The organism is Streptomyces sp. x-80, assembly GCF_046549095.1.
In the GTDB taxonomy this organism is placed as follows: Bacteria; Actinomycetota; Actinomycetes; order Streptomycetales; family Streptomycetaceae; genus Streptomyces; species Streptomyces celluloflavus.
Map to the genome: position 1 here is coordinate 57672 of NZ_JAJPWM010000002.1, position 57671 is coordinate 115342.

Here is a 57671-nt window from a genome sequence, read left to right on the forward strand (position 1 = left end):
TCTACATGATCCAGACCATGGGCGAGTTGTGCCTCTCCCCCGTCGGCCTCTCGGTGACCACCAAGCTGGCCCCGCAGAAGTACGCCAGCCAGATGCTGGGTGTCTGGTTCCTCGCCGTCACCGCCGGTGACTGCGTCGTCAGCATGCTCTCCATCGCCGGTGCCGATCTCAGCGGGGTGGGAGTCCTGGCGGCGGAGGCCGGCCTGGCCGTACTCGCCGGCCTGGCGATCTGGCTGAACCGCCGGAAGATCGTGGGGCTGATGGGCGACGTGCGCTGACGCCACCCGCGAGCACCGACAGGGCCCGGCACGCTGCTGCGTGCCGGGCCCTGTGCTGTGCTGTGCGGTGCGGTGCCGTGCGGTGCCGTGCGGTGCCGTGCGGTGCCGTGCGGTGCCGTGCGGTGCCGTTTCGGGGTCAGCGCCGCAGCCGCCGCCACGGGGTGAAGGTGAAGACCGCGCCGCCGAGCAGGATGACGGTGCCGGCGACGAGGCCGAGGGCGGTCAGGCCGCCGTGGTCGCTCGCGCCGGTCGCGGCGAGGCTGCCGCCGGTGCCGCCCGTGGCGCCGGACGAGCCCGCCGTGCCGCCGCCGGAGACCGTGGCGCCGCCGGACGTACCGCCCGACGTACCGCCCTGCTGGGCCGTGGTGTCGAGGGTGAGGGAGACGCCCGGGTCCTTCTCCGGGGTGCAGGTCGTGGTCGTACCGAGGGCGTTGACGGTGAGCACGCCGGGGGTCAGCGTGGCCTTGCCGCCGGCGCCCGGCTTATAGGTGCCCTGGAGGTCGGGGATGGTGATCGGCTGGCCGGCCTTGATGGGCTGGGCGTTCGTCGGGCCCGCCACCTTGACCGCCCCCTTGTCGGCGCCGCCCACCGTGACATCCATCGACGGCTTGACCGAGTCCTTGGGGATGTCCGCCGGGCTGTTCATGACGGACTTGCCGAACTTCACGGTCAGGCCGTAACTGCCGCCCTTCTTCACGGCGTTGATCCGCACCGGCGAGGTCGCCTTCTTGTCGCCGATGGGGGTCTTGCAGGCGTACGGGACCGCCACGTCCTTGCCCTGGTAGGCGGTGCCGTCGGGGTCACCGCCGGAGGACCCCCCGGCGGAGCCGGCGCTCGCCCCGCCGTCGGTGGACCCCCCGCTGGTACCGGCCGTCGTACCGCCCGTCGTACCGGCCGTCGTGCCGCCGTCGGTGGACCCGCCGCTGGTACCGGCCGTCGTGCCGCCCGTCGTCCCGGCCGTGGTGCCCGTCGTCGTACCGCCGGTCGTGCCGCCCGTCGTCCCGCCGCCGTCCGTCACCTTGACGGTGACCGCGGGCGGCACCTCCTCCTTGGGCGTGCACTTGGTGTCCGTGGAGATCGGTTTGCTGACGTTGATGTTGTAGAAACCGGGCGCCAGGGTGACCTCACCCGCCTTCGTCAGCTTCAGCTTGCCCTTCATGTCCGACAGCTTCATCGGGCTGTTCTTGGGGATCGGCGGGTTCTGCCGCGGCCCCTGCATCGCCAGTTCGCCGGTCTGCGCCCCCGCCACCTTGAGCGTGCCGGTCGGCTGGACGGTGTCCGCCGCCAGGTCGAGGATGTCGGGATTCTTCGACGCCCCCTCGACCGTCTTCCACACCACCTCGATCTCGTCCCCGACCTTCGCGGTCGCGGGCGCGCTGACCTCGGCCTTCGTGGTGCCCTCGATGGGCGGCAGCCCCGAGATCGGCGGCGGCAGGCACTCCGTCCGGTACGACACTTCCGCGGCCTGGGCGGGCCCGGCCGCGGCCATGATGCCCGCCCCCGCGAGCATCAGCGCGGCCACCGAGGCCACACCCGCTCTGCTCCGTTGCCTCATCACGTAGAACCCTTCGACGTCGGTCGTTCGGTGGATGTGGTGGTGGACGTGGTGGACGGTGCGGTGTCCGGGGTGAACCACGGCAGCGCGGCGGCGTCGTCCGGCGTACCGGAGCCGGCTGCCGGACCACCCCTTCCGCCGCCCTGCCCGGTACCCCTCCGGGCGCCTTTCCCGGTGCGCTTCCCCGCGCCTTTCCCAGCACTTTTCCCGGTACGTTTCCCCGTGGCGGACGCGGCGGTACGCGGTCGGCCGGGTGCCGTACGGCGCGGGCGCAGCCGGTCCACGACCGCCATCCCGGCGCGGAACACCGCCGTCGGAACCACCAGGCACAGCAGCACCCAGAAGAGCGTCACGCCCCACGGCCTGCCGACCCCCCACGGCTGTTCCGCGAGGATCTTGCCGCCGTACTTGAGCGAGACCAGATAGTCCCCGTGCGCGCCCGCCGCCAGCTCCACCGGCAGCTTGATCTCGGCTTTCTTCCCGGCGGGAACGGTCCCCCGCCACTGCTGGTCCTCCCACTTGGGCGCGAAGACACCGTGTGCGGTGCCCACCTGGAAGACCGGGTCCCTGGCCGGCTCCGGACCGAGATTGCCGACCGTGAAGGTCAACTGGCGCTGCGCCGGGGCACCGAACCAGGTCAGCAGGCCGCTGCCGCCCTCCAGCCGCGGCGGCGCGAGCACCGTCAGCCGGCCACCGGTGCTCTCCTCGGGCAGCGGCGCCACCGGGTGACCCGCCACCGTGAACGCGGCGTCCGCGGCGGCCGCTTCACCCGTCACCGTCGCCACATGCACCACGCAGGGGCAGGGCTTGGGCGGCTCGGCCACCGGGATGCCCGTACGGAACGCGCCGTGCGCGTCGGTGGTGACGGCGCGGCCGTCGCCGTTGGCACAGGAGTTGGTGCCGCCGATCATGTTCTGCCCGCAGATCAGCAGCGTGAGCAGCGCCTTGGGCCGCCAGCCGCGCCCGGTCACGGTGAGCGTGCCGCCCTTGCCCGCCTCCTTCTCGGCCAGTTGGACGGACGGCCCGGCGGGGGCGGCAGCGAGCGCGGTGCCGGTTCCGGTGCGGCCGACGCTATCGGCACTACCGACGGACACGGCCGTGCCTGCGGACGCGGGACCGGCGGCGAGCGCGGGGCCGGCGGGCAGGACGGCGAGCACGAGAGCCGCGCACCACCCCGGTACGACCCTGGCCGCCCGCCCGGTACGGGCCGGCACCGCACGCACCGTCGGCCGCCTTGTGGACTCGGGGCCGGAACTCGCCAACTCACGTGCTCGGTCGGCCGCTTCGGCGGTTTCGGTCCTTTCGACGGTGGCGACCGTATCGACGGTATCGCCCGCCTCAACGGCACCGGCCGCTCCGACGGTTCCGGTGATCCTGGCGGTCCCGACAGTCCCGGTGGCCCTGGCCGCCCCAGTAATCCCGGTGGCTCCGGCGATCCCGGCAGCCCTGGCCATCCCGGCAGCCTCAGCACCTCCGGCAGTCCCGGTGGCCCTGGCGGTCCCGACGGCCTGAGCGATCCCGGCGGTCTCAGCCGTCCCGGCGGTCTCAGCGGTCCCGGTGCCGCGTGCTGCTCCGGCGGCGACCTCACCCACACCCCCGTGACCACCGCCACCACCATCACCACCACCGCCGCCAAGCGGCTCCCGCCCCATCTGCTCCCCCCGGCGCCGATGACGCCGCCGCCGTACGATCCGCAGGCCACCCGCGCCCACCGCCAGGACGAGCGCCGCCGCGGCTGCCGACGCCCACCACGGGACCGCGGTGTAGGTAGCCGTCGCCGAGCCGTACGCGCCGCCGTCCGCCGTCGCGGTGAGCCGTACCGCCACCGAGTCCAGGGCGGGCGGATCGGGCCATTCCTCGGTGCGTTCGACGCGCTGGCCGGGCCGCAGTTCGACCGGCAGCGGGCGGGCCGCGCGGCGCAGCGCCGGGCCGAAGAGGCCGTCGGCGCGGACCGCCAGCCGCGGCGTGAGCACCGTATTGCCCCGGTTGACCAGCGCGTACCGGATGACCGCGGGGCCGTGCCGCGGTTCGCTCACCGCGACGCTCTCGACGGTCAGCGCGGCCAGCCTCGGCCCGGTCACCCGCAGCTGGATCCGTATCCGCGCCTCCTTGCCGCCCCCCGCCACGACGACCGCGCCGGGATGGTCGCCCGGGGGCGCGTCGCGCGGCACGGTGACGGTGAACGGGACGCTCGCGCGGGTCCGCGACGGGAGCGCGACCTCGTCGGCGGCGAATGCGACCCAGGCCCCGGAGCCGTGTCCGGAGCCGCGAACCGCCTGGGCATCGCCGTCGGCCCGGTCCGTATCCGCACCGCGCAGCCGGACGGTGACGGGCCGGCCGGAGGGGTTGCTGAGGGACAGCCGGTCCTGCACGACCATGCCGGGCCCGCCCTCCAGATAGAAGTACGGGTACTCCCGTGCACCCGGCCGGCCGCCACCGGACGCGGGGGCGGCGGACCAGCCCGGCCCGGCGGACGCCGAGGACGCCGAGGACACGGAGGAGTCAGCAGAGGCGGCAGAGGCAGCGGAGACGGCAGATATGGACGGTGCGGCCGGTGCGGCCGGTGCGGCCGTCGGCCGGGCCACGGCCGCCGCGGGGCACAGCAGTACGGCGGCGGTCGCGAGGGCCCCGCCCGTGGCCACGGCGCGGGTACGGAACGGCATCGGCGGCTCCTGGCGCGAGGGGGTGCCTCCCCGGCCGTCCGGGCGGGGAGGCGTACGGAGTGCGGAGGGTGCGGTGCGCCGGGGTGCGTTCGGCGCCGGCCCACCGCCCGGTGTCACGCCCGCTGGTGGCGGCGGGTCAGCCAGAGCGCGCCGGCCGCACCGGCCAGCAGTACGGTGCCGCCGAGGGTGCCGAGGGCGATGACGGAGTCCGCCGGTCCGGTCTGCGGCAGCTGTCCGCCGGAGCCGCCGCCCGAACCGCCGCCGCCGCTGCTGCCGCCCGAACCGCCGGCCCCCTTGACGTCCAGGGTGAGCGAGGGTTTGGGGTTGTTGGCGGGGGTGCAGGTCGTGGTGGTGCCCAGGGCCGTGATGGTGAGCGTGGCGGCCGTGAAGGTGACCTTTCCACTGCCCTTGGGGGTGTAGGTACCGCTCAAGTCGCTGATCTTGATGGGGGTGTTGGCGGGTATCGCCTTGTCATTGGCGGGCCCCGCGACCGGCACCGTACCGCTGTCCGCACCGCCCAGCCGGATCAGCGCACTCGGCTTCATCGCGCCCGTGCCCAGTTCGACGGGGCTGGCGGAGACGCCCTTCTGGAAGGACATGACGAGCTTGTACGCTCCCCCGCTGGGGGTGCTCTTGATGTCGATGGGCGAGACCGCGCCCTTGTTGCCGATCGGCGTCTTGCACTGGTAGTTGACGTCGACGACCTCGGCGTGGGCGGCCGGTGCGGTGAGCAGCACCGCGGATCCCGCCGTCAGCGCCACGGCCGCGGCCAGGCCGGCCGCCCGGCGGGGGCGGGTGCCGTGCAGTTCGTGGAATGGGGTCACTCGGGGTTCCCCTCCTCGCGGGTGAGGCGCCGCCGAACGCCGAACGCTGCTGACGCCACATCAGATTTGGCGCTCAAGGTACGCCGGGGGCCTTGCCGAGGGAAGGCACAGTGCGGCCCGGATCGGCGCGGGGCACCGGACGGCCCGCCCCGGGCCGTCACACGACAGAGCGCGGGCCCGTGGACCCGCGCTCATTCCTCCTCCGGCGCCCTGCCGCGCCGCCCCTCAGGACGGTGCGGCCAGCTCCGCCCAGACGGTCTTGCCGGCGCCGTCCGGATTGCGTACGACACCCCAGTCCAGGCAGAGGCGCTGCACGATGAACATGCCGTGGCCACCGGGGCGCCCGGCGCGGTGCGGGGTGCGCGGCGCGGGCGAACCGGCGCCGAGGTCGCTGACCTCCAGCCGCAGCACCTTGGCGGTGCAGCGCAGTCGCAGCTCCTCCGGCCCTTCGGCGTGCAGACAGGCGTTGGTGACCAGTTCGGAGACGACGAGCAGCACGTCCTCGGCCGCCGCCCGCTGGTCGGCGTTGGCGGCGGGCAGCCAGCCCCAGTCGTGCAGGGCCTCCCGGGCGAAGTCGCGGGCGCGCGCCACGGAGCCCCGGGTGCCCGCCAGGCGCAGCCGGCGGACCTGGCCGGCCGGGGCGGCGGGCCGGGGGGCGGCGGAGGCACCGGCGCTACCCGACTCCGGGCCGAGATCGCCCGGTGGGTACGGCCGGGTGGTGCTCATCAGCGCTTCACCTCACCGATTCGCCTTTTCACGGAAAACAGATACCTGACTGATTCGACGGATTCAGATGTCTCCTGCCCGACCGGACCGCGAGAACACCCACTTCTTGGGTACGGAAGTTGTGACGCGGAATACGTGCCCGGAGCGCGGCCCCTGGACACCCCCGGTCACCGTCAGTCGGCGAGTGCCGCTTCGAGGGAGTCGTGCACCGTGAATACCGCCTCCGCGCCCGTGATCTCGAAGACCCGGGCAACCACCGGCTGCATCCCCGCCAGATGGACTCCGCCGCCCGCGGCCTCCGCTTTCAGGCGTGCGCCGAGCAGTACGTTGAGTCCGGTGGAATCCATGAACTCCAGGGGAGCGCAATCCACCACGAGGCGGGCGTAGCCGTCGGCCACGCAGCCTTCCAGTGATTCACGCAACAGATCCGCGGTGTGGTGATCCAGCTCACCGGCCGCGGTCACCACCGCACTGGCACCGTGATGCCGGATCGCGACGTGTAGCCGCCCCCGGCTCGCACTGCCGACCGTCCCGCGGTCCATGCGCGCGCACCCCTCTTGCTGTCTCGGCGACTGTTGCTTATGACTGCGCTCAGCAAACCCTACGCCTTCGTTACGCGCGCGGGTAGCCGAACAATACGCATATAGCGCCAAATACGGACAACACGCACTTGCCATCTTCGGGCAAAGCCAGGTAGGCGTAGAAAGACACATCCGAAACGGCCGGCTTTGGAGGCGCCGCACACCGCAGCTTCACATAGAGGCATCGGCAGCCATATGCCGAGAACGATGGAGGAGACCATGTCACCCCGGCTCGACGAACTGCGCACCGAAGACACCCGGCAGCCCGCATCGTCGACACCCCCGTCCGACCCGACCGGGCAGATCCCTTCCCAGCCGATACCCGCCGCAGCGGCCCCGGCGGGAATCCCCGAGCCCGACGCGCTGCCCGAGATCCCGCCCTTCGACGAGGTCGGACCGGTGGACGCGAGGGCCCTGTCCAAAACCCTCTTCGAGCGGCTGGAGTCGCTTGAGGAAGGCACCCACGAATTCGCCTACGTCCGCAACACCCTGGTCGAGCTCAACCTCGCCCTGGTGAAGTTCGCGGCCTCCCGGTTCCGCTCCCGCAGCGAGCCCATGGAGGACATCGTCCAGGTCGGCACCATCGGCCTGATCAAGGCGATCGACCGCTTCGAACTGAGCCGCGGCGTCGAGTTCCCGACGTTCGCGATGCCGACGATTGTCGGTGAGATCAAGCGCTTCTTCCGCGACACCAGTTGGTCGGTGCGCGTACCGAGGCGTCTTCAGGAACTGCGCCTGGACCTCGCCAAGGCCGGCGACGAGCTGGCCCAGAAGCTGGACCGCGCGCCCACGGTGAGCGAGCTCGCCGAACGCCTCGGCATCACCAAGGACGAGGTCGTCGAAGGGATGGCCGCGAGCAACGCCTACACCGCGAGTTCGCTGGACGCCCAGCCCGAGGAGGACGACAGCGAGGGCGCGCTGGCCGATCGCATCGGCTACGAGGACCACGGCCTCGAAGGCATCGAGTACGTCGAATCGCTCAAGCCGCTGATCGCCGGACTCCCGCCGCGCGACCGCAAGATCCTCGCCCTGCGCTTCGTCGCCAATATGACGCAGTCGGAGATCGGCGAGGAGCTGGGCATCTCACAGATGCATGTCTCCCGGCTGCTCTCCCGCACCCTGGTGCGGCTCCGCAAGGGACTGCTGGTCGAGGAGTGACCCACCGCGGTCCCTGCCGGCCCGCCGGCCGGCAGCCGCCCGCGCAGAGGAGGGCCTGCCCCGAGTACCGCTCGGGACGGGCCCTCCTCCGTACGGGCGGCGTACGGCGGCCGCCGCGCCTCAGATATGGACTCCCTTGTGCCAGACGTCCGTGACGAGCGGGACGCCGGGGCGGTAGGCGAGGTGGACGTGGGAGGGGGCGTCCAGGAGGACGAGATCGGCGCGGGCGCCGGGGGCCAGCCGGCCGACGTCGGTACGGCGCAGGGCGCGCGCGCCGCCCGCGGTCGCCGACCAGAGGGCCTCGTCCGGTGTCATCTTCATGTCGCGGACGGCCAGGGCGATGCAGAACGGCATGGAGCTGGTGAACGACGAGCCGGGATTGCAGTCGGTGGAGAGCGCGACGGTGGCGCCCGCGTCGAGCAGCGGGCGGGCGTCGGGCCATACGGCGCGGGTGGAGAACTCGGCGCCGGGCAGCAGCGTCGCGACGGTGTCGGAGTGCGCGAGGGCGTCGATGTCGTCGGGGGTCAGATGGGTGCAGTGGTCGGCGGAGGCGGCGCCGAGTTCGACGGCGAGCTGGACGCCGGGGCCGTGGCCGAGCTGGTTGGCGTGCACGCGCGGGTGCAGCCCCCGGGCCTTGCCCGCGGTGAGGATCGCGCGCGCCTGGTCCTCGTCGAAGGCACCCCGCTCGCAGAAGACGTCGACCCAGCGGGCGTGCGGGGCGCAGGCGTCCAGCATCGGGCCGGTGACCAGGGCCACGTAGCCGGCCGGGTCGTCGGCGTAGTCGGGCGGGACGATATGGGCGCCGAGGAAGGTGACCTCGTCGGTGTGCGCGGCGGCGATGCGCAGGGCGCGGGCCTCGTCCTCGACGGTGAGTCCGTAACCGGACTTGGTCTCCTGGGTGGTGGTGCCCTGCCGGAGCGCCTCGGCGAGGTAGCGGGCGACGGTGGCGTGCAGGGTGTCGTCGGTGGCGGCGCGGGTGGCGGCGACGGTGGTGCGGATGCCGCCCGCGGAGTAGGCGCGGCCGGACATCCGGGCGTTGAACTCCGCGGTGCGGTCACCGGCGAAGACCAGGTGGGAGTGGGAGTCGACGAAGCCGGGGACGGCCGCGCGGCCGCCCGCGTCGAATCCGTTGTCAGTGGCGGGTGCTTTGCTTGACGCACCGACCCAGGCGATGCGGTCGCCGTCGATGACGACGGCCGCGTCCTGGATCAGACCGAGGGGGCCTGCGCCGAGGGAGGGGTCGTTGGTGACGAGCTGGGCGATGTGGGTGATGGCGGTGGTCGGCGTGGCGGTCGTCATCGCGGGGCTGTTCTCCTTCGGCCGCTGCGGGCGCGTCAGGTGCTCGCGCCGCGGAGTGCGGCGATGGCTTCGGCGAGGGCGGTGGGGACGTCGGGCAGGAGGGTGTGCGCGCCGTCCCGGACTATCTGCCGTCCACCCACGACGGTGTGCCGCACATCCGCCGCGGAGGCGGCGAATACGGCCGTCTCGGCGCCCAGCCGGGGCAGTGGCCCCGCGGTGCGTACGGAGTCCAGTGCGATCGTGGTGAGGTCGGCGAGCGCGCCGGCCTCGATGGTGCCCGCGTCGTCCCAGCCCAGGGCGGCGTGACCGTCGGCGGTCGCGGCGCGCAGCAGGGCGGCGGCCGTCCAGTGCCCGCGGGTGCGGGTGCGCAGCCGCTCGTCGAGTTCCATGGCGCGGGCCTCTTCGAGCAGGTCGATGACGGCGTGGCTGTCGCTGCCCAGCGACAGCGGGCTGCCCCGGGACTGGAGCCGGGCGGCCGGTCCGATGCCGTCGGCCAGATCGCGTTCGGTGGTCGGGCACATGCAGACGCCGGTGCCGGCGCCGCCGAGCAGGCCGATGTCCTCGTCGCTGAGGTGGGTGGCGTGCACGGCGGTGGTGCGGCTGCCCAGGACGCCGTGGTCGGCCAGCAGCCGGGTGGGGGTGCAGCCGTGGGCCTGGTGGCAGGCGTCGTTCTCCGCGGTCTGCTCGGAGAGGTGGACGTGCAGCGGGGCCCGGCGCGCCCGCGCCCAGTCCGCGACGGTGCTCAGCGCTCCGGCCGGTACGGCGCGTACGGAGTGCACGGCGGCGCCGATGCGGGCGTGTGCGCGGCGGTCCTTGAGGGCGTCGGCGCGCTCCGCCCAGGCGTCGGCGGTGCCGTCGGAGAAGCGCAGCTGGTGCCGGTCGGGCGGGGCGCCGAAGCCGGCGGAGAGGTAGGCGGTGTCCAGGAGGGTGATGCGGATACCGGCGTCGGCGGCGGCCGCGATCAGCGCCTCGCCCATCGCGTTGGGGTCGGCGTAGCGGGTGCCGCCGGGCGCGTGGTGGAGGTAGTGGAATTCGCCGACGCAGGTGATGCCGGCCAGCGCCATCTCGGCGTAGACGGCGCGGGCGAGGGCGTAGTAGGTGTCGGGGGTGAGCCGGTCCGCGACCTGGTACATCGTCTCGCGCCAGGTCCAGAAGGTCCCGCTGCCGACCTGGACGGTGCCGCGCAGGGCGCGGTGGAAGGCGTGCGAATGGGCGTTGGCGAGGCCGGGCAGGGTCAGGCCGCGCAGGGCGACGGCGCCGGGCGGCGGCGCGGCGGCCCCGGTGCGGACGGCGGTGATCCGTCCGTCCGCGACGTCCACGGCGACGCCCGGCTCGACGTGGGTGCCGAGCCAGGCGTGTTCCAGCCAGTAGACCGTCGGTGGCGGCTGCCGGTGCGGCGGCGGTGTGCTCTGCGGCGTCACGTGCACGCCAGCCCCTCCAGTACGTCGGCGAGTGCGGTGACCCCGGCGGCGCAGTCGTCCTCGGCCGCGGTTTCGGCGGGCGAGTGCGAGACGCCGGTGGGGTTGCGTACGAACAGCATGGCGGTGGGGACGGTGCCGGAGAGAATACCGGCGTCGTGTCCGGCCCCGGTGCCGAGCACGGGCACCGGCCGCGTCCGGCCGCCGCCCTTGCCGCCCGAGCCGTCCGCGCCGCCGAGGAGGGCGCGCAGTTCGTCCCGCAGGGCGTGCCCGAACTCCACGACGGGCGAGAAGGACTCGCGGACGACCCGGACGTCCACACCGTCGCGGGCTCCGCGCTCGGCCGCCGCCCGCTCGATCTCCTGGACGACCGTGTCCAGGGTCTCCAGGTCGGCGGCGCGGGAGTCGAGCCAGCCGCGGACGAGCGAGGGGATCGCGTTGACGCCGTTCGGCACCACGCTGACCTTCCCGAAGGTGGCCAGCGCGCCGGCCAGCCGGGCCCGTTCGCGCGCGGCGAGCACGGTCTCGGCGTAGGTGAGCATGGGGTCGCGGCGGTCTTCGAGGCGGGTGGTGCCCGCGTGGTTGGCCTCGCCGTGGAAGTCGAACCGCCAGCGGCCGTGCGGCCAGATGGCGGAGGCGATGCCGACCGGATCGCCGGAGAGGTCCAGGGCGCGGCCCTGCTCGACGTGGAGTTCGACGAACGCGCCGATCCGGGCCAGCCGGTCCGGGTCCGGGCCGATCGCCGCCGGGTCCTGGCCCGCGCGCTCCATGGCCTGCGGCAGGGTGACGCCGTCCGCGTCGCGCAGTTCGCGGGCCGCCTCGGCGGTCAGTGCCCCGGCGGTCAGCCGGGAGCCGACGCAGGCCACGCCGAAGCGGGCGCCTTCCTCGTCGCCGAAGTTGACGATCGCCAGCGGCTTGCCGAACTCCGCTCCTCTGCGGCGCAGTTCGTCCAGCGCGGCGAAGGAGGAGACGACGCCCAGCGGCCCGTCGAAGGCGCCGCCGTCCGGTACGGAGTCCAGGTGCGAGCCGGTGACGACGGCGTCGCCCGCCGCCACGTCCCGGTACGTCGTCGCGCCGAGCCAGGCCCATTGGTTGCCGTTGCGGTCCCGTTCGTAGGCGAGTCCGCGGGCCTCGGCCTGGGCCCGGAACCACGCGCGGCAGTCGGTGTCCGCGCCGGTCCAGGCGTGGCGGCGGTAGCCCCCGGAGGAGGAGTCGCGGCCGATCGGCCGCAGCTCCTCCCACATCTCGTGGAACGAGGAGGTCACGCGCCCTCGCCCTCGCCGTGGTCGGCGGCGGCGCCGTCGTTGCCGTCGCCGTCGCCGTCGCCCTCGCCCTCGCGCATCGGGATGCGTACACCGCGCTCGGCGGCGACCTCGTCGGCGCGCTCGTAGCCGGCGTCGACGTGCCGGATGACGCCCATGCCCGGGTCGTTGGTGAGCACCCGGCGGATCTTCTCGCCGGCCAGCGGCGTGCCGTCGGCGACGGTGACCTGCCCGGCGTGCAGGGAGCGGCCCATGCCGACGCCGCCGCCGTGGTGGATCGAGACCCAGGAGGCGCCGGAGGCGACATTGACCATGGCGTTGAGCAGCGGCCAGTCGGCGATGGCGTCCGAACCGTCCTTCATCGCCTCGGTCTCGCGGTAGGGCGAGGCGACGGAGCCGCAGTCGAGGTGATCGCGGCCGATGGCCAGCGGCGCGCGCAGGGTGCCGTCCGCGACCATCTCGTTGAACCGCTCACCGGCCTTGTCGCGTTCGCCGTAGCCGAGCCAGCAGATCCGGGCGGGCAGGCCCTGGAAGTGCACCCGCTCACCGGCGAGCTTGATCCAGCGGGCCAGCGACTCGTTCTCCGGGAAGAGGTCGAGGATCGCCTTGTCGGTGGCCGCGATGTCCCGGGCGTCGCCGGACAGCGCCGCCCAGCGGAACGGCCCCTTGCCCTCGGCGAACAGCGGCCGGATGTAGGCGGGGACGAAGCCGGGGAAGGCGAACGCCCGCCCGTATCCGGCGAGCTGGGCCTCGCCGCGGATGGAGTTGCCGTAGTCGAAGACCTCGGCGCCGGCGTCCATGAAGCCGACCATGGCCTCGACGTGCCGGGCCATCGACTCGCGGGCCCGCTGGGTGAAGTCGGCGGGCTTCTGCGCCGCGTAGGCGGCCATATCGTCGAAGTCGATACCGACGGGCAGATAGGCGAGCGGGTCGTGGGCGCTGGTCTGGTCGGTGACGATATCGATCGGCGCGCCCTCGGCGAGCATCTGCGGCAGCAGTTCGGCGGCGTTGCCGAGCAGCCCGATGGAGAGCGGTTTGCGCTGGTCACGAGCCTCGACGGCGAGCTGGAGGGCGTGCTGGAGGCTGTCCGCCCGTACGTCCAGATAGCGGTGCTCGATCCGGCGCTCGATGGCCCGCGGGTCGACGTCGATGCAGATCGCGACGCCGTCGTTCATCGTGACGGCCAGCGGCTGCGCGCCGCCCATTCCGCCGAGCCCGGCGGTGAGGGTGATCGTCCCGGCCAGGGTGCCGTGGAACTTCTTCGCCGCGACGGCCGCGAAGGTCTCGTACGTGCCCTGGAGGATGCCCTGGGTGCCGATGTAGATCCACGAACCGGCCGTCATCTGCCCGTACATCGTCAGCCCGAGGGCCTCCAGGCGCCGGAACTCCTCCCAGTTGGCCCAGTCGCCGACGAGGTTGGAGTTGGCGATGAGCACCCGCGGCGCCCACTCGTGGGTCTGCATCACGCCGACCGGCCGGCCGGACTGGACGAGCATCGTCTCGTCCTGCTTGAGCGTGGTGAGCGTGCGCACCATCGCGTCGAACGAGCGCCAGTCACGGGCGGCCTTGCCCGTACCGCCGTAGACGACGAGCTGGTCCGGGTGTTCGGCCACCTCCGGGTCGAGGTTGTTCTGCAACATCCGCAGCGCGGCTTCCTGCTGCCATCCCCGAGCACTCAGCTCCGTACCGCGCGGTGCCCGCACGGGTCGCGGTCCCGACATGGGCCGTGCCTCCCTGACGTCGTTTGGATCGAGCTATTCACATACTGGCCATGCTGAATACGACCAGTCAACAGGGCACGGGTGCCGATCCCCCGACTTGCCCACCAGGAAAGTGAGCGCTAACTTTCCCAGTGGGCAAGTAAACGGGGGCGGGCGGTACGCCCGTCGCCGTCGGCCCGTGGGCGGGCGCCGAGCCCGCGCAGCCGTCCGGGCGCCGATGTCCCGGACCGCACAACCGTCTTGGGGAGGCGATGGCCATGAGCGCACCGGTGGATGCCGAGCGGGCCTGGCAGGATCTGCAACGTATCCGGGTGCCGCAGGAGCGGGTGTACGACGAGATCGAGCGGTGCCCGCCCGGCGGGCGCGGGGCGACGTACACCACGGCCGCGATCATGTGGCTCTATCTCGCCTGCCAGGGCCTGGACCTGGGCCGCGTGGGGGTCTGGCTGGCACTCGTCGGCTATCTCGCCCTGCTGGGCACGCTGGTCGTGCTCGCCCGCCGCCGGGTCAGGGTCCGGCTGCACCACTCGCGCTACACCTGGCGCTCCCTCGCGACGTTCCTCGCGGGGGCGGCGCTGGCCTGCGTCACCATCGGGCTCTCCTCCTGGCTGACCACGGCGCTGTCCCTGCCCTGCCCCAGCCTGATCGAGGCCACGCTCCCGGCGGGCGCGTTCCTCCTGTTCGTCGGTCCGGCGAACCGCTGGGCGGTCGGTTCGCTGCGCGGCCGGCCCGAGCGGGCGGGCCGATGAGCACCCCCAGCGGCTTCGACGAACTGATCCACCCGGCCACCCGGCTGTCGGTGGTGGCGCTGCTCGCCGCCGCCGAATGGGCCGACTTCCCGTTCGTCCGCGACAGCCTCTCGCTCAGCGACTCCGCGCTCTCCAAACAGCTGCACACCCTGGAGGAGGCCGGCTACCTGGAGATCCGCAAGGAGGGCGGCGGACGCAAGCGGCGGACGCGGGTGCGGCTGACGGCCCGCGGCCGGAGCGCCTTCGAGGGGCATGTGGCGGCGCTGCGGGCGATCGTCGAGAGCGCCACGCCCACGGCGCCGGGCGGCCCGCCCCCGGACGACGCCCCGCCGGCGGCCACCGGCACACCGGACACCCGGCCCCAGTACCCCCGGCACGCGAAGGCAGGACGATGACGACGAGCCCGCGGACGAGCCCCGCGACGATCCCGGCGGCGGCCACCGCGCCCCCTGCCCCGCGCCCCGCCACGGCAGCCCAACCCGTCATCCGGGTCCGCGACCTGCGTATGGCGTACGGCGGCACCGACGTCCTGCACGGCGTCGATCTGGAGATCCAGCACGGTGAGGTCTTCGCGCTGCTGGGCCCGAACGGCGCCGGGAAGACCACCACCGTCGAGATCCTGGAGGGCTTCCGGCAGCGGTCCGGCGGGGAGGTCACCGTCCTCGGCACGGACCCGGCGCGCGGCGACGACGCCTGGCGCGGCCGGATCGGCCTGGTGCTCCAGTCCTGGCGCGACCACCGCCGCTGGCGGGTCGGCGAGTTGCTGACGCACTTCGCCACGTACTACCCCGACCCGCGCGACCCGGCCGGTCTGCTGCACCTGGTCGGCCTCACCGAACAGGCCGGTCAGCGGGTGGACCGGCTGTCCGGCGGGCAGCGCCGGCGGCTGGATGTCGCGCTCGGCATCGTCGGCCGCCCCGAACTCCTCTTCCTGGACGAGCCGACCACCGGCTTCGACCCGCAGGCGCGGCGCCGGTTCCACGTACTGGTCGAACGGCTGGCCCGCGAGGAGGGCGTCACGATCCTGCTCACCACCCACGATCTGGCCGAGGCCGAACGGCTCGCCGACCGGATAGCGATGCTGGTCAACGGCCGGATCCGGGCCCTCGGCACGCCCGCGGAACTGGCCCGGCAGGCCGCCGCGCGGGCCGAGGTCCGCTGGACCGCGGACGACGGTACGCCCCGCCGCGAGCGCACCGCGGACCCCTCCCGGCTGGTCTGGGAGCTGCACCGGGACGCGGACGGGCCGCTCGCCGATCTGGAGGTCCGGCGCCCGACGCTGGAGGACACCTATCTGCGCATGCTCCACCAGGAGGGCGGGGACGGGTCCGGGGACGGGACCAGGGAGACGGACGGGGCAGACAGGGCAGACGGGCCAGACGGGGAAGACGGGCCCGGGGACGGAGTGGGCGACGGGTCCGGAGAAGGGCGCGAGAACGGGGAGGAACGAGTCGCATGAGGCGTACGAACGTGACGGGTGAGGCCACCGCGACGGGCGGCGAGGCCCGGATATCGGACGGGACCGGCACCGCCGACGAGCCCGGCGGGCCGGGCAGGGCCGGCGGCCCGCCCACGACTCCCCCGCCCCACCCCGACGGCCCCGGCCAACCCGGCGGGCCCGACCGCCACGGCCAACCCCAACACCCCGGCCACCTCAGCCGTGCCGGCGGCCCCAACCGCCGCTACTGGCGCGCCGGTTTTCAGCGCGGCCGTATCGAACTGAGCCATCTCGTCCACAACCCCAGGGAGATGAGCGGCCATCTGATCAATGTGGTGGTCGCGCTGGCGCTCGGCGGCTTCGTCAGCCGCACGGTGCCGGGCACCCAGGTCCCGATGACCCATCTGACCATCGCGGGCTTCGCCGCCTATCTGCTCTTCCAGGTCGGCCTGCTCAACCTCCCGCAGATCCTGGTGACCGAACGGGAGGAGGGCGCCCTGCTGCGGCTGCGGGCGACGCCCGGCGGCATCCCCGCCTATCTCGTGGCCAAGTCGGTGCTGGTGGTCGTGGTGGCGCTGGGCACCCTCGCCGTCCTGCTGGGGTCCGCCGCGCTCCTGGTGGACGGCCCGCTGCCGCACGGGCCCGGCGGCTGGCTGACCCTGCTGTGGGTCACCGCCCTCGGCCTGCTCGCCGTCGTCCCGCTGGGCGCGGCCATCGGCGCCGTACTGCCCAACCCGCGTGAGGCGCTGGCGCTGATCATGCTGCCGTCGATGGCACTGCTCATCACCTCGGGCGCGGTCTTCCCGATCACCTCGCTCCCCGTGGTGGTCCAGAAGGTGGCCGCCGTCTTCCCGCTCAAGTGGATGGCGCAGGGCCTGCGGTCGGCGCTGCTGCCGGACGCCGCTCGCGCCGCGGAACCGGCCGGTTCCTGGGAACTGCCGATGGTCGCGCTGGTACTGACCGCCTGGGCCGTCATCGGCTTCCTCCTCGCCGTCCCCCTCCTGCGCCGCGCCACCCGCCGCGAATCCGGCTCCCGTCTGACGGAACGCCACCGCAAGGCGGAACAGAACGGCGCGGGCGCGGCATAGCCGGTACGGGTGTGGCGATACGGGGTGGCGGTACGGGGCTTGGCGACGCGGGGTCTGATCACACAGGGGCCGGCGGTACGGAGCCGTGGACAAACGCCGCCAACCCCTCACCCCCGTACCCCATGGCCCCGTTCCCCGCCCCCAGGTGGTGAAGTGGTGCCATGACTGGCCCCAAGAACGGCCCCGAGGCGGGCCCCGCGACCGGCCCCTCGTCCGGTTCCCCCACCGACCCGGCTGCCCGCACGGACCGGGACCGTGCCGTGCGGGCAGCCGTCGCGCAACAGCTGATCGGCCCCGGCGAGCCCGTCGCCGGACTCCTCGACGTCGCCGGCATCCGGCGGTCGGCGGCCGAACTCCGCGCCGCCTTCGACGAGTTCACCGCCCCCGGCACGCCCGTCCTGCACGCCTTCGCGGTGAAGGCCGCCTCGCTCGTGCCCGTCCTGCGGCTGCTCGCCCAGGAGGGGCTCGGCTGCGAGGTGGCCAGCCCCGGCGAACTGGCACTGGCCCGCGCGGCCGGGGTGCCCGCGGCGCGTACGGTCCTGGACTCCCCCGCCAAGACCCCGGCCGAACTGCGCAAGGCACTGGCCCTGGGCATCGCGGTCAACGCCGACAACCCCGAGGAACTGGCCCGTATCGACGGGCTGGTGGCCTCCGCGCCGACCACCGCGCCGCTCGGCCTGCGGGTCAATCCGCAGATCGGCGGCGGCCGCATCGGGGCGATGAGCACCGCCACCGACACCTCCAAGTTCGGTGTCGCGCTGCGCGACGAGGGCGCCCGCGACTGGGTCGTACGGGCCTGCCTCGACCGCCCGTGGCTGACCCGGCTGCACGCCCATGTCGGCTCCCAGGGCATGCCGCTCGCCCTGATGGCGGAGGGCGTACGGGCGTTGTACGACCTCGCCGAGGAGATCAACGAGCGGGCGGGCCGGGCGCAGATCGGCACCCTCGACCTCGGCGGCGGGCTGCCGGTCAACTTCGCCTCGGACGCCGTCACCCCGACCTACCGCGAGTACGCCGGGCTGCTCCGCTCGGCCGTCCCCGGTCTGTTCTCCGGGCGCTACGGCCTGGTCACCGAGTTCGGGCGCTCGCTACTGGCCAAGCACGGCACGGTGCTGGCCCGCGTGGAGTACGCGAAGTCGGCCGGCGGCCGGCCGATCGCGGTCACCCACGCGGGTGCCCAGGTCGCCACCCGTACGGTCTTCGTGCCGGACGCCTGGCCGATCCGGGTCGCGGCCTACGACGCCGAGGGCCGGCCCCGGACGGGCCCGCCGGTCCCCCAGGACATCGCGGGGCCGTGCTGCTTCGCCGGTGACCTCGTCGCCGAGAACCGCCCGCTGCCCCTCCTGGCAGCCGGCGACCACGCCGCCCTCCTGGACACCGGCGCCTACTATTTCTCCACCCACTTCGCCTACAACTCCCTCCCCCGCCCCGGGGTTTACGGCTACGCGACGGCCCCCGACGGCACCGTCCGCTTCGCCACCGTCCGCACCCCGCAGACCCTCGAAGAACTCACCGCGGAGAGCGGCGCCGCCCACGCCGACGCGCTGCACGGGCTCGGGGAGGGGTAACGGGCGGCGTCGCGGGGGCGGCGCGCGAGGGCCGGGGACGGGAGGGAAGACGGGATACGGCCGGGCCGCCGGCCGCGCAGGGGGTCAGCGCCGCTTCGCGCCGGCTCCGGAAGCGGCTCCGGCCGGGCCCGTACGGGCTCCCGGCTCCCGGCCGGTGCCCCGCGCCTCCGGCACGGCCGGGGCGCGCCGCCGCCGCGCCCCGCCCGGTGCCGCGTCCCCGGCCGCCGTACCCGTCGTGTGGTAGCCGCGGACGTCCTTGCCCGCGGCGCCACCCCGCCGGACCGGCTCGGTACGCACCCACAGCAGCGCGTCGTGCGCCTGCTCCCAGCGGCCCAGCCACAGCGCCTTCGCCCACAGTCCCGGTGCGGCACCGGCCATCAGCAGGCCGCCCGCCGCGGGCAGCGCGAACGAGGAGCCGACCGCCGCCACGAACGCGAGCAGCAGCCACCAGCGATGCGCCCGCCGCCAGACCCGGATGGTGACCGACCGGTCCTGGAGGATGACGGCCTTCCCGGCGCGCGACGCCCCGCCCGCCAGTGCCGTGTACCGGCCGCGCCGCACCGCGAACACGACGAACGCGGCGATCAGGAACAGCGCGGCCCCCGCCAGCACCCCGATCCTTCGCCCGGTCAGCCCCGGCACCAGCGCGCCGATCCCCGCGGCCAGCAGCCCCGGCCACCACAGCCACCCGGCCGGCGCCCGCACCAGCACCGCCACCCGGACCAGCGCGTACGCCCCGCGCCCCACGGCAGACTTCTTCACGACAGACCTCTCACGGCAGACCTCCGCACGCCGGGACAGCCCACGCTCCACCCGGACGTCGCGGCTGTCCGTGATACCTGTACCGGCGGCGGAGCGTAGCCAACCGGCATGAGGATTTCCTGAGACGGCGTCGGCGGTTTCGACGGCATCGGCAGCCCCCTCGCCGCCTCACTCCACGAACAGCCCGCGCTCCGCCGCCTTGGCGTCGAATTCCTCCAGGCGGGCCTGGGCGTCCGGGAGGGCGTCGCACATCGCCTCCAGGAGGACGCGGCCCAGGAGCATCGGGGCGCACACCGTGTCGAAGGCCAGGCCGGTGCCGACGGGGGCGGGCAGGAGGAGGTCGGTGTGGTGGGCGACCGGGGCGAACACGCTGTCGGCGACGGTGACGACGGTGAGACCGGCCGCGCGGGCGTACTCCAGGGCGTCGATGACCTCGCGGGGGTGGCGGGGCAGGGCGAAGCACAGGAGGGTGCTCGCACCGGCCCGCACGGCGGCGTCGATGCGGTCGGAGAGCAGGGTGCCGCCCTCGTCCAGGAGGCGGACGTCGGGGTGGACCTTGCGGGCGAAGTAGACGAAGCCGGCGGCCTGGGCGGTCGCCGCGCGCAGACCGAGGACCGGGAGCGGCCGGGAGGCGGCGAAGAGGCGGCCGGCCCGGACGACCGGCGACGGGTCGGCGAGCGCCGCGGCGAGGTGGCGGAGGTTGTCGATCTCCGTCTGGACGGCCTGCTGGTACTCGTTGTACGCACCGGTGGCGTCCGGCTTCGCGGCGGGCGCGACCTCGCGCAGGTGGCGGCGGAGCGCCGGGTAGCCGTCGAAGCCGAGCGCGACCGCGAAGCGGGTGACGGACGGCTGGCTGACACCGGCGAGTTCGGCCAGTTCGACGCTGGAGAGGAACGGCGCGTCGGCGGCCCGGCGCACCATGCAGTGCGCGATCCGGCGCTGGGTGGGCGTCAGCCGGTGCCCTTCGAAGAGCTTCTGGAGGCGGGCGGCGGTGCCGGTGGAGACGGCCGCCGCCCCGGCCGGACCGTGCCCCGGTGCCGCCCCGGCCGGTTCCGGTGCGGCCGGTTCCGGTGCGGCCGGTTCCGGGCTCGCCGCACCCGCCGTCTTCCCGCGCACCGTGCCCGTACCCGGGTCCGTGCCCGCGTCCGCCGCCGTTCCGTCGGCCGCGCCGCTGCCGACGTTGTCCCCGTCCCCGCTCATGGCCTCGTGCCTCTGCTTCCCGGCCCGGTCAGGGGCCTTGTCATCTGTCGACCGACTGTACGGAATTCCTGGCCCGCGCCGGTCCCGCCTACGCGTCGGGATCCGGCCGGCCATACCCCCGGGAGCCCGCGGCGCCGGTACGCGAGGCGGGCCACCACCCCGTACGCAAGCCGGGCCGGGCCGCGTGGTGTCGCCCGTACGGCGAGCCAGAATGGATACCGGGGAGGGATACGGGACGGGAGGCGCGATATGTGGACCTTGCCCCACCCGGTGCGGGCAGCGCCCCACCCGATGCGGATCCTGCCCCACCCGCACACCGGAGAGGGCGCGGCGGTGCTGGGTCTGCTCACGCTGGCACTGCTCGGGACGGTCCTGCTCGCCACCGCCCCGCTCCGGGACCGGCCGGTGGCCGGCGGCGCGCTGGCCGCCGTCGGTGTCCCGGTCTTCCTGGTGGTCGCCGTGCTCCGGCACCACTACCACCGGGTCGCCGCCCGGCAGGCCCGTCCGACGGTGCCGACGGCGGCTGACGGGCAGTGGTTCACCGCGGAGTCCCTGGCGGGCTTCCCCTGGCAGACCGCGCGGGACCCCGGGGCGCCGGGCCGGGACCGGTTGTACCTGGCGTGGATCCTCGCCACCCAGGGCCACGACGCCGCCTGGATCGGGCATCAGCTGGGCCTTCCCGCCGAGGTGGTCCACCCGTTGGTCGACGCGGCCCGCGAGCGCCGGTAGCCGCCGGTCAGCGCCCGCCACCCGGGCCGGAGCCGGAGTCCGGGCCGGAGCCGGGGCCCCCGGGGGAGTCCGGGCCGGAGGCGGCGGGCGGGGCGGAGCCGGACGGTCCGGCGGACGACTGGAGGAGGGTGCGGGCGCCGGGTTCGAGGAGGAGCCGGCCGTCGTCGCGGTTGTAGTCGAACAGTTCGCCGTAGCGGCCCCAGCCGATCGCGGTCTCCAGCTGGTTGCGGGCCTGTTCGGCCGTGAAGCCGCGGCGCAGCAGGTCCAGGAAGAGGCCCTCCCGCAGGGTGCCGTCCTCGGTGGCGACCAGGCCCTGGACGATGGCGCGCACCAGGGGGGCGCGAGTGGCGGCCAGGCGGGCGAAGTGCTCCTTGCTGGTGAGGATGTCCGCGGCGGTGAACTCCCGGCCCTCGTCGGTGATGGCGATCCGGGCGTCGGCGACGGTGGCCAGGCCCAGCAGGACGGTGGCGTCGACCAGGGGCAGCAGATCGTCGATCTCGAAGTTGAGGTCGTCGGCGATCTCCGCGAGGCCGTCCTCGCCGCCGCGGGCGAGCAGGATCTCCAGCAGACCGGCCAGGCCGCCCACCGACGCCTCCGGCAGCGGGAGGTCACCGGGGGTGGCCAGGGCGGGGACCGTCGGCGCGGCGGCGGCCTGGACGGCGGCCTCGCGGCCGGTGAGGATCCCGTAGACGGTGTCGACCAGGGCCTCGAAGGCGGGGTCGGTGCGGTCGCGGGGGCGGGGCAGGTCGACGTCGAGTTCGGCCTGGAGGCTTCCCGGATTGGAGGAGAGCACCAGTACCCGGTCGGCCAGCAGCACCGCTTCCTCGATGTTGTGGGTGACGATCAGGATCGACTTCACCGGTGCGTCATGCCCCTCCCACAGGCCCACCAGCTCGCTGCGGAGGTTCTCGGCGGTGAGCACGTCCAGGGCGGAGAAGGGTTCGTCCATCAGCAGCGCGTCCGGCTCGACGACCAGGCCGCGGGCGAAGCCGACCCGCTGGCGCATCCCGCCGGACAGCTCCTTCGGATAGGCGCCCTCGAAACCGTCCAGACCGATCAGGTCGATCGCCTTCAGTGCCCGCTCCCGCCGCTCGGCCTCGGGCACGTTGCGGGCCTGCAAGGACAGCTCGACGTTCTGCTGCACGGTCAGCCACGGCAGCAGGGCGAAGGACTGGAAGACCATCGCCACCCCGGGATTGGCGCCGGTCAGCGGGGTGTCGCGGTAGGTGACCGTACCGGCGGACGGGGCGATCAGCCCGGCGATGCACCGCAGCAGGGTGGACTTCCCCGCCCCGGACTTGCCCAGCAGCGCGACGATCTCGCCCTCCCGCAGGGCGAAGCTGATCCCGTCCAGGACCGGCAGGGCCTGGCCGTCGGGGGTGATGAACGTCTTGGTGACGTGCTCGGCCTCGATGATCACCGGGCCCGGGGACCGCGCGCCGGCCGGCCGGCCGGGGGCGGCCGTCACCGCCGCACCTTCCGCCGGTCCCGCTCGCTGCTCTTCCTCGTGTCCATACGACCTCCGCCGGTGCTGTCACAGGGCGTAACGCGTTTCGGCCAGCCGGTACAGGCGGCGCCACAGCAGCCGGTTGGCCGCCACGACGTACACGCTCATCACGGTGACCCCGATCAGGATTCTGGGGAAGTCGCCGCTGCCGGTGGCCTGCGCGATGTAGGCCCCCAGGCCGGTGGCGGTCAGGTGGTGGTGCCCGTACTCGACGATCTCACCGACGATGGAGGCGTTCCACGCGCCGCCGGCGGCGGTGATCCCCCCGGTGACGTAGTACGGGAAGATCGCCGGCAGGATGAACTTCCGCCAGCGCAGCCGCCCGCCCACCCGGAACAGGGTCATCGCCTCGCGCAGGTCGGAGGGGATGGACGAGGCCCCGGCGATCACGTTGAAGAGGATGTACCACTGCGCGCCCAGCGCCATCAGCACGATCGCCCCGGCGTTCAGCGGGATACCGGCCAGGACGAAGAAGGCGGTGGCGAAGGGGAAGAGGAAGTTGGCGGGGAAACTGGCCAGCACCTGCACCACCGGCTGGGCGAACCGGGAGACCCGGGGGTTCATCCCGATCCACACGCCGACCGGTACCCACACCAGCGTCGCCACGACGATCAGTACGACCACCCGGCCGAAGGTCGCGGCGCCCACGGCGAAGGCGTGCCCGAACTCCGCCAGGCCCGTCGTGTCCTGCACATACGCCAGGGCCTTCCACGCGCCGAAGATCACCAGGGCGGCCAGCACCCCGGCGAAGAAGACGTCCCCCGTCCGCTCGCGCTTCTGGGGACGGAACAGCGGATGCTCGGCCGGTCCGAACGGCCGGGTCCAGCGGTCCAGCGCCCGGCTCACCGGACGCAGCGGCCGGCCGAGCCGCGCCGGCACGGTGGAGCGCCGCAGCGTGTCCAGCACCACGCTGCGCGGGTGTTCGGCGGCCTCGGACTCCTCGACCCGGAACCGTTCCGACCACGCCACCATCGGCCGCCAGAACAGCGCGTTCACCCCGATCACCAGCACCATCATCACGGCGATGGCGATGCCGACCTGGCCGAGGTCGCCCCGGGCGATGGCCGCGGCGGCGTAGGAGCCCATACCGGGCAGCGCGTAGGTGCGGTTGAGCACGCTGATCGACTCGGAGGCCGCCAGGAAGAACCAGGCGCCGCCGAAACTCATCATCCCGTTCCAGACGAGCGGGATCATCCCGCCGGGTACGTCCAGGCGCCAGAACCGCTGCCACTTGGTCAGCCGCATCACCCGGGCCGCCTCGTCGAGTTCCTGCGGCTGGGAGATGAGCGAGTAGTAGAACGCGAAGGTCATGTTCCAGGCCATCGCCGTGAAGATCGCGAAGACCGAGGCGCACTCCAGCCCCAGGGCGGAGCCGGGGAAGAGGTTGATGAACGCGGTCACCGTGACCGACAGGAACCCCAGCACCGGCACCGACTGAAGGATGTCCAGCACCGGGAGCAGCACCTTCTCCGCCCGCCGCAGCCGCGCCGCGGCGATGGCGTAGACGAAGGTGAACAGCACCGAGGGGACCAGCGCGGCGAACATCCGCAGCAGTGACCGCACCGCGTAGTACGGCAGGTTCGACGGATCCGTGGAGACGAAGGACGGCGCGGTCTTCGGCAGGAACGGCGCGTTCAGCGCCGGGGCGAGCCGCAGCACTCCGTACAGCAGCCCCAGCAGCGCCGCCGCCACCAGCACGTCCACCCATCGCAGTGCCGGGCGGCGCAGCACCGCGCGGGACGGGAATCCGCCCTCACCCGCCATGCGCACCAGCCCCTGCCGCCCGCGCCGCCGTCACACCGCCACGGCCACCCAATCACGCAGAGCCCGGAATCGATGACAGGACGTGCACACGACCGGCGTGCCGCGGGGCGTGGGTCTCGGCCGTCCGCGCCGGGAGCGCGGGGTGAGGGGGTGAGGGTGCGAGGGGGTGGCGGTACGGGCGTGCGGCCCGCTACGTCCGGCCCTCAGGATCGGGCGGGGCGAAGACCGTGGACGCGGCACCGCCGCGTGCCACATTGAGCAGGTGTCCCTGGCTCATCCGGCTGCCGTAGCCGATGATCCGACCGTCCAGGACCGGCACCACCAGGTCCCGGAAGTACCGTCCGCCGGTCACCTCGACCACCGGCGTGCCGATCCGCTCCTGGACCAGCCACCCCCGGCGGTCCGGGCCCCGTACCAGCTGCTGCCACTCCTCGGGGGGCGTCTCCGCACCGATGACCACGGACTCGCCACGGCATCCGTACGGCGCTTTCAGTACGAACCGCGCGCGCTCCGAGACGGCTTCCGCCGTGCTGACGCCGTCGCCCAGTTTGCGGCTGAACGGTACGAACGCGTCGAGTGCCGCCCGCTGCCGCGGCGTGAACAGGCGCCGGAAGCGGGGGTCGGAGAGCGCGGCCAGGCACAGTTTGTTCTCCGCGACCCAGCGTTCCGCGAGGGGATTGGGTACCCGGAGCCGCTTCGCCGTCAGCCGCGCGCAGAAGGTTTCCCAGCTTTCGATCTTCCGCACATCGAGCGGGAAGTATTTCAAGTACCCCAGGCGCAATGGGCTGTCGGAGGCGAGGTCGGCCGGCTCCAGCGCCACCGGCGTACAGCCCCGCCGACGCAACTGCGCGCTCACCTGCGCCATCTCGTACCCGGTGGTCGACCGGTGATGGAACAACCCGATGCTGCGGCGGTCCTCCTCGGCCACTCCGTGGTCGCGGCCGTAGCCAGTCAGCCAGTCGGCGAACCATTCGGGCCGCTCGAACGGCGCGTCGGGAACGCCCCACTCCGTCAGCAGCCCGCCCAGCGACGACTGGCGCCAGTAGCGGTTCACCGTGCCCACGGAGATCATCCCGCCGGGGCTGCTCGCGTTGAACTCCAGTACGCGCACCGTGCCCAGAGTGCTGCCGAGCAGATCCAGGCGGCAGAAGTCGACCCGCAAGCGCTCCGGCGCCGTCTCGCGCAGGATCCATGGCCGGAACTCCTGCGGCACGTCCAGGAACTCCTGCAACTCCGCGTCGTACGGGTAGCGCCGGACCAGGCGTTCCAGGCACTGCACGGCGTTCGTGACCCGCCACCGCAGTTCGGGTTCGGCCGGCGGATGCACCATGGCGACCCCGGGCATGGCACGGAACAGCTCGCCGCCGGTCCCGTCGGGGGGTGCCGCCGCGTCCATCAGCCGGTCCGCCCGGATCCGGGCCCGCACCTCCTGATGGGCCCGCCGAACCCGTTCCACCCCGGCCGGCGGGTGCCCCGGCGCGCCCGGCATGCCCAGCAGGTTCCGTTCGGGGTCCAGCAGCGGAACGTCGTCGCCCACGGCGGCCGGGGAGTCGGCCGGCCGGGAGGCGCCACCCCATGAGGCGACCCCGCCGCCGTGCGCGATGCGCCGCATACGGCGGCGGGGGCGTCCCGCGCCGGGGGCCGGTGGTCGTGCCGCCGCCGTCACGTCGTCACCGTACGGGGCCGCGCAGCGGATTGAGGAGAGCGACGTAACGGGCGCTCGCGCCGTCGGCATCGAGCCAGCGCAGCAGGAGATTGGCCTTGGCGGGGATGTGCGGGGCGGCGAGCAGGCGCCGGATCTCGGGGGGATCGCCGTTCTCCGTCGCGTAGTCGGCGAACACCGACCGTGCCCGCCGCCACAGCTCACCGCCGAGTTCCGGATGGCGTTCGCCGATCGCGCCGGCGATCTCGGAGAGGTTGTTGGTCACCAGGCAGTACGTCAGCCGTTCCCAGCCGTGGGCCGCGGTCACTCCGGGGGCGGGTGTCCGCGGCCCGAAGCGGCCCAGCAGATCGCGGTGTTCGTCCGCGATGAGCTTGACCCCTTCGTGGTCGCGGAAGAGCGCCTGCACCGGGAGGCCGGTCTCGTCCACGCAGACCAGGACGTTCTGGAGATGGCATTCCAGCACCACCCCGTGCCGCAGACAGGCGTGGAGCACCGGCGGAACCACGTGGTCGAGGTACCGCTGCCACCAGATGAGTGCCCGCTCCGGGGTCGTGCCGTCGAGCGGGTTGCCGGGGAAGCCCTCGCTGACGCCCGCCGCGAGCAGCGGTGTCACCCCTGGTCCGAGGTGCGTCCACACGCCATCGCGCACGACCACGGCCAGCGCCTCGTAGACGTCCTGACCGCCGGGATCGGCGGTGCGGTAGCCCCGGTCGGCGAGGACGGCCGCCGTCGGCGAGCGCGGCGGAAGGTCGTCGAAGACCGTGTCCAGGAGCTCGTCGATCACCCGCAGCCACCGCAGATCGCGCAGCCACAGGCGGCGGATGTCGTTGGTGATCCGTACGTCCAGGCTGAACTTGCAGAACAGGTCGGAGTCCGGCAGGTACACCGTGCGCAGTGAGGAGGTCGGTACGGCGGGGATGTCGGTCTCCCCCAGCCGCAGCAGGCGCCCGTCGTGGAACGCGGGCAGGTCACCGAGCAGGTCGAGCTGCCAGGGGTGCGCGGGGAGCAGCCGGTAGCCGTCCAGCGGCGGTGTGCCGATGACGTCCAGGGCCGAGGGGTCGCCGTCCTCGGCGACCAGGTCGGCACGGACGCCGAGCACCGCCAGCGGGAACCGGGCGTACGCCTCGGGCGCGTAGGGCAGCCAGCTGTCCGGGGCGCCCGCGCCACGGGCCTTGGGGGCGGGGTGGTACCGGTGTCCGGCGAGGAGCGCCTGTTCGGAACGGAGGTACAGGTCCTTGGGCGGGCTCTCGGACTCGCGTGCGTCCAGCACGGCCGCGATGACGTCCCGGCTGTCGGTGATCTCGGTGGGGAGCGTGGTGTTGGCGATGCCCGTGTGCAGACGGAGTTCCTCCGCGACGAGCGCCACGAGAGCCTCGAACGCCAGCGGACGCCAGCCCTCGGCGACTCGCAGGCGGGGCTCGCCGGGGCTGCGCCCGGCCCGCACCCGCAACAGGCGGCCGGTCGCCGGAAGCCGGTAGGTGAGGTGGCCGTCGGGCTCGCCCTGGCACCGCTCGGGCCGGGCCACCTCACGGATCAGGCAGTTGAGGAGCGCGGTGGCCGAGAGGGCATCGGCGCAGTCCCGGACATCACCCATGCCAGCGCCTTCCCGGGTGCGTCAGTGTCCATACTCCATACGCATAACCCATTATTCTCATATTAAGCACAACGCCGGCGCCTTGCACCGCCGGGCGCCACACACCGGACGCCGGCAGGCCATTCATTCATGAGCACTCCGCTTTCGCACCCCGCGCAAATGAGCCATTGACGGTTCGTGATCGCGATTTTCCGCAAAATCGAGAGGGTGGCGACCTTTTGTGAATCCCGACTCCAGCCACGACTCGCCGCATCCGACGCCGCGCGCGCTTGAGGCAGCCTTCGCCGCCGAACTGGCCGCCGTGCGCCCCGGCCTCTCCGGCGCCTACGCCGACGCGCTGCCCCCGGCGCGCGCCGCCGTCCTCGGGCGCCTGTGGCGTGCGCTGCTGTACGAACCGCTGCCGGGCGTGGCGGTGCGTGACGGGCGCCGCGGCAGCGCCGGACTCGGCGACGGCCGGGTGCTGAGCGGACCGCCCCGGCTGCCGCACGATCTCGGCACGCCCGAGGACCGGCCGACGGTGCGGCTGGACGGCCGGGCGTACGCCCATCCCGCCGAGTTGCTCGCCGCCATCGGGATGCCCGGTGCCGCCGCCCTCACGGCCGAACTGGACCACAGCGTGGCCTCTCTGGCGCTCTCCCTGGCGGGGGCCGCCGATGCCGGGGTGGCGGGGACGGACGAGGCCGATCGCTCGCTCGCGCACTTCGAGCAGAGCGTCGTCGACGGCCATCCGTACCACCCCTGCTGCCGCAGCCGCCCCGGCTTCTCGGTGGCCGACCAGCTGGCCTACGGGCCGGAGCACCGGCCGGTCGTCGGTGTGGATCTGGTCGCGGTCCCGGCCGACCGCTGCCGCGTCGCGGGGACGTGGCCGGCCCGGCTGCGGGACGGTGACCGGCTGCTGCTGCCCGTACACCCCTGGCAGAGCCGGCATGTGCTGCCGGAGCTCGGGCACCTGCCGTTCGCCGTCGGAGCGATCCGCGCCCGCCCGCTGATGACCGTGCGGACCTTCGCCCCGCTCACCGGGGGGCCGCACCTCAAGACGGCGCTCACCATGCGGATGACCAGCCAGGTCCGGGACATCTCGGCAGGTGCGGTCACCAACAGCGCGCCGCTGTCCGCGCTGCTGTCGGAGGTCGTGGGGCGGCTGGACGGCGGGCTCGGGATCGCCCGCAACCTCGCCGCGGCCTCCGCCGTCGTGGACGGCGCGCCCAGCACGGACCTCGCCGCCCTGCTGCGCGAGTCACCGTCCGATGCCGCACGCCTGCGCGCGGGCGAGACACTGGTGCCGGTGGCGGCGCTCACCGCGCGCCCGGCCGACGGCGGACCGCCGCTGATCCGCTCGCTGATGACCGCTGCCGGAGCCGGCCGGCACACCGTCGACTGGCTGGCGTCCTTCGCCCGGTCGGTGCTGCCCCCGATGCTGCGCCTGCTCTCCTGGGGCGTGGCGCTGGCGGCGCACGGGCAGAATCTGCTGGTCGTCCTCGACGAAGACGCCCGGCCATGCCGCTTCGTCTACCGCGACCTGGCCGACGTCCGCATGAGCCCCGCCAGGTTGGCGCACCACGGGTTCACGGTGCCGCCCCTCGGCGGCAAGATGCTCAGCGACGACCCGGCGCTGCTGCGCAGCAAGCTCTTCGGCCATCTGATCGGGACCACGCTGAGCAGCCTGGTCTCCGCGCTCGCCGAGGGCGACCGGAACGCCGAGGCGCGGCTGTGGGCCGCCGTCGCCGCCGCGGCCCGCCGTACCTACGACGAGCTGCCCGCCACCGGGGAAAGCCGCGCCGACCGTGCGGCGTTGTTCGGCGCGGAACTGCCGGTCAAGGCACTCACGTTGATGCGCCTGGAAGGAATGTCCCCGGGCGACCTGTGGGCATCCCTGCCCAACCCGCTCGCGTGATACGGCGTCCGGGAAGTCCCAGGGGCGGGATATCCCGGGGCGGATTCGTCAGGACAGTACGCGGCGGCGGAAATTGCGGAGGCCCAGACCGAGGAAGAGCGCGCAGAGCGCCACGAGCGCCGGGTAGACGATATAGAGAGGCATGTGTGAGGTCTCGGTGAAGCCTGCCCGCATTCCCTCGGTGAGGTAGATCAAGGGGTTGACGAGCACCAGGATCTGGAGCCAGTGGAATCCGCCTATATGGACCATGGAAAGTTTGGTCCACTGATAATAGGTGCCGCCCAGAAAGACCAGCGGCAATACCACGAACCCGAACATGAGGCCGATGTTCCGGGGCTGGAAGGTGGTGCCCAGCAGCAGTCCGAGCGAGGTCATGGTGATACAGGCCAGCGGAATCAGCGTGATCACGATCCACCAGTGGATGCTCAGCTCCGCGTGGACGCCCGGTGCGTGCACCACCGCCGCGATCGGCAGCACGATGACCGCGGAGATCAGCCCCTGGGCCGCACCCGACAGGACCCTGGCGATGGCCACCAGCCAGATCGGGCACGGCGCCTGCACCCGGTCCTCGATCTCCCGGGTGTAGCCGAACTCCGTGGACATCTGAATGGCCACGGACTGAATGCCCTGGAACATGATGGCGATCGAGACCACGCCCGGCACCAGGACGGTGGCGAACGCCGATTCACCGGCCCGGCCACCGCTCGAACCGATGCCCTGGCCGATGGTGGGGAAGACATAGAGAAAGACGAAGACCAGCAGGAAGGGCTGCATGAGGGTGCGGCCCACGAACTCGCCGAAGTTCTTGCCGAGCACCGCGAGATCCCGCCGGATGAGCGCCACCAGGGCCGAGCGGCTCGACGCCGCCGCGGACCGGGCGGGCCGTACGGTGATACGGCCGTCGGCCGGGCGGGCCGGCACCGAAGGCGTGGCGGAGCGGGCCATCAGTCCCTCAGCTCCTTTCCGGTGAGACCGATGAACACCGTCTCCAGGCTGCTTTCGGAAATCGAGAGATCGACGAGATCGAACCCGCCGGCCTCGGCGCTCGCCACGACCCGGGAGAGAATCCGGTCGTTCCCTTTCACCTGGAGTTCGACGCCGCCGTCGACCGGGCGGATGCGCACCACATTGCCGATGTCCCGCTGGAGCCGGTCCGCCAGTTCACCGGTGTCACCACTGGTGGCGACCGTGACGACGGTGTCGGCCCCGACGCTCTCCTTGAGCGCGCCCGGATTGCCGAGGGCCAGAATTCTGCCGTGATCGATGATCGCCACCCGGTCGCAGAGATGGTCGGCTTCTTCCATGTTGTGCGTGGTGAGCAGGATGGTCTGGCCGTCGGCGATCAGCCGGTCCAGTACGTCCCAGAGCGCCAGCCGGCTCTGCGGATCGAGCCCCGCGGTCGGCTCGTCCAGAAAGAGCACGGCCGGCCGGTGGAATATCGCCCGTGCCACCAGCAGCCGCTGGGCCATACCGCCGGACAGCGCGTACACCGATGCCGCCGACCATTTGGACAGGTGAAACCGTTCGAGGAGTTCATCGGCCTGGCGGCGGGACCGGCGGCTGGGAATGCCGAAGAGCAGACCGTGGTAGTAGAGGTTCTCCCAGACGGTCAGCGCGCGGTCCAGGGTGTTCTCCTGGGTGACCACGGCACTGATCTGCTTGGCGAGCGCCGGGTGGGCGATCACATCGATGTCCCCGATGTACGCCGAGCCCCCGGTGGGCACCACCCGGGTGGTCAGCATGCCGACCGTGGTGGTCTTGCCGGCGCCGTTGGGGCCCAGCAGACCGAAGATCTCGCCCCGGTAGACCCGGAGATCCAGCCGGTCCACCGCCGCGAAACCCGTCTTGGGGTAGACCTTCGTCAGACCCTCGGTACGAATGACCGTCTCGCGCCCGCCGGATTCCGCCGGACCGTGCCGCGATCCGGATTCCGCCGGCCCGCCCCGCGGGCGGCTGCCGCCCACATCCGCTGAAGGTGTCGCCATGGCTCACCCCGCACCTGTTCGCCCCCGCGCTCCACCCATCGTCCGCCGACCGTCCGGGCCGTACAACTCGCCGGACCCGCACCCGGCCACCGCCCCGCCCGTCCGCCACAGCGACCGGCGATCAGCAATCCATTGATCACCAACTGCCCCCGGCCTATTGACCTTCCATTCACCTGCGTCGATCCTGCATGAACCCATACAGGCGGCTCGGGGAGGCGGCACCCATGGCAGGTGTGGTGGAACGGCACTCGATCGACGTCGTCCCCGACGAGGAACGGCACGGGCGCCCCTTCAGCCAGTTCACGCTCTGGCTCGGCGCCAATCTCCAGATCACCGCCGTCATCACCGGCGCGCTGGCCGTCGTCTTCGGGGCGAACGCCTTCTGGGCACTGATCGGCCTGCTGCTCGGCAACCTCCTGGGCGGTGCGGTGATGGCCCTGCACGCGGCGCAGGGCCCCCGCCTGGGGCTGCCGCAGATGATCACCTCGCGCGCCCAGTTCGGCGTCCGCGGCGCGGTGGTCCCGCTCGCGCTGGTCATCGTGATGTACCTCGGGTTCTTCGCCAGCGGCACCGTACTGGCCGGTCAGGCGGTCGGCCGGCTCACCCACCTCGGCGAGACGCCCGGCATCGTCCTCTTCGCCGTGGTCACCGCCGTCGCCGCGGCCGTCGGCTACCGCCTGGTCCACGTCCTCGGCCGGATCGCCGGCCTCGTCTGCGCGCTCGCCTTCGTCTACCTGGGCGCGCGTCTCCTCCAGCGCGCCGACCTCGCCGACCTGCTCCACGACCGCGGTTTCGGCCTGCCCGTCTTCCTGCTCGCCGTCTCCCTGTCGGCCTCCTGGCAGCTGGCGTTCGGCCCGTACGTCGCCGACTACTCGCGCTACCTCCCGCGCCACACCTCGGCGCGCGCCACCTTCTGGTGGACGCTGTCCGGCTCGGTGCTCGGCGCGCAGTGGTCGATGGCCTTCGGCGTGCTGGCGGCGGCCGCCGCCCCCGCCGCCTTCGTGGGCCACGAGGTCACGTACCTCGTCGGCCTCGGCGGCACCGGTCTGACCGCCGCGCTCCTCTACTTCGTCATCGCCCTCGGCAAGCTCACCATCAACATCCTCAACACCTACGGCGGCTTCATGTCGCTGGTCACCAGCGTCAGCGGCTTCCGCCGCCCCGGGGCGGCCGGGAGCGGCGCCCCCACGGTCTCACCGCGCGCCCGGTCCCTGTACATCGCCGGAATCATGGTCGCCGGCACCGCCGTGGCCCTGCTGGGCAAGGACTCCTTCCTCGCCTCGTTCAAGGACTTCCTGCTCTTCCTGCTGACCTTCTTCACCCCGTGGTCGGCGATCAACCTCGTCGACTACTACCTCATCTCCAAGGAGCGGTACGACATCCCGGCACTCGGCGATCCCGCCGGCCGCTACGGCGCCTGGAACGCCGGAGCCCTGACCGTCTACGTCCTCGGTGTCCTGGCCCAGTTCCCGTTCCTCGCCACGCACTTCTACACCGGCCCCCTGGTGGCACCGCTCGGCGGCGCGGACATCTCCTGGCTGATCGGCCTCGCCGTCCCGGCCGCCCTCTACTGGGCCGTCGCCCGCCGCGACACGGCACGGGTCCCGGATCCGGACGGCCCGGCGGACGGGCGGCCGGGGGCGACGGCCCCCGTCGGATTGGGGGGCTAGCCCTACCGACCTGCGACGCGGCCACCCGTAATCTCGGCAGCATGGCGACACACGACCCCGACCTGAGGAAAGAACTCGACGCGACCCTCCAGACACGCAAAGAGCTGGGGCCGGAGTACGAGTCGGAGCTGGTGGAGTCCTTCCTGGAGAAGCTGGACAAGTCCGTCGACCAGCGGGTGCGGCGGCAACTGGCCGAGCAGCAGATACAGGTGGCGCGCGGTACGTCACCGCCCCGGCGCGGCGACGGCCTGACCGGCGGCGGGACCGGCTCCGCCGCCGGCGGCTTCGCCGAGCGGTTCGCGGTCGCCACGGTCTCGCTGGTGCTGGCCATCCCGCTGTCCGCGATCGCCGCGGTGAACGCCGGGCTGACCGGTCTGCTCATCTCCTGGGTCGGCGTCCTCGGCGTCAACGCGGTGCACAGCAGGGGGCTGCGGAGCCTGCTGCGGCCCCGCGCGCCCCGCGGCGACGGCGAGTGGGACTGACCGCACCGGAAGGCCGGTGAGCGGGGGCGAGGCGGGGGGAGCGCGGGGCAGCGGTCCGGTCGGGCAGGTGCCCCGGCGCGGCGGCAGGAGCCGGGAACTGCCTGGCGGAACGGCCGGGAAAGCCACCGGGAAGACCGCCGGGAAAACGGCCCGGAAATCAGCGGAGAGAAGAGTGTTGCGGGGACCACCGCACCCCGGCGGACCGGGGGCGGGACGACGGCGGTCCCCGCAAGGGATGCGAACCGGGTCAGGGCCGGTCCCGCGTCCCGACGATCGTGGAGTCCGGGAGCCGCTCCGGAAGTCCGTATCGCCGTGGTCCTCACTGTGCCGGACGAGTGTTAAGCCCGTGCTGCGCGGACGTGACACTTACGTGCGCCTTGCGCCGACGGCCCGTTCCCTGACGGTTACTTGACACCGGACCGGGTACGGAAGCGTTCGGCCCAGCCCAGCGCTTCCCGGCGCTTCCCGGCGGATCCGGGCGGCGCCGGGCCGTCCGACACGCGCCGCCCCGGACGGGTCCCGCTCCCGCGTCCGCCGGCGGGCGGGCGACAAGATCGCCCCAGGGCCCCGGCACCCGGGGCCGCGTGAGCCCGACGGCTCAGCCGTCCGACCGCACCGCCGTCCTGTCACCCCCACCGCACCGACCGCCCGACCCGAAGGAGACCACGTGCCCACTCCCCCGCTGACCGGTGCCGAGCTGGATACCGCCCTGGCCGGCCTGCCCGGCTGGTCCGTACAGGACGGCAGCCTGACGGCGACGTTCACGGCGGACCGGACGGCGGTGCCCGGCCTGTACGCGGCCGTCGCCGCCGCCGAGGACGACGCCAACCACCACGCCGCGATCCGGATCCTCTACGGCACGGTCTCGTTCGCCCTGAACACCCATGACGCCGGGGGCGCGATCACCGGGAAGGACACCGCCCTCGCCGCCCGCATCACCGCGCTCGCCGCGCAGCACGGGGCGGGCCCGGCCCGCTGACGCTCCGGCCGGTCCCGGCCGGAGCCGGGCAGCCGGCGCGGCCCACACAGCCGCCGCGACCGGCGCGCCCGGCAACCCGCCTACTTGACCGCCCGCGCCAGAAAGGCCAGCAGGTCCTGGCGGCTCACCACGCCCTTCGGCTTCCCCTCGACCAGGACGACCGCCGCGTCGGCGCCCTCCAGGACCGCCATCAGATCGGCGACCGGCTCGCCCGAGCCGACCTGCGGCAGCGGCGGGCACATGTGCTTCTCCAGGGGGTCGCCGAGCGACGCGCGCTGGGTGAACAGGGCGTCCAGCAGCTCGCGCTCGACCACCGAGCCGACGACCTCGGCGGCCATCACATCGGGGTGCCCGGCGCCCGGCTTGACGATCGGCATCTGCGAGACGCCGTACTCGCGCAGCACCTCGATCGCCTCGCCGACCGTCTCCTCCGGGTGCATGTGCACGAGCGAGGGCAGTGCGCCCTCCTTGTGCTGGAGCACATCGCTCACCCGCGCCGCGGTGCCGCTCTCCTCCAGGAAGCCGTAGTCGGCCATCCACTCGTCATTGAAGATCTTGGAGAGGTAGCCACGGCCGCTGTCCGGCAGCAGGACGACCACCACATCGTCCGGGCCGAGCCGCGCGGCGACCTCCAGACCGGCCACCACCGCCATCCCGCAGGAGCCGCCGACCAGCAGCCCCTCCTCCTTGGCCAGCCGCCGGGTCATCTGGAAGGCGTCCTTGTCCGAGACCGCCACGATCTCGTCCGCGACCGTACGGTCGTACGCGGTCGGCCAGAAGTCCTCGCCGACGCCCTCGATCAGATACGGGCGCCCGGAGCCACCGCTGTAGACCGAGCCCTCCGGGTCGGCGCCGATCACCCTGACCCGGCCCTCGCTGGCGTCCTTCAGATAGCGGCCGGTGCCGCTGATGGTGCCGCCGGTGCCGACGCCCGCCACGAAGTGGGTCAGCCGTCCGTCCGTCTGCTCCCACAGCTCGGGGCCGGTGGTCTCGTAGTGCGAGCGCGGGTTGTTCGGGTTGCTGTACTGGTCGGGCTTCCAGGCGCCGGGCGTCTCGCGCACCAGGCGGTCGGAGACGTTGTAGTACGAGTCGGGGTGCTCGGGGTCCACGGCGGTCGGGCAGACCACCACCTCCGCCCCGTACGCCCGCAGCACATTGATCTTGTCCGTCGACACCTTGTCGGGGCACACGAAAATGCACTTGTAGCCCTTTTGCTGGGCCACGATCGCCAGCCCCACACCGGTGTTCCCGGAGGTCGGCTCGACGATGGTGCCGCCCGGCTGCAACTCGCCCGACTGCTCGGCGGCCTCGATCATCCGTACCGCGATCCGGTCCTTGACGGACCCGCCCGGATTGAAGTACTCGACCTTCACCAGGACGGTGGCCTGGATTCCTTTGGTGACGCTGTTGAGCCGCACCAGCGGGGTATTGCCGACAAGCTCAATCATCGATTCGTAAAACTGCACGGTGGTCTCCGCGGTCGGGGGCACGCTGTCCTGCGCCCATCCGACCAGCCTATTGCCCGTGCCCGGAAGAGGTCCGGTGCGTTGCGTTCCGTGCCCGACGGGGCAACAACCTGTTGTACGGATGCGGAGCACGGGGTCCGGGCGCGGAGCCGGCGGAGACCCGCCGGGTACGGCTGCCGCACGCGGGCCCCGGGCAGGGGCATCGCGTACGGCCTCCGGGGACGGGCCCGGCTCCGGAGTCCCGTCGATCGGGGAGCGCCGCGGCCGGCCCGGCCGCGGCGCACGCACAGCACGGGAAGGTGCCCGGCCTATGCCGATGACGATGTCCAGGGCGAGGGTGGCACGGCGGATCGCGACCGCCGCCGCGGTCGGCGGCGGCGGGATAGGGCTGCTCGGTGTCGCCGCCGCCGGGGTGCTGCTGACCGAGGTCCGGCTGGCCCGCCGCACGGTCGGCAACTCCAGCGACACGCCGCCCTGCGCCGACGGCCGCTACGGCGCCGCCTTCGGCCACCGCACCGACCGGCCACCGCTGCGGCTCGGCTTCCTCGGCGACTCCACCGCCGCCGGCCAGGGCGTGCACCGCGCCCACCAGACCCCGGGCGCGCTGCTCGCCTCCGGCCTGGCCGCGCTCGCCGAACTGCCGGTGGACTTCCGCAACGTGGCGCTGCCCGGCGCCCGGTCCGACGATCTGGAGCGCCAGGTGGCACTGCTGCTGGCGGACGGTGACGCGGTCCCGGACGTCTGCGTCATCATGATCGGCGCGAACGACGTCACCCGCCGGATGCCGCCCGCGCGGTCCGTACACCATCTGTCCGAGGCGGTGGGCACCCTGCGCGCGGCGGGCTGCGAGGTCGTCGTCGGCACCTGCCCCGACCTGGGCACCATCGAGCCGGTCTACCAGCCGCTGCGCTGGGTGGCCCGCCGGCTCTCCCGGCAGCTCGCGGCCGCCCAGACGATCGGCGTGGTCGAGAGCGGCGGCCGGACGGTCTCGCTCGGGGCGCTGCTCGGCCCCGAGTTCGAGGCGCGGCCGCGGGAGCTGTTCGGCCCGGACAACTACCATCCGTCGGCGGAGGGTTACGCCACCGCCGCGATGGCCATGCTGCCGACGCTGTGCGCGGCGCTCGGCCTGTGGCCGGAGGACGAACGGCCGGAGCCGGCCCGCCACGAGGACATCCTGCCGGTCGAGCAGGCGGCCGCGGAGGCCGCCGCCGAGGGCGGTACGGAGGTGGCCGCCGCCCGCGCCCCCTGGGCGCTGCTCAAGCACCGCAGGCGCCGTCAGCTGCCGGCCGCGGAGACCGCCCCGGGTCCACCGGTGACGCAGTAGACGCCCCGCACCCACGTCCGCGTCGCACGCACAGCCACCTACACACAGCCACGCACACACCCGCATAAGCGCCCGCTTAGAAAAGAGTCCCGCATCACAGCGCGCACCCCGTGACCTCGGCACTACGTACGGGTAACTTCCCTCACAGTCCGCCCCCTTCCCGCCCCCAGGAGCCGTGATGCCCGAAGCCGTGATCGTCTCAGCCGCCCGTTCCCCGATCGGCCGCGCCTTCAAGGGCTCGCTCAAGGAGCTGCGTCCCGACGACCTGACCGCGAAGATCATCGAAACCGCCCTCGCCAAGGTCCCCGAGCTGGACCCCGCCGACATCGACGACCTGATGCTCGGCTGCGGACTGCCCGGCGGCGAACAGGGCCACAACCTCGGCCGGATCGTGGCCGTCCAGATGGGGATGGACCACCTCCCCGGCTGTACGGTCACCCGCTACTGCTCGTCCTCCCTCCAGACCTCCCGGATGGCGATGCACGCCATCAAGGCGGGCGAGGGCGATGTCTTCATCTCGGCCGGCGTCGAGATGGTCTCCCGCTCGGTCAAGGGCAGCTCCGACGGCCTGCCGGAGACCCACAACCCGCTCTTCGCCGACGCCGAGGCCCGCACCGCCGCCCGCGCCGAGCAGGGGGGCACCGACTGGCACGACCCGCGCGCCGACGGCCTGGTCCCGGACGCGTACATCGCGATGGGCCAGACCGCGGAGAACCTCGCCCGCCTCAAGGGCATCACCCGCCAGGACATGGACGAGTTCGGCGTACGGTCCCAGAACCTCGCCGAGCAGGCGATCAAGGACGGGTTCTGGGAGCGGGAGATCACCCCCGTCACGCTCCCCGACGGCACGGTCGTCAGCAAGGACGACGGCCCGCGGGCCGGGGTCAGCATGGAGGGTGTCCAGGGCCTCAAGCCGGTCTTCCGCCCCGACGGTCTGGTGACGGCCGGCAACTGCTGCCCGCTGAACGACGGCGCCGCGGCGCTGGTGATCATGTCCGACACCAAGGCGCGCGAGCTGGGCCTGACCCCGCTGGCCCGGATCGTCTCCACCGGCGTCTCCGCCCTCTCCCCCGAGATCATGGGGTACGGCCCGGTCGAGGCGTCCAAGCAGGCGCTGGCCCGCGCCGGCCTGTCGGTCTCCGACATCGACCTGGTCGAGATCAACGAGGCGTTCGCCGCCCAGGTGATCCCCTCCTACCGCGCCCTGGGCATCGACCTGGACCGCCTGAACGTCAACGGCGGCGCCATCGCCGTCGGCCACCCCTTCGGCATGACCGGCGCCCGCATCACCACCACCCTGATCAACTCCCTCCAGTGGCACGACAAGCAGTTCGCCCTGGAGACGATGTGCGTGGGCGGCGGCCAGGGCATGGCGATGGTGCTGGAGCGGCTGAGCTGAGCTGGAGCGGAGGGTAGGGGCCGGGTGCGAGGAACGAGTGCCCGGCACCTGCCCGCAGCGCAAGCGAAGCGAAGCCCGACCGACGAACGCGCGGCCAGGAGCCCGACCGACGAACCCGTGCGGCTGAGCCGCAGCGGAGGGCCGGGGAGGGCGGCAGGGGCGGGAAGGGAAGAGCGGCCGGACGCGACGTACGGCCCCAACTCCCCCTCCGTATACACCCTTCGCTCCCGTCCAGGCACGCACAGCGACCCCGCGTGATGCGCGTCACCCAAGTAACAAGATCGCGACCGAATCTCCCCCAGGATTGTGACCAATCACCTGGGGGAGCCGTGTTCTCGCAGGTCAAAAGGGGGGCCCCGGGGCGCACCGGGCCCAAAGCCCCACCCATTTCAGGACAAAGCGCACTGTGAACGGTCGCCGTCGACCGTCAGGCTGAGGTAGGAAGTCGGGGGACATTCTGCTATCAGGAGTACGCCAGTGAGCGAGCGCGTCGAGGGAACCACAAACAGGTGCGCGCCCCGCGCCTACGGGGCAGTCGAGCGAAGCGGGGAGGACGCATGAGCCTCATCACCCTCGTCCTGCTACTGGCCGCGGCCCTCGCCGTGGCGCTGGGCGCGGCGGCCCTGCACACCGTCCGCGCGCTGCGCCGCCAGCTCACCGACCTGCACGCCGAGCTGGTCGCCGCCCGCACGGACACCACCACCACCACCACCGCCACCGCCGCCGGGGCGGCCATCCCGGCCGCCCGCGCCACCCCGGTCGCCGAGACACCGCTCGCCGATATACGTGCCGCCGTCGCGGACGCGCTGGCCGAGGAGCGGGAGCGCGAACTGGCCGAGGCCCGCGCGTTCTGGGCCGCCCAGGAGGCCCGGGACGCCGCCGACGCGCCGTCCCTGCTCGGCGGGCTGATCGGCCTCGGCGAGGAGAGCCCGCTGGACGCCCGCGCGGACGGGCGCGAACTGTCCGAGCGGCTCGACCTGGACCGGCTCGACGGCCAGCCGTTCCTGCCCCGGCAGGCGGACCTGGCCGGTCTGGAACCGCTGCTGGGCCCGGACGCCCTGGAGCCGATGGGCGCGCTGGAGTCCGTCGAGGCCCTGGAGGCCCTGGACGGCCCGGAGTTCGGGCCCGTCGAGGAGGCCGAGTCCGCGGAGCTGGCCGCCGCCCGCCGGCGTCACCCCTCGCACCCGGAGTTCTCCCCCACCCCCGTCATCGGCGACCACGAGCGCACCGTCGCGCGCCTGGAGGAGCTGTCCCGGCAGGGCACCCCGCTCGCGGACGTCCGCCCCGGCCCGCTGGGCACGCTGGACGTCTATGTCTTCACCGACGGCACCACGCTCTGTCTGACCCCCGGGCACCGCGAGACCGCCGAGAGCGTCGGCGCCGCACTGCGCGCGGGCCATCGCCCGGTGCTGCTGGGCGGCTCCGGCATCTCCGGCGCGTACGCCCTGACCTTCGCCTGGGGCGAGGGCCGCCAGGAGAGCGTCTACATCCTGGCCGACCGCGTCATCGCCTCGCTCTGACCCGGCAGGGCGCGGCGGACGGAGCGGAAACCGGCCGTACCGCGCGCGCCCGGCCCGCGCTGCCGTGCCGGGCCCCGCGGTACGGGCGACGCGCCGACGTCACGCCCTGGCTGGTCCCCCTCCCGGCGAGCTCTGCCCCGTCGCGCCGCCCAGCACGCACGCTCGCCGCGTTGGCCGGAAGTCCTGGTAGCTCCGCTGCAAGGACTTCCGGCCGCCTTGCGATCGCACGCACCGGACGGCGCTCCGCACGGGGCGAACATCGCCGGTCACGGCACTAGACGCGCTCCGCCGCCTCCCGGACCCGCCGCACGGCCTGGGCCAGTTCCTCGGCGGGGACCCATTTCGCGTCCTCGGCCGGGGTCGCGTCCGCGTCCCGCAGCGCCTCGACGAGGTCGTGGCCGGCCACCGCGAGCTGGTCGCCGACCGCGAACATGCCGACGTCCGGCAGCGTGTACGGCGCCCGCCCCGGGGACTCGATCCGCTGCGCGCGCACCGCCAGTTCCCGTGCCAGCGCGAGCCCTTCGGCCGCCGCGCCGCGGCCGAGGGTGCTCTGCGGCAGCGCCCGGAGGCGGTCGGCGAGGGCGTCCACGGCATTCTGCAAAGGCATCACGTCAAGCACCTGGCGAGCCTATGCGCCACCGCGGGGTGGTTGCCAACGCCCGAACGCTCGGGCACGGTGGGCTGAAGGACCCGCACCGACCGCGTCCGGAGGCGCCGATGTCTCAGCTCTTCTCCGAGGAGACCCACCGGAACCTGCTCTCCCGTATCCCCCAGTGCACCGGCCGGGAAGTCACCGACTGGCTCCGCACCGTTGACGAAGGCCCCGCCCTCCTCCGTTTCGACGAAAGGGTCAGCTGGCTGCGCGGCGCGCACAACCTCGCGTACGGACATGCCAAGGCGATCGTCCACGAGCACGACCTCAGGCGCGCCGCCCGCAAGCGCTGACCACGCGACGCCGGGCCGGGACGCCGAAGGGTCCGCGGGCATTCTGCCCGCGGACCCTTTTTACGACCGCTCGCGCGCGGTCCCTCCTGACACGGCTCGGACGACCCGGTGCCGACCGGTTCGTCAGTCGCGCAGGATCGAGATCAGCCGCAGCATCTCCATGTAGATCCACACCAGCGTCAGGGTCAGGCCGAACGCCGCCAGCCAGGACTCCTCACGCGGCGCGCCGTAGGCGATACCGTCCTCGACCTGCTTGAAGTCCAGCGCCAGGAAGAGCGCGCCGAGGACCACGCCCACGATGCCGAAGAGGATGCCGAGGCCACCGCTGCGGAAGCCGAGGCCGTCACCCCCGCCGAACACCATGAACAGCACGTTGACCATCGACAGCAGCACGAAGCCGAGGGCGGCGATCATCACGAAGCGGGTGAAGCGGGCGGTGACCCGGACGATCCCGGTCTTGTAGGCGATGAGCATGGCGACGAACACCGCCATGGTGCCCAGCACCGCCTGCATGGGGGCGCCGTTCATCTTCGGCAGATCGTTGATGAACCCGCTGAGCGCGCCGAGGAAGAGGCCCTCCAGCGCCGCGTAGGTCAGGATCAGTGCCGGCGACGGCTTGCGCTTGAAGGACTGGACGAAGCCCAGCACCATCGCGACAAGGCCCGCGCCGATCGCGAAGCCGAGGTTCTCGGTCAGGAAGAGCCAGCCGACGGTCGCACCCGCGATCACCGTGCCGAGCGTCATGCCCGTGCGCGCGACGACATCGTCCATCGTCATCGGGCGCGTCTGCGGCGTGTACTGCGGCGGTGCCTGGGTGGCGCTCTGCTGGCCCTGGGCGTAGGGATTGGTCGCGTACGGGTTCGCACCGGCGTACGGGGTCGCGGTGGGGCCCCCGGCCTGCGGCGGCGCGTTGAAGCCCGCGTAGCCGGTGTCGCGGCTGAACCCCCGTCGCGAGAAGACCGGGTTGCTGCTCCTCATCTCACTCCTCCATGGCCGCCCTGCGCGGCCTTGACGCAAGCGTAATGGCTTGGCAAAGACGCGTCCCTACTTCTCCAGCAGGATCTTCCCCTGACTTCCCGGAACCGCGGAGCGCGAATCAGCTACGTGGAGTACGTACGGGAACGCGCAGAGGTGCCCGGCCGGTCAACCCGCACGGAAAAGCCGGCGAGCCGGCATGAAAAAGCCCACAAATGGCCCATCAGTTGTCCGGAACGCAACCGAATCGCGGCACGGCCCGTCCTCTCTCCCAGCCGGACGCAGCTCCGGCGGCCGGCCCCGTCGGCGGCCGACGCCGCGGTCGTGAACCGCGCACCCGGCACCCCGTCCCCACCTCACTCTTCCGTCACCACGGGCAGCGATCCGAGCGCGAATGATCCACGGGTCACAGGGAGGGATAAGGCTATTCTGGCGGGATACCAGCAGCGAGAAGAGGGTTGAGGTGCCTGTGCCTGACGTCTCAGTAGTCGTCATCGTCTACAACGACGCCGACCGGTTGCCGACCGCTGTCCGGTCCGTACTGGATCAGACGCTCCGGGACGTCGAGGTGGTGATCGTCGACGATTGCAGCACCGACAGTTCCTTCGACGTCGCGCAGCGCCTGGCCGCCGAGCACCCCGGGCGGGTGCGGGCCTTCCAGCTCCCGGAGAACAGCGGTGCCGGCGGTGAGCCCCGCAACCTCGGTATCCAGCACACCACGGGGCAGTACGTGATGTTCCTGGACAGCGATGACGTCCTGGAGGTCAACGCGTGCCGGAACATGCTGGAGGCCGCCGAGGAGACCGGCTCGGACATCGTTTCCGGGCTGTGCGTGCGGCTGCACAAGGACACCCGTAACCAGAAGCGCGACGAGTGGTACTCCTGGCTGTACTCCACCACCCGCACCCTGGAGTCCGTCACGGAGCTGCCGGACCTGTTCGTCTGGGACACCCTGTCGACGAACAAGTGCTATCGCCGGGAATTCCTCATCGAGAACGATCTCCGCTTTCCCAAGGGGATGTTCTACGAGGACCTGATGTTCATCGCCGACGCGTATCTCGCGGCGAAGCGCATCACGCTGATCCCCAATCAGGTGTACTTCTGGCACGTCTTCGCCAAGGCCGCCGTGAAGTCGGTGACGAACCGACGGCACGAGATGACGAACTACACGCACCGGCTGGAGATCCACCGGCGCATCGACGCGCTGCTGGAAGAGCGCGGGCTGACCGAGATGAAGCTCGCCAAGGACGTCAAGTTCCTCAAGCACGACCTGGTGCTGCACCTGCGCGATCTGCCCTTCCGGGACGAGTCGTACCGCCGCGAGTTCGCCGAGCTCTCCCGCGAGTACCTCGCGAACATCGCGCCCGAGGCGTACGAGCGGGTCCAGCCGATCCAGGCCATCTGCGCGTACCTGCTCCAGCAGGGCGACTGGGACAACCTGATCCCGGCGGTCGACACCCTCATCAACCGCGACAAGATCTCCTCGCCGCTCGCCGAGCACGACGGCCGGATCTACTGGTGCGACGGCCACTTCGACGACGCCTTCGGCCGCTCCGTGCTGGACGTCACCGAGGTCGGCTACCACGAGAAGCCGGTCAACCGGCTCTTCCTGCGCAACCAGCTCACCTCGTTCACCGAGTCCGGCACCACGCTGTCGCTGGCCGGCCGGATCACCAACCCGCTCGGGGTCATCCCGCCCGGCGCGAAGCTCAAGGGCGAGCTGGAGTTCAGCGCCCGCCGGCGCAGCCTCCAGTCCTTCCGCTTCCCGGTCCGGGCACTGCGGCACGAGGGCGACACCGTCCACTGGGAGACCGCGGCGGACATCACCGCGCGGCTGCGCCCGCTGGGCATCGTCGACACCATCTGGGACGTCCGCCTGGTGCTGGACGTCGACGGGGTGCGCACCACCACCCGCCTCACGGTCGCCGACACCGATCTGTCCGGTGACCCGGTGCAGGTGCGGCCGCGGCTGACCCGGATGGTCGCCGACCACTTCGCGCCGCACATCTCGGCCAAGGGCCATCTCGCGTTCCGGCTGGTGAGCGAGAACCCCAACAGCGAGCGCGTCCAGGAACTGATCACCCGCGGTGTGCAGGGCAAGCCCGGCGCGCTGGCCAAGACCGGCTACCGCAAGGCGAAGGCGCTGCGGAAGACCCTCACCTCCGGCGACAACAAGCTCCGCCTCTACCACGAGGTGTTCAGCCGGCTGCCCGTCAAGAAGCGCACCGTCGTCTTCGAGAGCCACCTGGGCAAGCAGTACAGCGACAGCCCGCGCGCCCTCTACGAGGAGATGCGCCGGCAGGGGCTGGACTTCGAGGCGATCTGGTCGTACAGCGGCTCCCCGAAGGAGTTCCCCAAGGACGCCACCCTCGTGAAGCGGTGGTCGCTGCCGTATCTCAAGGCGCTCGCGCAGGCCGAGTTCTGGGTGGACAACCAGAGCTACCCGCTCAAGCTGACCAAGCGCCCGGAGACGACCTATGTCCAGACCTGGCACGGCTCGGCCCTCAAGAAGATGGGTTTCGACCAGCCGTCGCTGAAGGCCACGACACGCGGCCAGCAGGCGGAGCAGCAGCGTTCCCTGGACCGCTTCGACCGCTTCCTGATCCGGTCCGAGCACGATGTACGGACCCTGGCCAAGGCGTTCCGGCTCCAGGAGAAGACGCTGCTGCGGGTGGGCTACCCGCGCAACGACGCCCTGGTCCGGGCCCGGCAGAAGGAAGAGTCCCTCGGCCGCCGGGAGCGCTCGGCGCTCGCCGCCAAGCTGGGAATTCCGGACGACAAGACCGTGCTGCTGTACGCACCGACCTTCCGCAAGGCCGGCGGCCGGCACGGCCGTTTCGAGCTGCCCTTCGACGTGGAGCGCTTCGCCGACGAATTCGGTGACCGCTATGTCCTGCTCGTACGGTCGCATTACCTGAATCACGTCGTCCTGCCGCCGACCGTGCAGGGCCGGGTCATCGACGTATCGGCCCACCACGATGTGACGCCGCTGCTGGAACTCGCCGACGCCCTGGTCACGGACTACTCCTCGGTGATGTTCGACTACGCGCTTCTCGACCGGCCGCTGGTGTTCTTCACCTACGACTACGACGAATATGTGCACGAGGGCCGCGGCACGTACTTCGATCTGCTGGCGCATGCGCCCGGCCCGGTGGTCCGTACCGAAGACGATTTCTGCGAGGCCATCAAGTCTCTGGATACGCAGGCCCTGGAATACGCGACGGCCCGCCAGGAATTCGTCGCGAAGTTCGGTGAATTCGACCGGGGTGACGCTGCGCAGAGCATCGTCAATCAGTTCTTCGCGCAGTGGAGCCGTTGATGAGCAAGCCGAACGCCGTCGAGCCGCGGGACATCTTCTTCGTCTCCAACAGCCTCAACGAAATGGGCGGCATCACCAGTTGGTCGCACCAGATGGCGCGCCTGTTCAGTGAGCGGGGCCACCGGGTGCACGTCATCGGCGTGGTGCCGGCGCCCGCGGGACGGGTGCACGAACTGGGCGACGACCTGCCGTACCGGACCACCACGCTCTACGCCGAGCATCCGCCGAGCGTCCGGCCGGTGCGCGGGCTCAAGGACAAGCTCAACCTCGTCGAGCAGCGCCGCCGCGCCGCCCGGGAGGCCGGGATGCACGAGCAGGCGGCCAAGCTCAGCGCGCTGTTCCGCGCGGCCGGGCCGGGCGGTGTGCTGATCGTCACCCAGGTGTGGGCGATGGAGTGGGTGGCGCTCGCCGACACCGCCGATCTGACGGTGATCGGTATGAGCCACGAGTCGTTCGCCACCTGCCGCAAGTCGTCCCGCTTCCAGCGTGTCAAGCGGTTCTACAAGAACACCGACCGGATGCTGACGCTGACCCGGGAGGACGCCGATCACTGGATCCGGCAGCGGATGGACAATGTCGGATTCATGCCGAATCCGCTGCCGTTCTTCCCCGAGGTCCCGTCCGACCGGTCCAAGAAGCGCGTGGTGAGCATCGGCCGGCTGCACGAGGAGAAGGGCGTCGACCTGCTCCTGGAAGCCTGGGCGCAGACCGCACCGCGCCACCCGGACTGGACGCTGCGCCTCTACGGTTCCGGCGAGGAGGAGGCGGCGCTGCGCAAGCAGGCCGCGGAGCTGGGGATCACCGGCAGCGTCGAGTGGATGGGCCGGACCGGCGATGTCCCCGGGGCGCTGCGCGAGGGGTCGGTGTTCGTGCTGAGCTCCCGCGGTGAGGGCTTCCCGCTGGCGCCGATGGAGGCCATGGCCTCCGGTCTGCCGTGTGTGGCCTTCGATGTCGCGCCGGGTGTCCACGAGATCATCACGGACGGCGAGGACGGCTTCCTGGCACCGCCCGGCAATATCGCCGAGCTCGCCCGCCACCTCGACACCCTGATGTCCGACAAGGACCTCCGGGACACCATGGGACAGGCGGCACGCGAGAACATCCAGCGGTTCTCCACCGACGAGATCGTCGGCCGCTGGGAAAATCTGTTCGCGCTCGTGGACCGCTGACCGGACACCGTCCGGTCAGGAGGAGGGGCCCCGGCTTTCGCCGGGGCCCCTCCTCGTATGTCCGGGGACGCGCCCGCGGCGCCCGGCCGGAGCGGATCGCCGGGCGGGTGCGGCACGGGTCACACCCCGGTGCGGGATTCAAAAGAAAATGGTCGTCATATGCCCGCAATGCCCGCGACCGGGCAGGAATTCGAGATTCCGCCGAACTCACGCGTGCGGTCGCTATCGATCTGTGCCCGGAGCCGGACTTGAACCGGCACGGCCCGTAGGCCAGCGAGGTTTAAGCTCGCCGTGTCTGCATTCCACCATCCGGGCCAGGGTCTCCCATGGCCACCCCAATGAGGGCAGCACGAGCGTAGCCCGCAGCGCACCACGCGGTTCGGCCGCGCATCCCGAGGTTGTCTTATTTTATTGGCAACTGAGGGCGCATCAGCGCCCGGTGCAGGCCCCCGACACATGCCTTTCGCCCGCCTCCCCGGCGGCGCCCGGGATGAAATACGTGCCCGAATTGACGGAAAGTCGCCGTACGCCCCGCAGCCCCGCCGGGCTCCCCGCGGACCCTCCGCCGCGGCCCGCGCGGCCGGGCCGGGTATCAGGGCTCCTCTCCTCCCCAGGGATGACCGCGCGGCCCGCGGATGCGACCCAGGGATAGCGCAGGACGGGCACAGGGGTTGACGTCCGTGCCGCCTTTCCTGACCCACGATGGAACTGTCCTCATCCCGGCCCGTGCGGCCACCCCGGATCGGCTGATCCCTCGTCCGACAGGAGCCCTCCCCCGTGACCACCATTCCCTCCGGCGTCTACTCCGCCCCCCGCAGCACCGCGGTGGCCGCCCGCGCCACGGATCTCTCCAAGGTCTACGGACAGGGCGAGACCCAGGTGGTCGCCCTGGACGCCGTCTCCGTCGACTTCCGCCAGGCCGAGTTCACCGCGATCATGGGCCCCTCCGGGTCCGGCAAGTCCACGCTGATGCACTGCATGGCCGGGCTGGACTCGATCTCCGGCGGCTCGGCCCGGATAGGCGAGGTCGAACTGACCGGTCTGAAGGACAAGAAGCTCACCCAGCTGCGGCGCGACAAGATCGGCTTCGTCTTCCAGGCGTTCAACCTGCTGCCCACGCTGACCGCCCTGGAGAACATCACGCTGCCGATGGACATCGCCGGCCGGAAGCCGGACCGCGCCTGGCTGGACCGCGTCGTGGAGACCGTCGGCCTGGCCGGCCGCCTCAAGCACCGCCCCAGCCAGCTCTCCGGCGGCCAGCAGCAGCGCGTCGCGGTCGCCCGCGCGCTGGCCTCCCGGCCCGAGATCATCTTCGCCGACGAGCCCACCGGCAACCTCGACTCGCGCTCCGGCGCCGAGGTGCTCGGCTTCCTGCGCAACTCCGTACGTGAACTGGGCCAGACCGTGGTGATGGTGACGCACGACCCGGTCGCCGCCTCCTACGCGGACCGCGTGATCTTCCTCGCCGACGGCCGGATCGTCGACGACATGCCCAACCCGACCGCCGACCAGGTGCTGGAGCGGATGAAGGGCTTCGACGCCAAGGGACGCACGAGCTGACCGGCAGCAGCCACCCGCACTTCTGACCTCTCCTCCAGGACTGACTGACTCATGTTCCGTACCGCCTTGCGCAACGTCCTCGCGCACAAGGCCAGGCTGCTGATGACCGTGCTCGCCGTGATGCTCGGCGTGGCTTTCGTCTCCGGCACCCTCGTCTTCACCTCGACCCTCTCCGACGCCCTCAAGAACAGCGCCCAAAAGGGCTACGACCACGTCGACGTCGCGATCCAGCCGCACAAGTCCGACAAGACCTCCGGCAACCCCGGCGCCGCCGCCCTGCTCGACCAGGGGCTGCTCGACAAGGCCGCCCGGGTGCCCGGCGCCGCCTCCGCCACCGGCACCGTCTCCGGCTTCACTGCCGTCGCCGACAAGGACGGCAAGCTGATCGGCGGCGGCTTCTCGACCCGCGGCGGCAACTACTTCCCCGGCCAGGACGGCAAGGACGCCCGCTACCCGATGCGCGACGGCGTCGCCCCGCACGGCACCGGCCAGCTCGCGCTGGACGCGCACACCGCGGACCGGGCCGGCTACAAGGCCGGCGACACCGTCCGGATCTCCGTCGACGGGCCGGTCCGCGAGGTGAAGCTGACCGGCGTCTTCACCACCGACGACGGCGCCGTCGCGGCCGGCGGCAGCCTCGCGCTGTTCGACACCGCCAGTGCCCAGAAGCTGTTCGCCGCGCCCGGTGAGTTCAGCGAGATCGACGTCCGGGCCGCGCCGGGCACCTCCCAGGACGTGCTGAAGGCCGCGGTCGACAAGGTGCTGCCCAAGGACGGCGCCGAGGCCACCACCGGCAAGCAGCTCGCCGACGAGCAGGCCGCCCTCATCGCCCAGAACATGGACAGCATGAAGACCGCCCTGCTGGCCTTCGCCGGTATCGCGCTCTTCGTCGGCATCTTCATCATCGCCAACACCTTCACCATGCTGGTCGCCCAGCGCACCAAGGAGCTGGCGCTGATGCGCGCGGTCGGCGCCAGCCGCCGCCAGGTCACCCGCTCGGTGCTGGCCGAGGCGTTCTTCGTCGGCGCCATCGCCGCGGTCACGGGGCTGGCCATCGGTGTCGGCATCGGCGCCGGTATGCGCACGCTGATGAACGCCACCGGCACGAAGATCCCCGACGGCCCGCTGGTGGTCTCCCCGGCCACCGTCCTCGTCTCGCTGGGCGTCGGCATCGTCGTGACCGTGCTGGCCGCCTGGCTGCCGGGCCGCCGTGCCGCGCGGATCCCGCCGGTCGCCGCGATGAGCAGCGTGCACGCCGCCGCCACCACCAAGTCGCTGGTGGTCCGCAACACCATCGGCGCGGTCTTCGCCAGCGCCGGTATCGCCGCCGTACTGGTCGCCACCGGTATGCCCGACGGCAAGGCCACGATGGCGCTGGGCTCGGCGCTGCTGCTGATCGGCGTGTTCATCCTGACGCCGCTGCTCTCCCGCCCGCTGATCGCCCTCGCCGCCCCCGTGCTGCGCGCGTTCGGCATCTCCGGCACCCTCGCCCGGCAGAACGCGGTCCGCAATCCGCGCCGTACGGCCGCCACGGCCTCCGCGCTGATGATCGGGCTCACCCTGATCACCGGCCTGACGGTGATCGCGGGCAGCATGCAGAAGGGCATCGACAAGATGGCGACGTCCGCGCTGAAGGCCGACTACGTCGTCTCGATGGCGAGCATGACGTCGCTCTCCCCCGAGGTGGCGAAGCAGCTGAGCGGCCTGCCCGAGGTCACCGCGTCCAGCCCGCTGCGCTACTCCCCGGCCCGTATCGGCACCGCCCAGCAGCCCCTGACCGGCGTCAACGGCAAGGACATCGGCAAGCTCACCCAGCTCGACTTCGCCCAGGGCTCCCTGACCGGCCTGGGCGGCGACAAGGTCGTCGTGGACGAGACCATCGCCAAGGAGAAGGGCTGGCGGACCGGCTCCACCTTCCCGGTGACCTTCGAGGACGGCAAGCAGGGCAAGCTGACCGTCTCGGGTGTCTACACCGGCAACCAGATGTTCAACGGCATCATCGTGGACAACGCCGCCCTGGCGCCGCATCAGAAGACCGCCACCGACAACCAGGTGCTGGTCAAGACGGCGGACGGCGCCACCGACGCCACCAAGGACGCGCTGGCCAAGGCGCTCGGCAAGAACCCGGCCATCGCCATCCAGGACAAGAAGGACGTGTCCGACAGCCTGGCCAAGATGGTCAACCTGCTGCTGAACATGCTCTACGGTCTGCTGGCCATGGCCGTGATCGTCGCGGTGCTCGGTGTCGTCAACACCCTGGCGATGTCGGTCTTCGAACGCTCGCAGGAGATCGGCATGCTGCGCGCGATCGGCCTGGACCGGCGCGGGATCAAGCGCATGGTGCGCCTGGAATCGCTGGTGATCTCGCTCTTCGGCGGGGTGCTGGGCATCGGCCTCGGCGTGTTCTTCGGCTGGGCGGCCGGTGAGCTGATCAGCGGTTCGCTCGCCACGTACGAGCTGGTCCTGCCCTGGGGCCGGATGGGCCTCTTCCTCGCGCTGGCCGCGGTGGTCGGGGTGCTGGCCGCCCTGTGGCCGGCCCGCCGCGCGGCGCGGCTGAACGTGCTGGCGTCGATCAAGGCCGAGTAACCGGCCGGGGGCGGCGGACGCGGAACAGCCGTCGCCCTCGCCCGTACGCCGGAGGGCCCCGGGACCACGAACGTGTCGTGGTCCCGGGGCCCTTTGCCGTACGGGTCCGGCAGGCCCGCCGCCCTCAGCCCTGCCAGGCGCGCGCCCGCAGCGGCAGACCGGCCGCACCGCTCTGCGGGGTGCGCACCGCGAGGACCTGGTTGACCCCTATCCGGTTGCGCTCGAAGGAGAGCGCGGACGCGGCCATGTAGAGCTGCCACACCCGGGCCCTCCCGCGCGAGGTGAGCCGGACCGCCTGCTGCCAGTGCTGCTCCAGGTTGGCGACCCAGCGGCGCAGCGTCAGCGCGTAGTGCTCCCGGATCGCCTCCACGTCGCGCACCTCGAAGCCGGCGTCCTCCAGCGCGCTCGTGGTCCGGCCGACCGGCGCCAGCTCACCGTCGGGGAAGACATAGCGGTCGATGAACTCGTCGACGTGGTAGGCGTCCTCGTCCGCCAGCGGCCGGCGGGCGATCTGGTGGTTGAGCAGCCGTCCGCCGGGCTTGAGCAGGGCGTAGAGATCGGCGGCGTAGTCGGCGTAGCGGGCCCGGCCGACGTGCTCGGCCATGCCGATCGAGGAGATCGCGTCGAACGGCTCGTCGTGGATCTCGCGGTAGTCCTGCACCCGGATCTCGATCCGGTCGGTGAGCCCGGCCTCGGCGACGCGCTTACGGGCGTAGGCCGCCTGCTCCTCGGAGAGGGTGATGCCGACGGCCCGTACGCCGTATTCGCGGGCGGCGTGCAGCACCATCGAGCCCCAGCCGCAGCCCACGTCCAGCAGCCGCTGGCCCTCCTGGAGGCCGAGCTTGCGGCAGATCAGGTCGAGCTTGTCGCGCTGGGCCTCCTCCAGCGTGCTGTCTTCGGCGTTCTCCCAGTAGGCGCAGGAGTAGACCATCGACGGGCCGAGCACCAGCTCGTAGAAGTCGTTGCCGACGTCGTAGTGGTGGCTGATGGCCGCCCGGTCGCGCAGCAGGGTGTGCAGCGGGCCGCGCCGGGGCCGGGCCTCCTCGGCGGGCGGCGCCGGCGGGATCGGGAGGCCGCCCAGGGACAGCAGTTCCTTGGCGGCGGCGCGGATCTCGGGCCGGGCCAGGGCGCGCAGCACGGCGGCGCGCTGCGGCTTCGGGGCGGCGGTACCGCGCTCCCAGATCAGTCCGGCGAGCAGGTCGAGGGCTTCGTAGAGGTCGCCCTCGACGTCGATGTCGCCGGCGACCCAGGCGCGGGCCAGGCCCAGCTCGCCCGGTTTGAAGACCAGGCGGCGCAGTGCCCGGCGGTTGCGGATCACCAGAGTGGGTGCCCCCGGAGGGCCGGACTCGCTGCGGTCCCAGGCGCGGATCCGGACCGGGAGCGGGGCTCCCAGTACCTCCTCAGCGAGCTTGGTGAGCCGTCCAGCGGCGTCGGCCATGTCGCACACCTCCGTGTTGACGAGTGGGGCAAAGAAGTTTCACCCACCACGTAACGCCAATTGGGCGCCGATATAGTCCCGTTCGCACGTAAGAGAACAACAAACCGGCGGTGGCGCGCCAGAGCGGACACGCCAAAGGGCGCCCGCCCCACGGATGGCGGACGCCCTTCGGGCTGGTCGGAGTACCCGACCGGAGTTTCGGGCCGCGGACAACGGCCGGAAAGTCAGGAAGCCTTGGCCTTCGGCTTGTCGCCGGAGCCGGCCGTGGCCGCCGGGGCGGGGGCCGGCTTGGCCGCCTCGTAGAACTCCTCGCGGGGGTTCTCCATGGCGCCGAGCGAGACGACCTCGCGCTTGAGGAACATCGCGAGGGTCCAGTCGGCGAAGACCCGGATCTTGCGGTTGAACGTCGGCATCGCCATACCGTGGTACGCGCGGTGCATGTACCAGGCGAGCCGGCCCTTGAGCTTGATCTTGGACTTGCCCACGACGATCATCGCGACGCCCTTGTGCAGACCCAGACCGGCGACCGCGCCCTTGTTGGCGTGGCTGTAGTCCTTCTGCGGGAAGCCGCGCATCCCGGAGATCACGTTGTCGCCGAGGACCTTGGCCTGCCGCAGCGCGTGCTGCGCGTTCGGCGGGCACCAGGCGTTCTCGTTGCCGGCCTTGCGGCCGACCAGGTCCGGCACCTGCGCGTTGTCGCCGGCCGCCCAGATGTAGTCGGTGCCCTGCACCTGGAGGGTGGTGCCGGTGTCCACGTGGCCGCGCGGGCCCAGCGGCAGACCGAAGCGGGAGAGCGCCGGGTTCGGCTTGACGCCCGCGGTCCACACGATGGTGTTGGAGTCGACCTCAAGGCCGTTGTTGAGCACGACGTGGCCGTCGACGCAGGAGTCCATACCGGTCTTGAGATAGATCTCGACGCCGCGGCCCTCAAGGTGCTCCTTGCCGTAGGCACCGAGCTTCGGGCCGACCTCGGGGAGGATCTTGTCGGCGACGTCGACCAGCAGGAAGCGCATGTCCTCGCGCTTGACGTTGTTGTAGTACTTCGCGGCGTCGCGGGCCATGTCCTCGACCTCGCCGACGGTCTCCGCGCCCGCGAAGCCGCCGCCCACGAAGACGAAGGTCAGCGCCTTGCGGCGGACGTCCTCGTCGGTCGTGGAGTCGGCCTTGTCCAGCTGCTCCAGGACGTGGTTGCGCAGGCCGATGGCCTCTTCCACGCCCTTCATGCCGATGCCGTTCTCGGCCAGGCCGGGAATCGGGAAGGTCCGGGAGACCGCGCCCATCGCGATGACCAGGTAGTCGAAGGGCAGCTCGTACGCGTCACCGACCAGCGGGGCGACCGTGGCGACCTTGCGGTCCTGGTCGATGGTGGTCACCCGGCCGGTGAGCACCTCCGCCTTCGGGAGCACGCGCCGTAGCGGTACCACGACGTGGCGGGGAGAGATGCTGCCGGCCGCAGCTTCAGGGAGGAAGGGCTGGTACGTCATGTACGAGCGCGGGTCGACGACCGTGACAGTCGCCTCGCCGTACCGCATCTTCTTGAGGATGCGGCGCGCCGCGTACAGGCCAACGTACCCACCGCCTACAACGAGGATCCTGGGACGCTCCGTGGTGCTCATGCAATCGAGTATCCACCCCCACATGGAGGGTCGCTCGTGAGCCCCTTCACAAGGATCGGATAGGCATCTGCTACACTCCGCCGCCGCCGTGACCGACGCCATAGCGCCCACGGGGAACCACTTGATCGCGCGAGGCGTTGGTGACCCCCGTTGATCAGGGATTGCGGGTGCGCCGGCCACTGGACCACCGGCCGGGCGAGGCCGCTCTTAACACGCCCGAAACCACACTTTTCCCGCTCGGACGGGACCTAGGACCTTCGAATGAGGGCCGGAAGGCTGGTTTCTTCGCTCATCCGACGCCTTTTTCATGTGAAGGATTTCACGAACTTTCTTCCCGAGAGCCGTCTGCCGGGCCCGGGAGCGGCTTCGCACCCGGACCCGGCAGCGGCGTGGACCCCGTCAAAACCCCTAGCCGACGCGGGCGTACATGTTGGGGTTGTAGTAGGAGAAGGACGAGACCCGGACGTTCTTCCCCGGCCGCGGCGCCTCCAGGTACTGGCCGTTGCCGAGGTAGATCGCGACGTGGTGGATCCCGTAGGACGAGCCGCTGGACGACCAGAAGACGAGGTCGCCGCGGCGCAGCTGCGAGCGGGAGATCGACGTCCCGGCGCGGTACTGGGCGTCGGCGACCCGCGGCAGCGAGATACCGGCCCGCCGGTACGCCTGCTGGACCAGGCCGGAACAGTCGTAGGAGTTCGGTCCGTTGCCGCCCCAGGAGTACGGCTTGCCGAGCTGGCTCATCGCCCACCCGATGGCGGACTCGGTGCCGTGCCGCGACGGCGTGCCCTTGCCGCTGGAGCCGGAACCGGTGGAGGCAGAACTGCCCGAGCTGCCGGAGCTCCCGGCGGTGGCGCCGGACTTACCGGTCCGGGCCTCGTAGACGTTCCGGTGGCTGGTCCACCACCACTGGCCGTTGCGCTGGTACCAGTACACCCGGTCGGTGGCATCCCAGCCGGACCGGCCGCGGAAGGTCGGCGAGGTGTTGTGGCCGGAGGACGAGGACGATGAGGCCGACGAAGAGGACGACGCCGACGAGGTGGGCCGGGAGGCGCTGCTGTTGCCGGTGTAGCGGTCGTACTTCGACTTGTAGCTGGTCCAGCGCCATTCGCCGGCGCTGTTCTTGAACCAGTACTTCGTCCCGTCCCAGCCCGCATGGCTCGGCGCCGGTTCCGCGCTCGCCGTGCCCGCGCCCGTGCCGACCAGCACCGCCGCGCCCACCGCCGCGACGACGGCACCGCGTACGGTGCACCGCGGCCGGTGGCCGCCGTACTTGTCGGCGACCTGGGCCCCTGTACAGAAGCCGCACGAGCAGTCGGTCGGGGCCTCCTCGGTGAATTCCGGTATCCGCATGCGTGACCTGTCTTTCCCTGAGCGCTGGCTCAGCTTTCGGATGTCGCGCTGCCGCGCGCCGTGTAGAAGGCCACGGTCAAGTCCTTGACCAGGGCCTTCCGTTCGTAGTCGTCGAGTTCGACGAGTCCCCGTGTGGTCAGCCTGCGTACGGTGTCGTCCACCGCGTCGACGACCGAGGTCAGCACGCTGTCGCGGTGCTTGGCGTCGATCGCCGCGATCTGGCGGCGCTGCATGGCGCCCGCCACCTCAGGCGCGTACTCGATGCGGGTGGGCTGCGCGGAGAAGACCTCGATACCGACGGGCCGGCAGTCGGCGGAGAGCATCCGGGTCAGCGCGTCACCGACGGCCTCCGCGTCCCGCAGGGTGGGGGTGGCGGCCGGACCGGGGCGGACGTCCTCGTGGAAGGCGTCCGCCGGGGCCTGCGAAAGCACCCGCGCCATCGCGGCTTCCACCTGTTCGCGCAGGTAGTCGGCGTGGTCCTCGACGGCGAGCAGCGCCCGCGCGGTGTCCTTGACCCGCCAGACGACCATCACGACGGCACGCAGCTGCGCACCGTCCGCGTCCACGGCCGGCATCGGCTCACTGCGCCAGTGCCGCAGCCGGACGTCCACCCGGCGGCGCAGCAGCATCGGGCTGATCCACAGCAGGCCGGTGCGCCGCACGCTGCCCCGGTAGCGGCCGAACAGGCTCAGCACCCAGGCGCTGCCGACCCGCCCGCGGGTGAGCCCGCCGAAGGCGAGCAGCGCCACCGCGGCCGCGCCGCCGACCAGCCCCCACTCCCAGCCGCGCAGCCGGCCCGGTCCCATGACGGGCAGGCCCAGACCGCGCACGATCTGCTCGGGCATCACACCGCGCCGCCAGAGCAGCGCCGCACCGCCCACGAGCGCCAGCAGGCCGATGGCGATGGCGAGCCAGCCGGACAGCGAGGGTCCGCGCCGCTCGGTCAGGGCGGGGTCCGCCGACGGGGACCGGCGGACCGGGACACCGGGCGGCCGGCCGTCGCCTGCGGCCGGTCCGCTGCCCGCGGCCGGCCGCCCGGTGTCCCGGTCCCCAGGCCGGGACGGCTCCCGCCGCGCCCGCTTCGCGGTGCCCCCGCCCGCGCCCGTTCGTCCGGTGCGCGGCGCCGGTTCCTCGGCGCGGCCGCCGTCCACGGGCCCGGGTGCGCCACGGCCGGTCCGCTCCGCCGTGTCCAGCAGTCCGTTGGCGGCCGCGATGCCCGCCACCGCGACGTCCGCGGCCGCCGGGCCGCCCGCCCGCGCCGCCACCCCGGCCGGCTGGGCCACCGCGCTCCGCGCCGGGGTCTCGTCGGCGAACTCGTCCCGGAAGGGCAGCCCGGTGTCCACGTCCAGCAACGGCACGAGCACCCGCGGCTGTTCCGCGGTGTGGTCCTCCGTCCCGGCGACGCTCCGCGCCCCCGCTCCCCCGCCGTCCGCTGCTCCCGGCGCCGCTCCCTCGCGGAAGAGCTTGTCCATCGGGATGCCGTCACCGCGCCATACGTTGTACGGCCGCGTCGGCTTGGCGGCTGCGGGCGCCGACTCACCCTCGTGCTGCTCATCGTCGGGTATCGATGCCATCGTCCGCTCCGTCGTCGCAAGAACCGCGGCGAGGCCGTGGGGGCCGGGTAACCGTGCGCAGCCGGGCCGGACGGGACCGGACGGCAGGCTGCCCGTGCCCTTCCGGGGCGCTCGGCTCCCGATTGCCTCCACGACCGTGCTGCCCTCTCAACTGCCTTTAGATGTCGCCTTTTGACTGCTCAAAAGATGACTAGAAGTCACTAACGAGATCTTTACAGAGCAAACCGGGCACGCAAGCTGCCAAAGGTCCCGAGATGAAGGGACTTTCGGCCCGAGAAATCGCGTGTTGTCATGCGCTAAGCAGCCGCGGGACCCCACCACCCGTACGCACACGGAAAACGCCCCCGGCGTGGCGGCGATCTCCGTCACACCGGGGGCATTACCCTCCGTCCCGCACTCCGGCCACCGTGCCCCACGGCGCACCGGACGAACTGCTACGAACTACAGAAGCGCAGGTCAAGCGTTACTCGCCTCGCACGACAGGCACGTGTACACGCTGGCGCGTACACGTGCCTGTATGACGGAATGCACCGTGACAGTACGGGAAGCCCGTGCGCACCTCGCGGACCACATCAACCGTGCCGAGCAGGGCACACCTACGGTGATCACTCGCAATGGCGTGCCGGTGGCCGCCGTGGTTCCGATCGCGGACTTCGACGCGCTGGAAGAAGCGGCCGATGTACTGCTGGCCCGGGAGGCGGAAGCGGTCCGCGCGGAGAACGGCCCGACCGTGACAATGGCCGAGCTGCTGGCGGATCTGTTCACCGAGCGCGCCGAAGACGCAGCGTGAAGTACGCCTTCCGGTTCACCACAGCGGCCCAGCGACAACTTCGGGCCATCGACCGGCCTGCCGCCATGCGCATCCTCGCCGCA

The 57671-nt window shown here is 72.3% G+C and carries 46 protein-coding genes and 1 tRNA gene (2 of these 47 cut by a window edge); 22 read left to right on the top strand and 25 right to left on the bottom strand.

Annotated features, from left to right (window positions below):
• Positions 1 to 278, top strand: the final stretch of a protein-coding gene (locus ACLJWH_RS02945) for a peptide MFS transporter (RefSeq protein ID WP_411139951.1). 1252 nt of this gene lie to the left of the window's left edge; only the last 278 of its 1530 coding nucleotides appear in the window; the start codon falls outside the window, past its left edge; the stop codon is at positions 276 to 278.
• Between the two features lie 136 nt (positions 279 to 414).
• Here the strand turns inward: ACLJWH_RS02945 and ACLJWH_RS02950 are convergent, their stop codons facing one another.
• From ACLJWH_RS02950 to ACLJWH_RS02970, 5 genes are all read right to left on the bottom strand, one after another.
• Positions 415 to 1788 carry a hypothetical protein gene (locus ACLJWH_RS02950; protein WP_411140408.1) on the bottom strand — a complete coding sequence of 458 codons (1374 nt, stop codon included), beginning with the start codon at positions 1786 to 1788 and terminating at the stop codon, positions 415 to 417.
• Between the two features lie 44 nt (positions 1789 to 1832).
• The gene (locus tag ACLJWH_RS02955; RefSeq protein WP_411140409.1) at positions 1833 to 2927 is read right to left on the bottom strand and encodes a hypothetical protein; all 1095 of its coding nucleotides are present in this window, start codon (positions 2925 to 2927) and stop codon (positions 1833 to 1835) included.
• Positions 2928 to 4609: 1682 nt separating this feature from the next.
• The gene (locus ACLJWH_RS02960) at positions 4610 to 5320 is read right to left on the bottom strand and encodes an LPXTG cell wall anchor domain-containing protein (RefSeq protein WP_411139952.1); all 711 of its coding nucleotides are present in this window, start codon (positions 5318 to 5320) and stop codon (positions 4610 to 4612) included.
• A gap of 225 nt (positions 5321 to 5545) precedes the next feature.
• Positions 5546 to 6046 (bottom strand): ATP-binding protein, encoded by a 501-nt coding sequence (locus tag ACLJWH_RS02965; protein WP_411139953.1) that lies wholly within the window; start codon positions 6044 to 6046, stop codon positions 5546 to 5548.
• Positions 6047 to 6219: 173 nt separating this feature from the next.
• On the bottom strand, positions 6220 to 6588 hold the full coding sequence (locus ACLJWH_RS02970; protein ID WP_052857093.1) for an STAS domain-containing protein: 369 nt from the start codon (positions 6586 to 6588) through the stop codon (positions 6220 to 6222).
• Positions 6589 to 6834: 246 nt separating this feature from the next.
• Here ACLJWH_RS02970 and ACLJWH_RS02975 point away from each other — a divergent pair, with 246 nt between their 5' ends.
• Positions 6835 to 7785 (top strand): RNA polymerase sigma factor SigF, encoded by a 951-nt coding sequence (locus ACLJWH_RS02975; RefSeq protein ID WP_411139954.1) that lies wholly within the window; start codon positions 6835 to 6837, stop codon positions 7783 to 7785.
• A gap of 120 nt (positions 7786 to 7905) precedes the next feature.
• Here ACLJWH_RS02975 and hutI read toward each other — a convergent pair whose 3' ends face one another.
• The 4 genes from hutI to hutU are packed head-to-tail and all read right to left on the bottom strand — an operon-like array spanning position 7906 to position 13485.
• A complete protein-coding gene (gene hutI, locus ACLJWH_RS02980; RefSeq protein WP_411139955.1) occupies positions 7906 to 9084 on the bottom strand; it encodes an imidazolonepropionase in 1179 nt (392 codons plus the stop codon).
• Between the two features lie 35 nt (positions 9085 to 9119).
• Positions 9120 to 10511, bottom strand: coding sequence for a formimidoylglutamate deiminase (locus tag ACLJWH_RS02985; RefSeq protein WP_411139956.1), 1392 nt, complete (start codon positions 10509 to 10511; stop codon positions 9120 to 9122).
• Positions 10502 to 11767, bottom strand: a complete 1266-nt coding sequence (locus tag ACLJWH_RS02990; protein WP_411139957.1) for an allantoate amidohydrolase — start codon at positions 11765 to 11767, stop codon at positions 10502 to 10504. The genes ACLJWH_RS02985 and ACLJWH_RS02990 overlap by 10 nt, the downstream gene beginning before the upstream one ends.
• Entirely contained in the window at positions 11764 to 13485 is a 1722-nt protein-coding gene (hutU, locus tag ACLJWH_RS02995) for a urocanate hydratase (RefSeq protein WP_411139958.1), read from the bottom strand. The genes ACLJWH_RS02990 and hutU overlap by 4 nt, the downstream gene beginning before the upstream one ends.
• Positions 13486 to 13742: 257 nt before the next feature.
• Between hutU and ACLJWH_RS03000 the strand changes: the two genes are divergently transcribed.
• The 5 genes from ACLJWH_RS03000 to ACLJWH_RS03020 all read left to right on the top strand — a co-directional run bounded on the left by ACLJWH_RS03000 (position 13743) and on the right by ACLJWH_RS03020 (position 18328).
• Complete coding sequence (locus ACLJWH_RS03000; protein WP_411139959.1) at positions 13743 to 14234, top strand: hypothetical protein; 492 nt, start codon at positions 13743 to 13745, stop codon at positions 14232 to 14234.
• On the top strand, positions 14231 to 14629 hold the full coding sequence (locus ACLJWH_RS03005) for a transcriptional regulator (protein WP_411139960.1): 399 nt from the start codon (positions 14231 to 14233) through the stop codon (positions 14627 to 14629). The genes ACLJWH_RS03000 and ACLJWH_RS03005 overlap by 4 nt, the downstream gene beginning before the upstream one ends.
• A complete protein-coding gene (locus ACLJWH_RS03010) occupies positions 14626 to 15693 on the top strand; it encodes an ABC transporter ATP-binding protein (RefSeq protein ID WP_411139961.1) in 1068 nt (355 codons plus the stop codon). Before ACLJWH_RS03005 ends, ACLJWH_RS03010 begins: the two co-directional genes overlap by 4 nt.
• A complete protein-coding gene (locus tag ACLJWH_RS03015) occupies positions 15690 to 16760 on the top strand; it encodes an ABC transporter permease (protein ID WP_411139962.1) in 1071 nt (356 codons plus the stop codon). Before ACLJWH_RS03010 ends, ACLJWH_RS03015 begins: the two co-directional genes overlap by 4 nt.
• Before the next feature lie 161 nt (positions 16761 to 16921).
• Positions 16922 to 18328, top strand: a complete 1407-nt coding sequence (locus ACLJWH_RS03020) for a diaminopimelate decarboxylase (protein WP_411139963.1) — start codon at positions 16922 to 16924, stop codon at positions 18326 to 18328.
• 84 nt (positions 18329 to 18412) lie between these two features.
• Here the strand turns inward: ACLJWH_RS03020 and ACLJWH_RS03025 are convergent, their stop codons facing one another.
• Both ACLJWH_RS03025 and ACLJWH_RS03030 read right to left on the bottom strand, forming a co-directional pair.
• The gene (locus ACLJWH_RS03025) at positions 18413 to 19075 is read right to left on the bottom strand and encodes a hypothetical protein (RefSeq protein WP_411140410.1); all 663 of its coding nucleotides are present in this window, start codon (positions 19073 to 19075) and stop codon (positions 18413 to 18415) included.
• A gap of 183 nt (positions 19076 to 19258) precedes the next feature.
• Entirely contained in the window at positions 19259 to 20290 is a 1032-nt protein-coding gene (locus ACLJWH_RS03030) for a MurR/RpiR family transcriptional regulator (RefSeq protein WP_411139964.1), read from the bottom strand.
• Between the two features lie 249 nt (positions 20291 to 20539).
• Between ACLJWH_RS03030 and ACLJWH_RS03035 the strand changes: the two genes are divergently transcribed.
• Entirely contained in the window at positions 20540 to 21019 is a 480-nt protein-coding gene (locus tag ACLJWH_RS03035; protein WP_411139965.1) for a hypothetical protein, read from the top strand.
• A gap of 7 nt (positions 21020 to 21026) precedes the next feature.
• Here the strand turns inward: ACLJWH_RS03035 and ACLJWH_RS03040 are convergent, their stop codons facing one another.
• From ACLJWH_RS03040 to ACLJWH_RS03055, 4 genes are all read right to left on the bottom strand, one after another.
• Positions 21027 to 22487 (bottom strand): nitrate/sulfonate/bicarbonate ABC transporter ATP-binding protein, encoded by a 1461-nt coding sequence (locus tag ACLJWH_RS03040; protein ID WP_411139966.1) that lies wholly within the window; start codon positions 22485 to 22487, stop codon positions 21027 to 21029.
• Positions 22488 to 22553: 66 nt separating this feature from the next.
• Positions 22554 to 24290 carry an ABC transporter permease gene (locus ACLJWH_RS03045; RefSeq protein WP_411139967.1) on the bottom strand — a complete coding sequence of 579 codons (1737 nt, stop codon included), beginning with the start codon at positions 24288 to 24290 and terminating at the stop codon, positions 22554 to 22556.
• Positions 24291 to 24480: 190 nt separating this feature from the next.
• Positions 24481 to 25956, bottom strand: a complete 1476-nt coding sequence (locus ACLJWH_RS03050) for a hypothetical protein (RefSeq protein WP_411139968.1) — start codon at positions 25954 to 25956, stop codon at positions 24481 to 24483.
• A gap of 4 nt (positions 25957 to 25960) precedes the next feature.
• The gene (locus ACLJWH_RS03055) at positions 25961 to 27547 is read right to left on the bottom strand and encodes an IucA/IucC family protein (protein ID WP_411139969.1); all 1587 of its coding nucleotides are present in this window, start codon (positions 27545 to 27547) and stop codon (positions 25961 to 25963) included.
• Positions 27548 to 27767: 220 nt separating this feature from the next.
• Here ACLJWH_RS03055 and ACLJWH_RS03060 point away from each other — a divergent pair, with 220 nt between their 5' ends.
• Entirely contained in the window at positions 27768 to 29441 is a 1674-nt protein-coding gene (locus ACLJWH_RS03060; RefSeq protein WP_411139970.1) for an IucA/IucC family protein, read from the top strand.
• A 48-nt stretch (positions 29442 to 29489) separates the two neighbouring features.
• Here the strand turns inward: ACLJWH_RS03060 and ACLJWH_RS03065 are convergent, their stop codons facing one another.
• Both ACLJWH_RS03065 and ACLJWH_RS03070 read right to left on the bottom strand, forming a co-directional pair.
• Positions 29490 to 30386, bottom strand: coding sequence for an ABC transporter permease (locus ACLJWH_RS03065; RefSeq protein WP_411139971.1), 897 nt, complete (start codon positions 30384 to 30386; stop codon positions 29490 to 29492).
• The gene (locus tag ACLJWH_RS03070) at positions 30386 to 31426 is read right to left on the bottom strand and encodes an ATP-binding cassette domain-containing protein (protein ID WP_411139972.1); all 1041 of its coding nucleotides are present in this window, start codon (positions 31424 to 31426) and stop codon (positions 30386 to 30388) included. The genes ACLJWH_RS03065 and ACLJWH_RS03070 overlap by 1 nt, the downstream gene beginning before the upstream one ends.
• Positions 31427 to 31650: 224 nt before the next feature.
• Between ACLJWH_RS03070 and ACLJWH_RS03075 the strand changes: the two genes are divergently transcribed.
• The 3 genes from ACLJWH_RS03075 (at position 31651) to ACLJWH_RS03085 (ending at position 34557) form a co-directional block, all read left to right on the top strand.
• Positions 31651 to 33096 carry a purine-cytosine permease family protein gene (locus ACLJWH_RS03075; RefSeq protein ID WP_411139973.1) on the top strand — a complete coding sequence of 482 codons (1446 nt, stop codon included), beginning with the start codon at positions 31651 to 31653 and terminating at the stop codon, positions 33094 to 33096.
• Between the two features lie 41 nt (positions 33097 to 33137).
• Positions 33138 to 33578, top strand: coding sequence for a hypothetical protein (locus tag ACLJWH_RS03080; RefSeq protein WP_411139974.1), 441 nt, complete (start codon positions 33138 to 33140; stop codon positions 33576 to 33578).
• Positions 33579 to 34245: 667 nt separating this feature from the next.
• The gene (locus ACLJWH_RS03085) at positions 34246 to 34557 is read left to right on the top strand and encodes a 4a-hydroxytetrahydrobiopterin dehydratase (RefSeq protein ID WP_411139975.1); all 312 of its coding nucleotides are present in this window, start codon (positions 34246 to 34248) and stop codon (positions 34555 to 34557) included.
• Positions 34558 to 34637: 80 nt separating this feature from the next.
• Here ACLJWH_RS03085 and ACLJWH_RS03090 read toward each other — a convergent pair whose 3' ends face one another.
• Entirely contained in the window at positions 34638 to 36023 is a 1386-nt protein-coding gene (locus tag ACLJWH_RS03090; protein WP_411139976.1) for a cystathionine beta-synthase, read from the bottom strand.
• A 310-nt stretch (positions 36024 to 36333) separates the two neighbouring features.
• Here ACLJWH_RS03090 and ACLJWH_RS03095 point away from each other — a divergent pair, with 310 nt between their 5' ends.
• The 3 genes from ACLJWH_RS03095 (at position 36334) to ACLJWH_RS03105 (ending at position 40266) form a co-directional block, all read left to right on the top strand.
• Positions 36334 to 37347 carry an SGNH/GDSL hydrolase family protein gene (locus ACLJWH_RS03095; RefSeq protein WP_411139977.1) on the top strand — a complete coding sequence of 338 codons (1014 nt, stop codon included), beginning with the start codon at positions 36334 to 36336 and terminating at the stop codon, positions 37345 to 37347.
• A gap of 178 nt (positions 37348 to 37525) precedes the next feature.
• On the top strand, positions 37526 to 38746 hold the full coding sequence (locus ACLJWH_RS03100; protein WP_411139978.1) for an acetyl-CoA C-acetyltransferase: 1221 nt from the start codon (positions 37526 to 37528) through the stop codon (positions 38744 to 38746).
• A 557-nt stretch (positions 38747 to 39303) separates the two neighbouring features.
• Positions 39304 to 40266: a hypothetical protein gene (locus ACLJWH_RS03105; protein ID WP_411139979.1), complete on the top strand. Its 963-nt coding sequence runs from the start codon at positions 39304 to 39306 to the stop codon at positions 40264 to 40266.
• 274 nt (positions 40267 to 40540) lie between these two features.
• On the opposite strand, the gene ACLJWH_RS03110 is transcribed toward ACLJWH_RS03105, so the two are convergent.
• On the bottom strand, positions 40541 to 40873 hold the full coding sequence (locus tag ACLJWH_RS03110; protein ID WP_411139980.1) for a hypothetical protein: 333 nt from the start codon (positions 40871 to 40873) through the stop codon (positions 40541 to 40543).
• A gap of 110 nt (positions 40874 to 40983) precedes the next feature.
• On the opposite strand from ACLJWH_RS03110, the gene ACLJWH_RS03115 reads away from it, so the two are divergent.
• On the top strand, positions 40984 to 41211 hold the full coding sequence (locus ACLJWH_RS03115; protein ID WP_411139981.1) for a DUF4287 domain-containing protein: 228 nt from the start codon (positions 40984 to 40986) through the stop codon (positions 41209 to 41211).
• Between the two features lie 123 nt (positions 41212 to 41334).
• Here the strand turns inward: ACLJWH_RS03115 and ACLJWH_RS03120 are convergent, their stop codons facing one another.
• The gene (locus tag ACLJWH_RS03120) at positions 41335 to 42189 is read right to left on the bottom strand and encodes a Bax inhibitor-1/YccA family protein (RefSeq protein ID WP_411139982.1); all 855 of its coding nucleotides are present in this window, start codon (positions 42187 to 42189) and stop codon (positions 41335 to 41337) included.
• A gap of 466 nt (positions 42190 to 42655) precedes the next feature.
• On the opposite strand from ACLJWH_RS03120, the gene ACLJWH_RS03125 reads away from it, so the two are divergent.
• Positions 42656 to 45505 (top strand): CDP-glycerol glycerophosphotransferase family protein, encoded by a 2850-nt coding sequence (locus tag ACLJWH_RS03125; protein ID WP_411140411.1) that lies wholly within the window; start codon positions 42656 to 42658, stop codon positions 45503 to 45505.
• Positions 45505 to 46674, top strand: a complete 1170-nt coding sequence (locus tag ACLJWH_RS03130; RefSeq protein ID WP_411139983.1) for a glycosyltransferase family 4 protein — start codon at positions 45505 to 45507, stop codon at positions 46672 to 46674. Before ACLJWH_RS03125 ends, ACLJWH_RS03130 begins: the two co-directional genes overlap by 1 nt.
• A gap of 233 nt (positions 46675 to 46907) precedes the next feature.
• On the opposite strand, the gene ACLJWH_RS03135 is transcribed toward ACLJWH_RS03130, so the two are convergent.
• Positions 46908 to 46989 (bottom strand) — tRNA-Leu (locus tag ACLJWH_RS03135).
• A 462-nt stretch (positions 46990 to 47451) separates the two neighbouring features.
• Here ACLJWH_RS03135 and ACLJWH_RS03140 point away from each other — a divergent pair.
• Positions 47452 to 48234 (top strand): ABC transporter ATP-binding protein, encoded by a 783-nt coding sequence (locus tag ACLJWH_RS03140; RefSeq protein ID WP_411139984.1) that lies wholly within the window; start codon positions 47452 to 47454, stop codon positions 48232 to 48234.
• A 51-nt stretch (positions 48235 to 48285) separates the two neighbouring features.
• A complete protein-coding gene (locus ACLJWH_RS03145) occupies positions 48286 to 50820 on the top strand; it encodes an ABC transporter permease (protein ID WP_411139985.1) in 2535 nt (844 codons plus the stop codon).
• A gap of 124 nt (positions 50821 to 50944) precedes the next feature.
• Here the strand turns inward: ACLJWH_RS03145 and ACLJWH_RS03150 are convergent, their stop codons facing one another.
• From ACLJWH_RS03150 to ACLJWH_RS03165, 4 genes are all read right to left on the bottom strand, one after another.
• The gene (locus tag ACLJWH_RS03150) at positions 50945 to 52258 is read right to left on the bottom strand and encodes a class I SAM-dependent methyltransferase (protein WP_411139986.1); all 1314 of its coding nucleotides are present in this window, start codon (positions 52256 to 52258) and stop codon (positions 50945 to 50947) included.
• Positions 52259 to 52482: 224 nt separating this feature from the next.
• A complete protein-coding gene (locus ACLJWH_RS03155) occupies positions 52483 to 53874 on the bottom strand; it encodes an NAD(P)/FAD-dependent oxidoreductase (RefSeq protein ID WP_411139987.1) in 1392 nt (463 codons plus the stop codon).
• A gap of 408 nt (positions 53875 to 54282) precedes the next feature.
• A complete protein-coding gene (locus tag ACLJWH_RS03160) occupies positions 54283 to 55224 on the bottom strand; it encodes a C40 family peptidase (RefSeq protein ID WP_411139988.1) in 942 nt (313 codons plus the stop codon).
• Between the two features lie 29 nt (positions 55225 to 55253).
• Positions 55254 to 56798: an SPFH domain-containing protein gene (locus ACLJWH_RS03165; RefSeq protein WP_411139989.1), complete on the bottom strand. Its 1545-nt coding sequence runs from the start codon at positions 56796 to 56798 to the stop codon at positions 55254 to 55256.
• 517 nt (positions 56799 to 57315) lie between these two features.
• Between ACLJWH_RS03165 and ACLJWH_RS03170 the strand changes: the two genes are divergently transcribed.
• Positions 57316 to 57588, top strand: a complete 273-nt coding sequence (locus tag ACLJWH_RS03170) for a type II toxin-antitoxin system Phd/YefM family antitoxin (protein WP_411139990.1) — start codon at positions 57316 to 57318, stop codon at positions 57586 to 57588.
• Positions 57585 to 57671, top strand: the beginning of a protein-coding gene (locus tag ACLJWH_RS03175; RefSeq protein ID WP_411139991.1) for a type II toxin-antitoxin system RelE family toxin. The gene runs 183 nt beyond the window's last position; only the first 87 of its 270 coding nucleotides appear in the window; the start codon lies at positions 57585 to 57587; the stop codon falls past the right edge of the window. Before ACLJWH_RS03170 ends, ACLJWH_RS03175 begins: the two co-directional genes overlap by 4 nt.

Bases quoted from the DNA above. Each gene is read 5' to 3' on its own strand.
- ACLJWH_RS02950 (WP_411140408.1), bottom strand. From the start codon at position 1,788: ATGCTCGCGGGGGCGGGCATCATGGCCGCGGCCGGGCCCGCCCAGGCC.
- ACLJWH_RS02965 (WP_411139953.1), bottom strand. From the start codon at position 6,046: ATGAGCACCACCCGGCCGTACCCACCGGGCGATCTCGGCCCGGAGTCG.
- ACLJWH_RS02970 (WP_052857093.1), bottom strand. From the start codon at position 6,588: ATGGACCGCGGGACGGTCGGCAGTGCGAGCCGGGGGCGGCTACACGTC.
- ACLJWH_RS02975 (WP_411139954.1), top strand. From the start codon at position 6,835: ATGGAGGAGACCATGTCACCCCGGCTCGACGAACTGCGCACCGAAGAC.
- hutI (WP_411139955.1), bottom strand. From the start codon at position 9,084: ATGACGACCGCCACGCCGACCACCGCCATCACCCACATCGCCCAGCTC.
- hutU (WP_411139958.1), bottom strand. From the start codon at position 13,485: ATGTCGGGACCGCGACCCGTGCGGGCACCGCGCGGTACGGAGCTGAGT.
- ACLJWH_RS03000 (WP_411139959.1), top strand. From the start codon at position 13,743: ATGAGCGCACCGGTGGATGCCGAGCGGGCCTGGCAGGATCTGCAACGT.
- ACLJWH_RS03005 (WP_411139960.1), top strand. From the start codon at position 14,231: ATGAGCACCCCCAGCGGCTTCGACGAACTGATCCACCCGGCCACCCGG.
- ACLJWH_RS03010 (WP_411139961.1), top strand. From the start codon at position 14,626: ATGACGACGAGCCCGCGGACGAGCCCCGCGACGATCCCGGCGGCGGCC.
- ACLJWH_RS03015 (WP_411139962.1), top strand. From the start codon at position 15,690: ATGAGGCGTACGAACGTGACGGGTGAGGCCACCGCGACGGGCGGCGAG.
- ACLJWH_RS03020 (WP_411139963.1), top strand. From the start codon at position 16,922: ATGACTGGCCCCAAGAACGGCCCCGAGGCGGGCCCCGCGACCGGCCCC.
- ACLJWH_RS03030 (WP_411139964.1), bottom strand. From the start codon at position 20,290: ATGAGCGGGGACGGGGACAACGTCGGCAGCGGCGCGGCCGACGGAACG.
- ACLJWH_RS03035 (WP_411139965.1), top strand. From the start codon at position 20,540: ATGTGGACCTTGCCCCACCCGGTGCGGGCAGCGCCCCACCCGATGCGG.
- ACLJWH_RS03045 (WP_411139967.1), bottom strand. From the start codon at position 24,290: ATGGCGGGTGAGGGCGGATTCCCGTCCCGCGCGGTGCTGCGCCGCCCG.
- ACLJWH_RS03055 (WP_411139969.1), bottom strand. From the start codon at position 27,547: ATGGGTGATGTCCGGGACTGCGCCGATGCCCTCTCGGCCACCGCGCTC.
- ACLJWH_RS03065 (WP_411139971.1), bottom strand. From the start codon at position 30,386: ATGGCCCGCTCCGCCACGCCTTCGGTGCCGGCCCGCCCGGCCGACGGC.
- ACLJWH_RS03070 (WP_411139972.1), bottom strand. From the start codon at position 31,426: ATGGCGACACCTTCAGCGGATGTGGGCGGCAGCCGCCCGCGGGGCGGG.
- ACLJWH_RS03075 (WP_411139973.1), top strand. From the start codon at position 31,651: ATGGCAGGTGTGGTGGAACGGCACTCGATCGACGTCGTCCCCGACGAG.
- ACLJWH_RS03080 (WP_411139974.1), top strand. From the start codon at position 33,138: ATGGCGACACACGACCCCGACCTGAGGAAAGAACTCGACGCGACCCTC.
- ACLJWH_RS03095 (WP_411139977.1), top strand. From the start codon at position 36,334: ATGCCGATGACGATGTCCAGGGCGAGGGTGGCACGGCGGATCGCGACC.
- ACLJWH_RS03100 (WP_411139978.1), top strand. From the start codon at position 37,526: ATGCCCGAAGCCGTGATCGTCTCAGCCGCCCGTTCCCCGATCGGCCGC.
- ACLJWH_RS03105 (WP_411139979.1), top strand. From the start codon at position 39,304: ATGAGCCTCATCACCCTCGTCCTGCTACTGGCCGCGGCCCTCGCCGTG.
- ACLJWH_RS03110 (WP_411139980.1), bottom strand. From the start codon at position 40,873: ATGCCTTTGCAGAATGCCGTGGACGCCCTCGCCGACCGCCTCCGGGCG.
- ACLJWH_RS03115 (WP_411139981.1), top strand. From the start codon at position 40,984: ATGTCTCAGCTCTTCTCCGAGGAGACCCACCGGAACCTGCTCTCCCGT.
- ACLJWH_RS03120 (WP_411139982.1), bottom strand. From the start codon at position 42,189: ATGAGGAGCAGCAACCCGGTCTTCTCGCGACGGGGGTTCAGCCGCGAC.
- ACLJWH_RS03130 (WP_411139983.1), top strand. From the start codon at position 45,505: ATGAGCAAGCCGAACGCCGTCGAGCCGCGGGACATCTTCTTCGTCTCC.
- ACLJWH_RS03145 (WP_411139985.1), top strand. From the start codon at position 48,286: ATGTTCCGTACCGCCTTGCGCAACGTCCTCGCGCACAAGGCCAGGCTG.
- ACLJWH_RS03150 (WP_411139986.1), bottom strand. From the start codon at position 52,258: ATGGCCGACGCCGCTGGACGGCTCACCAAGCTCGCTGAGGAGGTACTG.
- ACLJWH_RS03155 (WP_411139987.1), bottom strand. From the start codon at position 53,874: ATGAGCACCACGGAGCGTCCCAGGATCCTCGTTGTAGGCGGTGGGTAC.
- ACLJWH_RS03160 (WP_411139988.1), bottom strand. From the start codon at position 55,224: ATGCGGATACCGGAATTCACCGAGGAGGCCCCGACCGACTGCTCGTGC.
- ACLJWH_RS03165 (WP_411139989.1), bottom strand. From the start codon at position 56,798: ATGGCATCGATACCCGACGATGAGCAGCACGAGGGTGAGTCGGCGCCC.
- ACLJWH_RS03170 (WP_411139990.1), top strand. From the start codon at position 57,316: ATGACGGAATGCACCGTGACAGTACGGGAAGCCCGTGCGCACCTCGCG.